Below are 57,439 nucleotides of genomic sequence, written 5' to 3' on the forward strand. Positions count from 1 at the left end.
CCGCCGGACGCGAACAGGGCCTCCTGGCGACCGGTTTCCAGATTGTAGAGATAGGTGGTCGCCTGGCCGTCGAGGAAGGAGACATAGGTGATCTCCTGGGCGCTGGGCGAGTAATTGGGCAGCAGGGCCATGTAGGACCGGTCGGTGAGGAAGGACGGGTTGGCGCCATCCTGGTCCATCAGCGCCAGCTGGCGGATCGGTTCGCCCTCAATGCCGCGACCTTCGGAAACATAGACGATGCGCGTGTTGAAATAACCGGTCTCGCCGGTCAGGCGCTCATACACGGCATCGGCCAAGCGATGGGCCACGCGGCGCCAGTTTTCCGGAGCCGTGCGGTATTGAAGGCCCAGAAGCTGCTCTTCCAGACGTGTATCCCAGAGCCGGAAGCCGACGACCAGGCGGCCGTCCTCCTGGATGGTGACGCTGCCGACCAGAAGCGCGTCGGCATTGATCACCCGCCAATCGGAAAAGCGCGGGCGCAGATCGATATTGGCGATGTCCTCGATGAAGGCGTCCTGGTCGACCGGCGCGAACAGGCCGGAACTGGCCAGATCGTTGGCAACAACCCGGGTGATGTCGGCGCCGCGACGCAGCGCCTCGTCTGACGCTCCCACAAAATCCGGGACGGCGATCGGCATCGGGTCGAGATTACCCTGGGTCACATCGACCCGGAGTGGTTCCTGGGCGTGGGACGCGGAACTCAAACCCAACAGGGTCAGCAAGGCTGCAAACAGGACGAGAATTCGGGTCATGGGACAGGGTCTCCGGGACGGGTGTGACTAGCCACCGTATAAGGACGGCGAAAAATTGACCTCAATTTGACGCCACTCGGAATAAGCTTCCGGTGGCAGCGGATAGGGCTGGCACTGAACGGCCGCGCGCAAGGCCCGCTCACCCGCAACGCGCAGGTAGGGGTTGGGCGAATTGAGGATACGTGCCTGGTCGGTGAGACGTGGCGGTCCGGTCAGTTCGCCGGACCGGTCGAGGTTCAACACCAGTTGCACTGCCAGCTCGTCGGGTTCGGGCGCATCCAGCGACGCGCGCCAGCAACGGGACAGGTGGGATCGGAGCATCACCTGCAGGGTCGCTGTCATCTGCTCGCCATCACCGACCGCCTCACGCCGCGCGCCTTCATCCGCCGCTTGGGTGTCACGGGTTTCCGCGACGCTTCTGGACAGGTCACCCAACATGTCATTCAGGGAGGGTTCGGCCGGCCTAGCCTGTGGTTCCGGACGGCGCTGTGGTTCGGGACGCTGTGGCTCGGGTACTGGTGCCTCTTCGACGGGCTCGGGTTCAGGGGCCGCGGGCGTTTCCGGCGCTTCATCGATGATTTCAGGTTCCGGTTCGACCGGCTCGGGCTCGGGTGCCGGAGCCTGTTCCGGCTCATCAATGGCATCATCAATTGTGTCAGCCGGCTCGTCGTCAATGACCGGCTCGGGATCCGGGCGCGCAGCGCGGATATTGGTCGTCTCACCCAAGGTCACCAGCTCGATGGGCACGACCGGTGTCGTCTCGAACACGCTGGTCATGCGGGGCAGATAGATCAGCCCCGCGGCGATGATGCCGCCGTGTACGAAAAGGGAGAGGACAAAACCACGCACCAGACTGTCGCCGCTATTGCTGCACCGGGTCCGTCACCAGGCCCAGATTGGAGAAACCGGCCGCATTGATGCGCGCCATGACGCGCGCCACGTCGCCATAAGCGGCACCATCATCGGCACGAATATAGATGCGGGCGTCAAAACCCGTACCGGCGATGGCCCGCAGGCGCGGCACCAGCTCGGTCAGCGGAATCTCGGTTTCCTGGAGATAGATCAGCCCGTCCGCATTGACGGTCACGGTCAGAGGTTCCTCGCCAGCCGGCAGGTTGCGGGCCTCGGTTTCCGGCAGATTGACCGGAACGCCCACCGTGAGCAGGGGCGCGGTGATCATGAAGACGATCAGCAGGACCAGCATCACGTCCACAAACGGTGTGACATTGATTTCCGCCTTCGGCTTCCAGCGGGCCCGGCCGCGACCGGATCCGCCACTATCGAGTGACACTGCCATCGGCCTACACCCCGTCGCGGTCGGCGAGGGCTGACAGCTCGTCGACGAAACCGTCGAGTCGCGACCCGTATTTGGCAAGATTGGCAGACAGGGCATTGAAGAAGATCACCGCCGGGATGGCAGCGAGAAGACCCAGCGCGGTCGCGAACAGCGCTTCGGCGATACCCGGTGCGACCACAGCCAGATTGGTGTCCTGCGATGCGGCGATAGAGCGGAAGGCGTTCATGATGCCCCAGACCGTGCCGAACAGGCCGACAAACGGCGCGGCTGAGGCGATCGTTGCCAGGATGCCCAGCCCGCCCTCGGACTCGGTCATCTGACGACCGGCTTCAGCCCCTGCAGCCTTGGAGACACGCCCACCCGGGCTGTCGCCCTTCCATTCACGCAAACCCGCTGCGAACACGCGTGAAAACGGCTCGCGGGCATTCTTGGCAAACTGGTCGGCCAAGGCATCCAGCGACCGACCGGACCAGAATTCGCGTTCAAACTGGCGGCCTTTAGAGTGCAGGCCACGTAGTTGCAGCGACTTGTCGATCGCGATGGCCCAGGACCAGACCGACATGAAGGCCAGAATGCCCATCACACCTTTCACAACCCAGTCGGCGCGCATGAACAAGGCATAGAAGGAAAAACCCTCCACGACCTGCGCGATTTCGACGACAGAAGACTCCATGACGCTCACCCTTGCGCTTCGGACCCACGCACGCGGTTCCGATACCGTGTTTCACAAACCGTCCGTCGCCATGCAGACTTTGTGCCTGCGCTGACGCGTTCCGCCCGGAACGGTTCCTGCCTATCGAATACGGCAAATTTCAGGAGGTGATAACCGCAAATACTGCGCGATCACGTCTCGTCGTTGTGCGCAACCGTGTGGGGCGCGACGGCTTCGACCACATCCCAGTGTTCAACGATGCGCCCGTCTTCCAGGCGCAGCAGGTCGCACGCCCGGTAGGTTTCGCCATCCATGTCGAAGCAGGAGAAGACCGCAACATAGGCGCCCTCGCCGACAATGTCGTCGACACCATGATAGACAAGGCCGGGCCGTGGGCGTCGGCGGGCCACAAGCGCATCGAGGCCCTCGGGTCGACAGCACGTGCCGGGCGTGTGGGTGACAAAGCGACCCCGGTCTATGAAGGCATCGCGGTGCTCGGAGGCACCCTCCCGAACCACCAGCTGGATGAAGGCGTTGACCTGAGCCTTGTTGAGCGCGGCTTCATCCTTCAGCTTCCGGTCCGGCTCGGCAGCCGTGGACACGGCGCAGTACTCGCCTTCGGGCGAAAAACGGGCAGACACCTGGCGCTGGACATTCATCAGGCCGGCGGCCGTTCGACGGATCAGGCTCATTGTGACCCAGACCTCGCCGCCCTCGTCCGGTTCGTGCACCGAATGCATGAACATGAACGGGCCATCCTGGAGGACGCGAGCCACGTTGAATTCGAAATTGGGCGGTGGACCCGACGCATCAGCGGCGGCCCGCTTCGCGCGTCCCGATGATTTCCAGACCTTGGCCACCAGCATTCCCCCCTGCCATCTACAGGGGTAATTGTCGCAGGTCCGTCCGGCAAGAGACTGCGGCGGTCCTGGCGACCGAATGGTTGTCATTGTTAATGAGCAGACGGCTCAGCCGACCAGATACTCGCGCCATTTGTCCCGCATCCAATGCGGTGGTCGCTTGGCGCTCCCGGTTCCGTCTATGCAGACGGCTTCGACAGTCGCAGACGCCACCAGCTCATCGGCTCGATGGAGGGTCTGCTCCATCATCAGGCGGGCGCCGACTGGCGGCCTGAAACAGGTGCCGACCATCAGCACGTCATCGACGCGGGCGGCCCGGACGAATTCGACCGCCATGCGACGTACGGCAAATGCCAGGGACGGCTCCAACGCCGCCAACTCGGAATGATGGATGCCACAGGCGCGCAGGCTCTCTGTCCGGCCACGTTCGAAAAAATGGAGATAGCGCGCGTGATAGACGACGCCCGAAAAATCGGTGTCCTCATAGTAGACCCGCACCGGCAAGCGGTGCGTCTTGTCCGGCCCGATTGATCCGGTCGCCGGCATCATCATGTCGCTCATTTTCCGAACAGCCCCCCCGGTGCCGGCGTCGGAACGCTTTGCGGCGGCACCAGGCCCAGATGCTCCCAGGCCCGACCGGTTGCCAGGCGACCACGCGGAGTGCGTTGGATAAAGCCCTGCTGGATGAGAAAGGGCTCAACCACATCCTCCAGGGCATCCCGGGCCTCGGCGAGGGCTGCCGCCAGGGTTTCCACACCGACCGGACCGCCGCCAAAACTCTCCGTCAGGGCTCGCAGGTAGCGGCGATCAAGGCTGTCGAGCCCGATCGCGTCGACTTCAAGGCGCTTCAAGGCACGGTCCGCGACCGCCTCGGTGATCTTCTCGGCACTTTCCGCCTCGGCAAAATCACGCACCCGTCGCAGCAGACGACCAGCGACTCGTGGCGTTCCGCGTGCCCGGCGGGCTATCTCCCGGGCGCCGTCCGGGGTGGATCCGATACCGAGTTTTTCCGCAGCGCGCGTCACTATGAAGCCGAGCTCGGCCTCGTCATAGAATTCGAGACGGACCGGGACGCCAAATCGATCCCTGAGGGGGGTTGCCAGCAAGCCGGCGCGGGTCGTGGCGCCCACAAGTGTGAAGGGCGGCAGCTCGATCCGCACCGTCCGCGCCGACGGGCCTTCGCCGATGACCAGATCGAGGCAGAAATCTTCCATCGCCGGGTAGAGTATTTCTTCGACCGCTGGCGCCAGACGGTGGATTTCGTCGATGAACAGCACATCCCGGGGCTCGAGATTGGTGAGAATAGCGGCGAGATCGCCCGCCTTTGCAATCACCGGCCCGGACGTCGCCCGGAATCCGACGCCCATTTCCCGTGCCACAATCTGGGCAAGCGTGGTCTTGCCCAATCCCGGAGGACCGGACAGCAGGACATGGTCGAGCGCTTCTTCCCGCCGTCTTGCAGCCTCGACGAAGACCTTGAGGTTGGCGATCGAGGCTTTCTGGCCAACAAAATCCGAGAAGGAGAGCGGGCGCAATGCGCGATCCCGGCCATCGCCGGTCTGCAGGTCCCGGTCCACCAGCCGATCCGTGTCTGTCTGGTCGAAAGCGTCAGTCATGATGAACCGGGTCTATCGTGATCCGATCACCCGCGTCCACGCGATAGATGCCGGTCATGTTGCGAGTTCTTTCAGGGACTGCCGGATCACATCGCCCAGCGGTGCCTCGGGTCCGGAGCTTCGGAGTATCGTCGCGACAGCCTGCCTTGCCTGTCCTTCATTGTAGCCGAGATTGACCAGGGCCGAGACCGCATCCTCCCGGGCGAGACTCTCGCCACCTGACGGCTTGGTAGTTGGCGTGCCGACCGTCGCCTCATCCCCATGGACGGGCAGGCCGATCGAGAAGCTGCGCCCGGTCGGCGGTGCCTTGTCTTTCAGCTCGGTCGCGATCCGCGTCGCCAGCTTCGGTCCGACACCCTTGGCCCGGGCAAAGGTCGACTTGTCGCCCAAGGCTGCAGCATTGGCGATCTCGCTGACCGGCACAGTATCCAGAATGGCGAAGGCGGCCTTGGCGCCGACGCCCTGGATGTTTTGCAAGTGTACGAACCAGGCCCGGTCGATATCGTCCAGGAAGCCGAACAGTTTGAACGCGTCTTCGCGGACATGGGTCTCGATATGCAGGACGATGGCCTGACCGGGCTCGAGCCGGGACAGCGTCCGGGCCCCGGCTCCAACCAGATAGCCGACCCCCTCAACATCCAGCACCAGCTCGTCCGCGCCCAAGGCCTCGACCGTCCCTTTCAGCATGCCGATCATGCCGCGCTCCCCAGGCTGGCCGACCGTCGGTGATGGGCATGGCAGACAGCGATCGCGAGCGCGTCGGCCGCATCGGCAGTCGCCTTGGTGCCCGGGAGCAGGATGCCGACCATGGCGGCCACCTGCGCCTTGTCGGCCGCCCCTGTTCCGACCACAGACTTCTTGACCAGCCGCGCGGCGTACTCGGCGACCGGCAAACCGGCTTGAGCCGGCGCAAGCAGCGCGGCTGCCCTGGCGTGACCGAGCTTGAGGGCCGATGCCGCGTTGTTCGCCATGAACGCCTCCTCGATCGCCGCTTCATCCGGGGCATGCTCACGAACGAGATCCCCGACAGCGTTGAAAATGTGGGTCAGTCGTTGCGACAACGGGGCCGATGTTGGTGGTGTTACCACGCCATGGGCAATCGCGCTGAGCCGCGAGCCTTCAACGCGGATCATGCCCCAGCCCATTCGCCTCAAGCCGGGGTCAATTCCCAGAATTCGCACGGATAATGCCATCAGCCCCTCCCGGACCCGACAAGCTAACACCAGTCCGGCGACCGGAACAAGACAAGAACGACAGCCCGCGCGACCACGACCGACACCGCAAACTAGTCTTGAGAACAATTCGCATTCGCTTCATTTGGCGACTGCAATCCATTCTCATAGTCACTTTTATTGCGTATCATTGTCATGAATACTCGTATACAATTGTTTTTATGAGATTTTATTTATTCAGCTTTCGTTTGATCGCCGATACCGCCCCGCCTAAACTCGATACCAGTTTGATTGGGTTCGGATTTCCGGATCCAACTGTCGAATTTGACCCAGGGGGATACTCAGACATGGCCAAAAAAGGCAAACTCAGCCGTCGCTCGTTCCTGACACGTGTGGCAGGTGGAACCATCGCAACCGGCGCCATCGCCACTGTCGCCGGCGCCGCTGTTGTCCAGCGTTATTCGGATGCAGACCCGGTTGATGGTGTCGCTCGTACCGGCATCTCCGATTCGGACCCGAACGATTATGCCAACCACGGCACCAGCCGCACGGGTCGCACCGACAGCGACAGCGGTTCCTGCGCCGACCAGGCCGGCTATGGCCGCGGCAATACCGGCTACACCGACTCCGACAGCTCCGGCTGTTCCGACCCGGGTGGCCGCGGTCGCGGACCGAGCCTGTAAGACTTGAACAGCGGCGCCTTCGGGCGCCGTTGTTTTGTTCAATCGTGAGGGACTTCGAGCAATTCGTGGGGGATTGCCCGGCACGATAAAGAGGTATCTTCATGGCCAACAAAGGAAAGCTCAGCCGCCGCTCGTTTCTGACGCGCGTGGCTGGCACCGCGATCGCGACCGGCGCCGCAGGCGCTGTCTCCGGCGCGGCCAGCGCCCAGAACCACACCGGCCGCACGGACAGTGATTCCGGCAGCTATGCGGACCGGGCTGGCTACGGCCGGACCGGCGCGACCGACAGCGACGGTGGCGCCAATGCCGACCGCGCTGGATACGGTCGCGGCAGCTCGGGAATGACCGACAGCGATTCGGGCGCCTATGCGGATCCGGCCGGCAATGGCCGCGGACGCTCCGGCATCACGGACAGCGACAGTGGCGCCTACGCCGATCCGGCTGGCAATGGTCGCGGACGATCGGGCCTGACCGATAGCGACAGCGGATCCTACGCTGACCCGGCGGGCAATGGCCGGGGTGGTCGCACATCCGGCGTCACCGACAGTGACACCGGCACCTATTCAGACCCCGTTGGCAATGGTCGTGGCCGCTCAGGCGTCACCGACAGCGACAGCGGTGCCTATGCTGATCCGGCTGGAAACGGCCGCGGACGCCGCTCGTGTTCAGACAGTGATTCCGGCACCTACTCTGATCCAGGCGGCCGCGGACGTCGCTGCCGCTAGTCAGGGTGTAGCCCGGGCTCGAACGGATCGAGCCCGGGGCGGCACAAGGAGGCTTCAATGGCCAAACGTGGAAAACTTTCCCGGCGCTCATTCCTGACCCGGGTCGCGGGAGCGGCCGTGGTTACCGGTGCCGCCGGAACCGTCGCGGGTTGCGCGACCACCGGCTATACCGACAGTGATACGGGGCGATATGCCGACCCGGCCGGTGCCGGTCGCGGCGGACACCGCACAACTGGCGTCACCGACAGCGACACCGGCCGTTACGCCGACCCGGTCGGTAATGGCCGAGGCGGCGGTGTGACAGACAGTGACACCGGTCGCTATGCCGACCCGGTCGGAGGCGGCCGCGGTGGCGGCGTGACAGACGCCGACAGCGGCGCCTACGCTGACCCGGCCGGTCGTGGCCGTGGCAGCTCCGGCATCACCGACAGCGACAGCGGCAGTTATGCCGACCCGGCCGGTCGCGGCCGTGGTGGCAGCTATCGCGGCGCGACCGACAATGATTCAGGACGCTATGCCGACCCGGTCGGAGGCGGACGCGGCGGTGGTCGTGCTTGCACCGACAATGACACCGGCAATTACGCTGACCCTGTCGGTGGCGGGCGACGCTGCTAGGCATCACAGGCTGACGAAAACCCCTCCCGCTCCGGCGCGAGGGGTTTTTCATGCCTGCGACACAATTGTGCACACCCAGACAGGCGACAAGCGCTACGGGCGCCGCTAAAATTTTCCGAACACTCGGGGGAGACCTTCAACATGACTGCACCGCTCTGGCTGACCGATCCGTTTCGCGCCATGATCGATCCCATTGATCGTGAAACGTTTTTCCGTGACTACCACGAGAAGAAGCCGCTGATCGTTCATCGCGAGGACCCGGGCCGGTATGCCGGCCTGCTGTCGATTGCCCGTATCGACGACATTGTATCCAGCATCGACCTGCGCGAGGGCTCGCTGGACATGGCACGGTCCGAGCCCCAGGTGCAGCGCGAAGACTACATGTTTGATACTGGTTATGTGGATCGTGGCGGCGTTGCCAATCAATACCGTCAGGGTGCGACCATCATCCTGCCGCAACTCCACATGATGGACGCCGTGCTCGGCGAGTTCTGCCGTGCGGTTGAGTCCCTGCTCAGCTGTCACGTTCAGACCAATATCTACCTCACCCCGCCGGACAATCAGGGCTTCAACACCCACTATGACGATCACGATGTGTTCGTCATGCAGATCGAGGGCGAGAAGCTGTGGCGGTTCTACGAGACCCCCGTTGAAAACCCCTACCGTGGGGAAGGCTTCCGGCCGGATGCTCACGAGGCCGGTGAAGCGGTCGCAGAATTCGTCCTCAAGGCCGGCGAATGCATCTATGTCCCACGCGGCTTGATGCACGACGCCCGGACCCATGGGGACACAGCGTCACTCCACATCACGCTTGGCCTGATCGTGAAGACATGGGCCGACCTGATGCTGGAGGCGGTTTCGGAAGTCGCTCTGCGCACGCCGGCCATGCGGCATTCGCTGCCACCGGGCTTTGCCCGTCCCGACTTTGACCGCACCGATGCCGAGGCGACATTCAAGGACATGGCCGAAATGCTGGCCCGCGAGATGAGCGTCGACGGGGCGATGGACTTCTTTGTCGACAGCTTCATCCGCTCACGCGTTCCCAATACCCGCGGCGCAATCAGCAATTACCTGGCACCTGCAACACCGGACCAGGCGTTCCGGTTGCGCCCGTTTGTGCCGTGGCGGTTTGCCGGTGATGACACCGAAAATGTCATCATCACAGCTGGCGGCGAAGTCCGGTTTGCCGCCGAGGCCGAGGCCGGTCTCCACACCCTGCTCGACGGCGGAACGGTGACAGCGGCAAGTTTTGTCGGTCAGGATGAGGCAGCGGCGATCGAAACGCTCGGCAAACTCCATGCGTTCGGACTGATCGTACCGGTCTGATCAACGCGGGTTTTCTTGCAGGTTATAATTCACAACCGCTGCGTGCCTTGTTTGTGCGCGGTTTAAAACCGTACATGCGCCCCCTTGAAGCGGCCCACCCTGTTCGGGCTGCACAATTGTAAGCGGGTCGGCATGCGTATGCGTCTTGGAGCGATCATCATCAGCCTGACAGCGGTCTTCGCTGTCCTGTGGCTGATGTGGCCATCGGCGATCAATCCGGTCTATTGGGACGAACCGGAACCGCCCGCCATGACCGGCGTACTCGCACCCAACGCCGGCCTTCAGTCGGCCCAGTTCATCGAGCTGGACAATCAAGGTGCCGCGCGCAGCCTCGCGCTGGGTGCGGACGGCAAGGTCTATTATGGCAATCTCGCGGGTGAGATTCTCAGGATCGACGCCAACGGCATCGCGCTGGACCCGGCCGCCATCACCGATCTCGGTGACCTGCCAATCCTCGACCTCGCCTGGATCAACCCCAACACACTTGGCGCGACTACGCCGGACGGTCTGTTTGCGATCAACGTCAGATCCGGAAACTCAACGCGGGTGAGCGTCGGGGTGCCCGGTTATCCGTTCGGGTACGCCAACGACCTGGCCGTTACCAGCCAGGGCGAGATTTATTTCACCGACCCGTCCGTACTCCTGGACAGCGAAGCGTCTGATCGGCGCCAAGTGCTCGACATGCTCGAGAACCGTCCGCATGGTGCCCTCTACGTTTGGGACCCGCGCACTCACCAGACCCGGCTCGCAGCGGAGCGGCTCTATTTTCCCAGCGGTGTCGCGATCGCCTCGGACGAACGGTCGATCTATGTGTCGGAGACCTTCCGCTACCGGATATTGCGCCACTGGATCGAAGGCCCGCGCCGCGGCGAAACCGAGGTCTTTGCCAGCAATCTGCCCGGCTTGCCGGACGGGTTGGCGACCGACAATGCCGGGCATCTCTTTGTAGCCCTGCCGGCCCGGCGCAGTTCGGCAATGCGGACGATCCGGAAAAATCCCTGGCTGGCCCGGATCGTGTCCCGTCTGCCGGCCTGGCTTCGCCCGGTTGGCGGATCGGCACGCCCGTTCATTGCGGTACTCGACGAGCAGTCCGGTGCCATCATCGGCTCAATCCACGACCCGGACGACCGCGTCTGCCACATCTCGAACATGGTCCTGACCGGCGACCAGGACCTCTGGTTCGGCTCGTCCGATTGCAGCTATATCGCCAGGCTTCCGCAGTCGTCCGTCCAGGCCGCCTTGCAGGCGCCAGGCACGACAGGCGTCGCAACCAGCGACTGATCGACTGCTAAAAGGCCGGTCAGCAGCATTGCCTGCGGGTCAAGGCCAATCAGGCCAAACGCGCTTCAGCCTGCTCGACGATTGCCGCGGCCGTAATCCCGAAATGCGCGTAGAGCTGTTCCGCCGGGGCACTGGCGCCAAAGCCGGTCATGCCCACAAATCCGCCCTTGCGTCCAATCACCTGATCCCAGCCAAACCGCAGCGCCGCTTCGCAGGCGATGACCGGGATGTCGGCCGGGAAAAGTTCCTCGAGATAGGACTCATCCTGTTCCAGCAGGAGATCGAGGCAGGGAGCAGAGACCACTCGAACCTTGCGCCCCTTGGTACGCAAGCTGTCCGCAGCCTCGACTGCCAGGCAGACTTCGGACCCCGTCCCGACCAGTACGACATCCGGAGCTCCTGCATCGTCCGACAGGATGTAGGCGCCGAGCGACGACCGGTTGGTGCTGCCGTCATCCGTGCGCAGGAAGGGCAGCTTCTGGCGTGACAGAGCGAGGACGGACGGCCCATCGATCCGGCGCAAGGCGAGGTCCCAGGCCTCGGCGGTTTCAAGCGCATCGGCCGGACGGAAGACGTGCATGTTCGGAATGGCCCGCAAGGAGGCGAGTGTCTCGACCGGTTGGTGGGTCGGCCCGTCTTCACCCAGCCCGATCGAATCGTGAGTCATCACGTAGACCACAGGCTGATGCATCAATGAGGACAGACGCATCGACGGGCGGCAATAATCGGCGAAGACCAGGAAGGTCGCGACATGCGGGCGAAAGCCCCCATGCAGGGACATGCCATTGGCGCACGCCGCCATGCCGTGCTCGCGCACACCGAAATGGATGTACTGGCCGGCATAGTCCCCGGCCTTCACAATGCCGACATCCGGCGTCTTGGTGAGGTTGGAACCTGCCAGATCGGCTGAGCCACCCGCCAGGCTCGGCCAGTCACCGATAATCGCCGCCAGGGTCTGGCCGGAAGCGGCCCGGGTCGCCAGCACCGGCTTGTCGGCCGCAACCTTCCTGCGCCAGGCGTCCAGCGCAGCGATCTCGGCTTCACCCGGTTCGCCGGAAATCTGGGCCACGAAATCATCGGCCCGGTCCGAGCCGGCCAACCTGTCCTGCCAAGCCTGGTGGGCATCTGCCGAACCGGTCGCCCGCCATGCGTCCACGATCTCGGCAGGAATTTCAAATGGAGCGGCTGACCAGCCAAGCGCCTTGCGCGTCCCGGCAATCTCGTCGGGCCCCAGCGGTGCACCATGGCTGCCTGCGGTTCCCGCCTTGGTCGGCGCGCCGAAGCCAATCGTTGTCCGGCAGGCGATCAGGACCGGCTTGTCGGACGAACGCGCAGCCTGCAGGGCGGCATCGATGGCGGCCGGATCATGTCCGTCAATGCGCGATACCGACCAACCAGCTGCATCGAAGCGCTTGAGGACATCGGTACTCTCGGAAAGGTCGGTCGGCCCGTCGATGGAAATTTCATTGTCGTCCCACAGCACGCAGAGGCGGTTGAGCCCCAGATGCCCGGCCAGGGAAATGGCCTCGTGGGAAATGCCTTCCTGCAGGTCTCCGTCCGAAGCGATGACCCAGGTACGGTGGTCGACGAGGTCATCACCATAGCGCGCGTTCATCATGCGCTCGGCCAGGGCCATGCCGACTGACATCGAGATCCCCTGCCCCAGCGGCCCGGTCGTCGCTTCCACACCCGGCGTGTGACCATATTCCGGGTGGCCGGCGGTGAGGCTGTCCAGTTGGCGGAAGTTCTTCAACTCATCCATGGAGATGTCCTCGAACCCGGCGAGGTGCAGGATCGAGTAAAGCAACATGGAGCCATGGCCTGCCGACAGCACGAAGCGGTCACGATCGGCCCAAGCCGGCGCCGCGGGATCGAATTTCATGTGCTTGGACCACAAAACGGTGGCCACGTCGGCCATACCCATTGGCATGCCGGGATGGCCGGAATTGGCTTGCTGGACCGCATCCATCGACAGCGCCCGGATGGCATTGGCCATGTCGGTCATGGAAACAGGGTTTGAAGGCGTGGTCATGAAGCGTCTCCTGCGCCGGGCCGGTGGCTAGCCGGATATCAGGCCTGTCCTAGCAAGCAAGGCTTTTGTGGACGCGTCATAGCTGGATATATCGCCGTCCAAAATCCCCTTGGTCAGCACTTTTCCCAGCTCGACACCCCACTGGTCGAACGGATTGATGTCGTACAGGACGCTTTCGACAAAAACCTTGTGTTCATGCAAGGCGATAAGCGCGCCGAGCGTCGCCGGGGTCAGATCATCCAGGAGCAGGGTCGCCGAAGGGCGGTTACCGGGCATTGATTTGTGGCTGGCGAGATCCGGCTCGGTCGCCGGATCGATCTGGCGTCCATCCAGCAAGGCAGCGCCCTGGGCAGCCATGTTGGCGGCCAGGGCGCGCTCGCGCGGATCGGAACTGGCAAAATGGCGGGCCACGCCAATGAAGTCGACCGGCACGACATCGCCACCCTGATGGAGCCATTGGAAGAAAGAGTGCTGGATTTCGGTACCATTGCCTCCCCAGACGAGGGCGCCGCCGGGTGTCGGGCCGGGCTGGCCGTCAACGGTCACCGACTTGCCGAGTGATTCCATCTCCAGCTGCTGGAAATAGTCCGCCAGCTTGCCCAGACGCGCCGAATAGGCGGCAACACATCGCGCCGGATAATTCATCCCGATCCGGTTCCACACATCGATCAAGCCCTTGAGAACCGGCATGTTGCGCTCGAGCGGGGCGGAGGCAAAGTGCTGATCCATTTCCCGCGCACCATCGCGGAAAGCCTGGAAGACTGACGGTCCAAGGCCGATCTCAAGGGCCAGCCCGACCGCACTCCAGACCGAATATCGACCACCGACCCAGTCAGGGAAATCAAACACCAGGGACGGATCGATACCGAACGCCTTCGCCTTGTCCGGTGCCGCCGAGGCGGCCGCGAAATGGGCGCCGGCCCGCGCGGCGCCGACATGTCCGGCCAGCCAGTCACGAGCTGCCTCCCCGGTCATCAGGGTTTCCTGTGTCGAAAAGGATTTCGACGCCACGATGAACAGGATGGCCGCCGGGTCGGCACCCGCCACCGCGTGCTTCAGATCGCTGGGATCCAGGCTGGCGACAAACCGCAGTTCCGGCCCATCAGCGGCATGGTCAGCCAGGGCATCTCCCACCAGGCGCGGGCCAAGATCTGAACCACCGATCCCGATATTGACCACCCGGCTGATCGGCACCCCGGACGGCGCAAACCCGCCCGAGCGGACACGGTCGGCGAACGCACGCGTTTCAGCCTGCGTGCGTGACACCAGTATCGCCGCGTCGCTCCCCGCCAAATCGCCGCCCTCCCGGTAGGCCATATGGAGCGCCGGTCGGTTTTCGGTAGCGTTCACAATTTTGCCCGAAAGAAGCGCGTCCCGCTTGCTTTCAAGTCCGCTCGCGCGGGCCCGGGCAAACAGGGCTTCCAGCGCGGCCGCGTCCAGTCGCTGTTTCGTGGCGTCCAGTTCAAGACCGGCAATTTTGAGGATCAGGGCTTGCGAGCGCTCCTCGCCAGCTTCCGTCAGCGCGCGAAGGGAGGTGCCGGACAGGCGCACGGCATGAGCATTCAATTCGGTATCGGACACGGGTCTTCCTGCACTCACGATCAGAGTGGACAACCTATTGGCAGCTCCCCGGCTTCACAAGACTTTCGCGGCGCTTTCCGCGACCTCGGTATCGGCCCGATGGGCGTCAACCACCGCCCCGAGCACATGATAGAGGGTACTGGCGGGCATGCGATCGGCGACACGGTGTCCGGAGGCATCAATCTGGTCGATCCACCCCCCCGGAATGGCGGGGTCAAGATGGTGCCGGAAGAGCAGATCGCAGACGGTTTCCAGTTCGGTACCGGCCGACCGGTGGCCGGCGCGCTGACGGGCCGCCGCGGCGCGCAACCACTCGGTCTGCATCCAGGTTCGCGAACCGGCATCCAGCGTCTGGCCGTCCGGCCGGACGGTGGCGACCAGGCAACCGGTCCCGCGATTGCGCCCGATACCGGTGCCATGCGCATGCAGGAATTCGAGAATGGTCTCATCCACGCTTGCGCCGTGGTCACGATAGGCATGCAACAGCCAGATCCATTCGACTTCATGGCCCGGCTCGACCACTGCGCCCGCAGGATCGGCCGTGACCTGCCAATCGGCGTCGAAGAACTCGTACAAGACCCCCGCATCCCGGTCGAGAAAACGGGTCGAGAACAGCTGGTAGATCGCCTCGATGCGGGTCAGGAAGGTCTGGTCTCCGGTGGCGTCATACCAGGCCAGCAATGCTTCGAAGAGATGCATGTGGGGGTTTTGCCGACGCGGTAGCTGGGCAGCTCCGATCGCTTCGGCATAACCGCCCTGGGGGCGGGTCAGGTGGGTGTCGAGATAGATGAGGATCTCGTCGGCGAGCTGGCGATAATGACTGTCATGCGTGACCCGGTGCAGCCAGGACAGGGCCAGCAGGATGAAGGCATGGTCGTACAGGTCACGCGCCGGGCTTTCGATTTCGCCGCTGGCGGTAAGTGTGTGGACCCAGCCAGGCGTTCCGTCCGGCGCATGGGCGCGGCGTTCAAGCAGCTCGAAGCCTTCCACCGCCAAGTCCAGCCCGTCACTCCAACCGGCATGATGGGCGCGCGCGAACACATAGATCTGGCGAGCCTGGGTTCGGACACGCCGTGTATCACCGGTGACCGGTTGCCCGTCCAGGCTGAGTGATTCCAGAAAGCCGCCGAACCGCTTGTCCCAGGCGCGCTCGGACCAGAATGGCAGGGCCGTCTCGACGCCCCATTCCCGCAGTCTCGAAGCCCAATCCGCCATTCGCCCCGCCTGTCAGATGCCAATCAGTCCAGTTGCGCCATATCCTCGTCGGAAATGTCGAAATTGGCGTAAACATTCTGCACGTCGTCGCTGTCTTCCAGCATTTCCATCATCTTCATCAAGGTCGCGACCTTGTCGCCGGTCACTTCGATCAGGTTTTGCGGACGCCAGATCAGCTTGGCGGAGGACGGATCCTCGAAGGTCGCGGACAGCGCCCCGACAACCTCCATCAGGTCCTCTCGGGCGGTATAGATGACGTGTTCGCCCTCATTGTCCTCATCGCCGGGCTCGGACGCAACATCCTCGGCGCCGGCCTCTATGGCGGCTTCCATCATCGTGTCTTCGTCGGCTTTTGAGAGCGGGTACCGGATCTCGCCGACATTATCGAACATGAAGGCGACCGAGCCGGTCTCGCCCAGATTGCCGCCATTCTTGGCAAAGGCCGTACGGACCTCCGCGGCGGCCCGATTCTTGTTGTCGGTCGAAACTTCGACGATCACTCCAGTCCCGGCTGGACCAAAGCCCTCATAGCGGATGTCTTCATAAGACTCGTCATCACCGCCCGAGGCCTTGTCGATCGCGCGCTGGATATTGTCCTTGGGCATCGACTGGCCCTTGGCATTGGCGACAGCGAGACGAAGGCGCGGATTGGCATCAACGTCCGGTCCACCCAGCTTGGCGGCAATGGAAATTTCCTTGGAGAGGCGCGAGAAGAGCTTTGAACGCAGCTTGTCCTGGCGGCCCTTGCGGTGCTGGATATTGGCCCATTTGGAGTGTCCGGCCATGATCGGGATCCCTGTTCCTGCGGATTCGAGGCGCCTTCCTTACCCAGAATGACGGGCAAACGCCACACCTTGCGCCACATCGGCGCGCGTCTGTCAGAGCAAGTCGGTCCGCCCTTCGGCCTTGAGCTGCTCGACCACTGACTTGATCGCCTGGCTGTCATTGCGGTCGGCCACAAGTACCGCATCGCGGGTCTGGACCACGACGAGGTCCCTCACACCACACAACACGACGCGGGTGTCGGTCGCAAAACCAAAGCACCGGCGGGCGTCGAGGAAATTGACGTCCCCGGTTCCGGCATTGCCCGCACTGTCCTTGTCGCGGATTTGCCAAAGCGCATCGAACGAACCGACATCCGACCATCCGATGTCAGCCGGCACGACAGCCGCACGGTCAGTCCCTTCCATGACGGCATAATCAAACGAGATGGACGGGCAACGGGCAAAGGCCCCGGCCTCAAGATCGAGCCGGACTCCAGCCTGGTGTCCGCCGCTGATCGCTTTGCGCACGGCCGCCAGGACATCCGGGCATTGCCGGTGCATTTCATCAATGACCGCGTCCGGTGCAAACAGGAAAATCCCTGCATTCCAGTAGTACCCCCCGACGCGCAGGAAGTCGGTCGCTGTGGCCGCATCCGGTTTTTCTGTGAAGGCGCGCACGTCAAAACCCGGGCCGCTGGCATCGCCGCGCCGGATATAGCCATAGCCCGTATGCGGTTGATCCGGCTCGATGCCGAACGTCACCAGGCGACCGCTTCTCGCCAGGGCACTGCCCTGCCCGATCGCGGAGCGGAACGATCCGACATCCCGGATGAAGTGATCCGCCGGCAGGAGCAAAACGAGGTCGGCACCGTCAGTGGCCTTGGCCAGTTCCGCCGCCGCTGCAGCAACCGCCGCCGTATTGCGCCCCACGGGCTCGACCACGAAACGGGCCTCGGGAAACCCGTTGCCGGCCAATTGGGCGCGCGCAGTATCCACCTGTTTGGCATTGAGAATGACCAGGGGAGGCAGGAATTCAATGCCATCTCCCTCCCCCGCGACCCGCCGGGCCGTCTCGACCAGCATGCTGGCATCAGAGGTCAGCGCCTGCAGCTGTTTGGGCATGTCCTCGCGGGACAGAGGCCAGAGCCGCGTGCCTGATCCTCCCGACATGATCACTGGCAGGATACGCGTTGTCATGTCTTGTCTCCCCGCAGCCGCCCGGCTGCCGGGGCGATCAATTGCTCATGACGCCCCGAACCGGTTCGACACGCGTTGCAGGGGGGAAGTTACGCATTGAGAGATAGTTCAACAAGCGTCCCAACATCCGGGCGCTGTCCGTCTGCACGACCCGGATATGGGCCCGGTCGTCCTGAAGGTGGGTGGTGAACAGGCAGGCGTCATCCCCGTCGGCCCCGCTTTCACAGGATCGCAGGAACTCCACCATGTGATTGTCGAACACCATGGCATCCTGCGCATGCTCGAACCGGATGGTTTGCTTGAACATCTTTCCCCCCTCCTCCATCGCGCCGGGCCGGTTTCGGCGAGACGCTCGGGCCATTCTTCGACCTATCCTGCCGCCGAACATGCCCGACACGCTGTGAACACCGTCACAGCACGACTGACTTTCACGCTAGCGGCCCGGTGAGGGGGATCAACCGGTTGCAGCGGCGAACCGCACGCTTTGCGCTGCGTCGCAGCAAAATTGTCACATCAGGTCGGGAAGCATTCCGAGAGCTGCCCACCCAAGCGGATGGGCTCACAGCGCTGCGCCAGACCGGTCGCATCATCGGTCTCGACAAAAACGCCGCACAGGGTCGCCTCACCCGTGGCCGGCTCGAACCGGGCGGATCGCATCCGGGTCGTGAAGCGGCGCATGGGCTCTTCCTTGTCCATGCCGATCACGCTGTCATAGTCGCCGCACATGCCGGCATCGGTCTGGTAGGCGGTGCCGCCGGGCAGGACGCGCGCATCAGCGGTCGGCACATGGGTATGCGTACCCACAACGAGACTGGCCCGCCCGTCGCAGAAGGCCCCCATCGCCATCTTTTCACTCGTCGCCTCGCCATGAAAATCGATGATCGCCGCATCGGCCACCACGCCGAGTGGTGCTGCCGCGAGTTCCCGCTCCACCGCGGTAAACGGGTCGTCGAGCGACTCCATGAACAGATTGCCCATGACATTCATCACGAAAACCCGGCGACCGTCGGGCAGGTCATAGAGATTGGCACCGGCACCGGGTGTCGACCCGACCGGATAATTGGCCGGTCGCAACAAGCGCGGTTCACGGTCGATATAGCTCAGGGTCTCGCGCTGGTCCCACGCGTGATTGCCAAGGGTGAGCACATCGGCGCCGAGCTCGAACAGCTGGTTGCAGATCTTTTCCGTAACCCCGAAACCGGCGGCGGCGTTCTCGGCGTTGATGACCACAAAGTCAGGCTTCAACGCCTCCTTCACACGCGGCAGGTGAACCTCGATCGCGCGGCGGCCGGACTTGCCGACAATGTCTCCGAAAAAGGCCAGGCGCATGAAAAGGGCTCCGTCAGCGGGTTGGCCGACGGATATGGCGCATCATGGCGTGAATGTCCAAGTCATCACTGATGCAAACGGGTCATGCGGCTTTCTCGGCGCCCGGCACGTAATCCAGGATCGGCGCCAGGCATCGTTCGGCCTCAGCCACGGTCCAGCCTTTGCGTAGGGCGTAATCCTCCACCTGGTCTCGCAGGATGCGTCCAACAGCAAAATAATGGCTGTCGGGGTGGGAAAGGTAGAGACCGGAGACCGACGAGGCCGGCGTCATCGCGAAGGAATTGGTCAGACCGATGCCGACCGCTTCCGGCGCGCCGAGCAGGTTGAACAAGGTGCGTTTCTCGGAATGATCGGGTTGCGATGGATAGCCGGGGGCCGGGCGGATGCCGGCATAGGCCTCGGCGATCAACTCGCGATTGGTGGAGCTTTCGTCCGGTGCATAGCCCCAATGGTCACGGCGAACACGCGCGTGAAGCCACTCGGCCGCCGCTTCGGCGATACGGTCGGACAGCGCCTTGAACAGGATGGCGTTGTAATCATCCTTGGCCGCCTCGAAACGGGCAACCAGATCGGGATTGTCACCGGCGGTCACGGCGAAACCGCCGATCCAGTCCTCATGACCGGTCGGCGCCAGAAAGTCGAACTGACACAGATGGGCGCGGTCATTGTCCTTCGCCGCTTGCTGGCGCAGGCCGTAAAAGCGCGCCAGCTCGCTGGTCCGCGTCCCGTCAGTAAAGAGGACCGCATCATCACCGACCCGGTTGGCCGGCCAGAAACCGGCCACCGCGCGCGGCGCCAGCCAGCCTTCCTCGACAATGCGCGTCAGCATGGCCTGGGCATCGGCGAACAAGGCCCGCGCCGCCTCCCCGCGTCGCGGATCGTCGAGGATCGCCGGATAGCTGCCTTTCAGTTCCCAGGTAAAAAAGAAGGGCGTCCAATCGATATAGCCGATCAGCTCGGACACGCTGGGCGTGAACGTGGTGCGACCGGGCTTGGCCGGGCGCGGCGGTACATAGTTGTTCCAATCGCACTGCCAGCCCCTCGCCCGCGCCTGTTCGAGCGGCAGGCGGGCCTTGGCCGACCGGGCCGCCAGGCGACGCTCACGGATCCGGGCAAGGTCGGCCTTGACCTCACCGGCATACGTGTCGCGCTGATCCGACAGCAGCTTGGAGACCACCCCCACGGCCCGACTGGCGTCCAGCACATGGATGACCGGCGCGACGTTGATGGCCGGATCGATCTTCACCGCCGTATGCGCGGGGCTGGTTGTGGCCCCACCGATCAGTAACGGGATGTCGATCTGCAGACGTTCCATCTCCGAGGCCACGAAGACCATCTCGTCGAGCGATGGCGTGATCAGGCCGGACAGGCCGATGACATCCGCCCCCTCCTCGCGCGCGGTTTGAAGGATTTTCTCACACGACACCATCACACCCAGGTCGATGACGTCATAGCCGTTGCACTGCAGCACCACGCCGACAATGTTCTTGCCGATATCATGGACATCGCCCTTCACGGTCGCCATCACGATCTTGCCGTTGGATTTTCCCTGCTCGCCCGACCGCGCTTTTTCCTCCTCCATGAACGGAATGAGGTGAGCGACGGCCTGCTTCATCACCCGCGCCGATTTGACGACCTGTGGCAGGAACATCCGGCCATCGCCAAACAGGTCACCGACAACATTCATGCCGTCCATCAACGGGCCTTCAATCACGTGCAACGGGCGGTCGAAAGACTGGCGGGCCTCTTCGGTGTCCGCGACGATGAACTCGTTGAGGCCGTGCACGAGGGCATGGCGGATCCGGTCAGCGACGGGGGCCTCACGCCATTTCAGGTCACGGACCTTGGCCGGTCCGGCGCCCTTGCCGCGATAGCGCTCGGCAGCCTCCAGCAGGCGGTCAGTCGCGTCGTCGCGACGATTGAGGATGACATCCTCGACCAGCTCGCGCAGTTCCGGCTCGATATCGTCATAGATGTCGAGCTGACCGGCATTGACGATCCCCATATCCATGCCCGCCTTGATGGCGTGATAGAGAAAGACCGAATGCATGGCCCGGCGCACGGTCTCGTTTCCGCGGAAGGAAAAGGATATGTTCGACAGTCCGCCCGACACATGGCAGTGCGGCAGGTGTTCGCGAATGCGCCGCGTCGCCTCAATGAAGTCGACGGCGTAATTATTGTGCTCCTCTATCCCGGTCGCGACCGCGAAAATATTGGGATCGAAGATGATGTCTTCCGCCGGAAAGCCGATCTCGTCGACCAGGATCCGGTAGGCGCGCTCGCAGATTTCATATTTCCGGGCAGCCGTGTCGGCCTGACCGGTCTCGTCAAAGGCCATCACGACGACGGCCGCGCCGTAGGCCAGGCATTTGCCGGCCTGCTCGCGGAACTGGGCTTCGCCTTCCTTGAGGCTGATCGAGTTGACGATCGCCTTGCCCTGCGTGTTCTGCAGACCGGCCTCGATCACCTCCCATTTCGAGCTGTCGACCATGACCGGCACGCGGGCCACATCGGGCTCGCCGGCGATCAGGCGCATGAAGCGGGTCATCGCCTCGACGCTGTCGAGCAGCCCCTCATCCATGTTCACATCGATGATCTGGGCACCATTCTCGACCTGCTGCCGGGCGACCGACACGGCTTCCGCGTAATCACCCTCGGTGATCAACCTGCGGAAGCGGGCCGAGCCGGTGACATTGGTTCGCTCGCCGACATTGACGAAACTGGGTACGGATACGGACATGGGATCGGGCCTCAGGATGCCAGCTCGAACGGCTCAAGACCGGACAGCATCATGGCGCTCTTGTGTTTGACAGGGTGACGCGGCGACGCCGATTTCGCCGCGGCCGCGATGGCCCGGATGTGGTCAGGCGTGGTACCACAGCAACCACCAACGATATTGACCAGGCCGGAGGACGCCCATTCGCCCAGATGCCCGGCGGTCTGGTCGGGGGTCTCGTCATATTCACCCATGTCGTTGGGCAGGCCGGCATTGGGATAGGCGATGATGCGCGTGTCGGCGATGCGGGACAGTTCGCTGACATAGGGGCGCATTTCGTCAGCCCCCAGCGCGCAATTCAAGCCGACGGCCCAGGGACGGGCATGACGCACCGAATACCAGAAGGCCGATGCCGTCTGCCCGGACAGGGTTCGTCCGGACCGGTCGGTGATAGTGCCGGAGACAATGATCGGAATGTCTTCGCCGGTCTTTGCCCGCAGGTCCAGGATGGCCTTGATCGCGGCCTTGGCGTTCAATGTGTCGAAGATCGTCTCGATCAGGAAGAAATCGACGAAAGGCGCCATCGCGCCTGCTTGCTCGAAATAGGCCAGGCGAACCGTCTCGAAGTCGACATCGCGATAGCCGGGGTCATTGACCTGCGGCGAGATTGACAGGGTCTTGTTGGTCGGCCCGATCGCGCCTGCGACACCCCGCACGCTTCCCGTCCGCGCCGCAACCTCGTTAGCAGCCTCCCGAGCCAGACGCGCGCCTTCCCGGGCGATATCCGCGGCAACGATCTGCATGTCGTAATCGGCCTGGGCGATAGTGGTCGCCGAGAATGTGTTTGTCTCGACGATGTCCGCACCGGCCTCGAAATAGGCCAGGTGGATCGCCTTGACCGCGTCCGGGGCGGACAGGTTGAGCACGTCATTATTGCCCTGGATGGGACAATGCCAGTCCGCGAAACGCGTGCCGCGATAGCCGGTCTCGTCCAGCTTGAGGTCCTGGATCTGAGTGCCCATGGCCCCGTCGAGGATGAGTATTCCGGAGCGGGCCTTGGCGTCCAGCGCGGCGATGCGATCGTCCCGGGTCACGATGCAACCGCCTGGAGTTCGCGGTCTCCCGCCTTCACGCCCAGAAGCTGGCAGGTCGACAGCGCCAGCTCGGCCCGGTTGAGCGTGTAGAAATGGAAGCCATCGACGCCACCATTCCGCAGCTTGCCGCACAGCTTGGCGGCAACATGCGCCGTCACCAGTTGACGGGTCCCGGCGTCCTGGTCGAGCCCCTCATAGGCGTCGTGCAACCATCTCGGCAGGCTGGCGCCACACAGGCCGGCAATCCGTTTGAGGCCATTGAAATTGGGCTGCAACATGATGCCCGGAACAATCGGGATGGAGATACCGGCCGCGCGCGCCCGATCCCGAAAGCGGAAATACACGTCGGCATCGAAGAAGAACTGCGTGATCGCCCGCGTCGCGCCGGCATCGATCTTGGCTTTCAACAGGTCGAGGTCAAAGTCGCCGTTCGGGCTTTCCGGATGGATTTCCGGATAGCAACCGACCGAGATCTCGAAATCCCCGATGTCGCAAATGCCCCGCGCGAGTTCGGCGGCATTGGCATAGCCACCGGCCGGCGGGACATAGCTGCCCCCGATCGCGTCCGGCGGATCGCCGCGCAGGGCCACGATGTGACGCACCCCCGAGGCCCGATAATCACGAATGACGGCATCGACTTCGGCCTTGCTGGCATTGACGCAGGTCAGATGGGCGGCCGGCGGTATGGAGGTTTCCTCGACAATCCTGTGCACGGTCCGATGGGTCCGGTCACGGGTTGAGCCGCCGGCTCCGTAAGTGACGGACACGAAATCCGGACGCAGGGGCTCCAGACGCGAGATCGACTCCCACAGGGTGGATTCCATCGCATCGGTTTTCGGCGGAAAAAACTCGAACGAGACGGACAACCCGCCCGGTTTCCGCGCTGTCTGGCCGTGCTCACCCATTGGACACCTTTACCCGCTGCTGTTGAGGCGCCGGGGCCATTCCATGACCCCATCGCACCTCTACATCATAATCACATCATGACATAAAGATATCTTTATATGATATGATTGGCTAGGGGTGGTCTGGTTGTTTCGACAGCGGCGCCTATATCGGTTGGTGAATTCTTCCCCAAAGCGGACCAGACTTGCATCCACGCGTCACATCTGGTCTACCCGACGATATAAAGATTTCCTTATATGAGGATTCCACAGTGAGCCGTTCTTCCTACATCTTCACGTCCGAAAGCGTTTCCGAAGGCCATCCGGACAAGGTGTGCGACCGCATCTCCGACACGATTGTCGACCTGTTTCTGGGCAAGGACCCGCAAGCCCGTGTCGCCTGCGAAACCCTGACCACGACCAACCAGATTGTGCTGGCCGGCGAAGTCCGCTGCGATGCCGAGATCGACGATGCAGAGATCGAAGCCGCCGCGCGCGAAGCGGTCCGGGACATCGGATACGAGCAGGAAGGCTTCCATTGGAAGACGGCGAACCTGCAGAACTTCCTGCATGAGCAATCCGTTCACATTGCCCAGGGCGTCGATGCCAGCGGCGACAAGGATGAGGGGGCTGGCGACCAGGGCATCATGTTCGGTTACGCCTCCGACGAGACCCCGCAACTCATGCCGGCGCCGATCACCTATTCGCACCAGATCCTCAAACGCATGGCGGAGCTGCGCAAATCCGGAGCCCGTCCGGAGTTCGAACCGGATGCCAAGTCCCAGGTGACAATGCGCTATGAGAACGGCGTGCCGGCCGGTGTGACCTCGGTCGTCGTCTCGACCCAGCACAAGGACGGGCTGACCCAGGCCGATATCCGCGAACTGGTCCGCCCGGTGGTGGCCGAGGTCCTGCCCGATGGCTGGTTTCCGCCGGAAGACGAGTTTTATGTGAACCCGACCGGCACCTTCGTCATTGGCGGCCCGGACGGTGATGCCGGGCTGACCGGACGCAAGATCATTGTCGACACCTATGGCGGCGCTGCGCCGCACGGCGGCGGCGCCTTCTCCGGCAAGGACCCGACCAAGGTCGACCGCTCGGCCGCCTACGCCTGCCGCTGGCTGGCCAAGAATGTCGTCGCCGCCGAACTGGCCAAGCGCTGCACCATCCAGGTCTCCTACGCGATCGGCGTGTCCAAACCGCTTTCGCTCTATGTCGACCTGCACGGGACCGGCCGTGTCGACGAAGCCAAGCTGGAGGACGCACTGCGCCAGCTGGCCGACCTCTCGCCGCGTGGCATCCGCACACGCCTGCAACTGAACAAGCCGATCTATGCCCGCACCGCCGCCTATGGCCACTTTGGCCGCACCCCGGCCGAGGATGGCGGTTTCTCCTGGGAACGCACCGATCTGGCCGACGAGCTTCGCTCGCTTCTCTGACCCTGATATGCACGGAGCGTGATCGCTTCGCCCTGCAATTTTACGAACGCCGAACAAGAAGGACCTGATGGTCATGACGCAATTTGCTGCGGACAAACCCTATATCGTCAAGGACATGTCGCTGGCCAAATGGGGCCGGATCGAGTTCGACATGGCCGAGATCGAAATGCCAGGCCTGATGGCGCTGCGCGAAGAATACAAGGACAGCCAGCCGCTCAAGGGCGCCCGCATTGCCGGCTCGCTGCACATGACCGTGCAGACCGCGATCCTGATCGAGACCCTGACCGCTTTGGGCGCCGAAGTCCGCTGGGCCTCGTGCAACATCTTTTCGACCCAGGACCACGCCGCCGCCGCGATCGCCGAGACCGGCGTGCCGGTCTTTGCCACCAAGGGCGAGACGCTTGAAGAATACTGGGATTATGCCGACGCCATCTTCCATTGGCCGAACGGCGAAACCGCCAACATGATCCTCGATGATGGTGGTGACGCCACCATGTACCTGATCCTCGGCGAGAAGGCGGAGAACGACCCGTCCATCCTCAACCATCCCAAGTCCGAGGAAGAGACCTTCCTGTTCGCTCAGATCAAGAAGCGCATTGCCGCGACCCCGGGCTGGTTCGCCAAGGCGAAAGCCGCCATCCAGGGCGTGTCCGAAGAGACCACCACCGGCGTCATGCGCCTTTACCAGATGCAAAAGCGCGGCGAACTGCCCTTCCCGGCGATCAACGTCAATGACAGCGTCACCAAGTCGAAATTCGACAACCGCTATGGCTGCCGCGAAAGCCTGGTCGATGCCATCCGTCGCGGCACTGACGTGATGATGGCCGGCAAGAAGGCCCTGGTCTTCGGCTATGGCGATGTCGGCAAGGGCTCGGCTGAATCGCTGGCCGGTGCCGGTGCCCGTGTCTATGTGACCGAGATCGACCCGATTTGCGCCCTGCAGGCCTGCATGGATGGTTTCGAGGTCGTCCGGGCCGAGGACGTGATCGGCGAGATGGACATCTTCGTCACCGCGACCGGCAACAAGGACATCCTCACCGTCGACCACATGCGCGCCATGAAGGACATGGCGATCGTCTGCAATATCGGCCATTTCGACAACGAAATTCAGGTCGAGAGCCTGAAGAACTACCAGTGGACCAATGTGAAACCGCAGGTCGATCTGGTGAACTTCCCCGAAGGCCATCGCATCATCCTGTTGTCGGAAGGCCGCCTGGTGAACCTGGGCAATGCCACCGGCCATCCCAGCTTCGTGATGTCGGCCAGCTTCACCAACCAGACGCTGGCCCAGATCGAGCTGTGGACCAAGGGCGAGAACTACACCAACGAGGTCTACATCCTGCCCAAGCATCTCGACGAAAAGGTCGCGGCCCTGCACCTCGACAAGCTCGGCGCCAAGCTGACCGTTCTGTCGGAAGAGCAAGCCGACTATATCGGCGTGCCGCAGCACGGCCCGTTCAAGGCCGAGCACTACCGCTACTAGGCACTGCCCTATATCGAATTGGAGAAGGCGCCTCGCCAGCCAGCGGGGCGCCTTTCTTTTGTCCCGCCCCCCCCCTCGCGCTTGTCATCCCCGCTAGATGTCCGGCGAAGGCCGGACGCAAGGCGGGGACCCACATGTGGCCAAAAGTTAGGCCCCTGACTTTCGCCCGGCCTGCGCCGGGCGGAAACCTGCGCCCACGCAGGCGGGTGGCAGGGGTGACAAAGGGATGCGCGCACGGCTTTTCGTCTCCGCACGCATTTGCGCCGAAGGATGGGAGGGAACGGGATGTCGGACAATGCCGACATCGGGTTGATTTGAATAACGTGACATCGCCGACATCCCGTTCTCGGAGTTTTCCCGGGCTGTCTCCACCCCGATTCCAATGCGACAGGTAGATGGGGTCGGTCGTTTAGTGCCCCGCGACCTGGTCGCACGCCCTGCCGGAGCTTTGGAGTGTCACATCCAAGGCGCGGACAGGCTCCGCTCGTTTCCGGGCACAAGTGACTGAGCTCGTGCCTCCCGTCCCGAAAACCAAGGGCATTATCGCCTGGTGGCGAGGGGTGGGGACAAGTTTTCGCGGATTTTTGCTGACATGCACTTTCCCTCTCCCTTGGGAGAGGGGCAGGGTGAGGGGTAAATCCCGGTGAGTGCAGCAGGAATCCCCATCATCCGGCCTCCGGCCACCTTCTCCCAAGGGAGAAGGAAAGGCGTGCGCAACGGGGATAAGTGGTGATTTTTCTTCCCAACGCTTTGGGGAGGAAAGGCTCAAAGGGTTCTTCCCCAACAGCCAGACCGGGTGAATCGGCCTTGCCCGGCCAGCTATTCGATAATCGGTAGGCAGCCCTGCGCCACTGCCGATTCCCAGTCCAGCCGGATCCAGCCCAGAGCTTTATCGAGCTCGTGGAACTGGCCGACCGTCCGCCCCGATGAATGCGCCACGGTCGCGACAATCATGGACACGGTCTCTTGGTCTTCGGCCCGGCCGACAAAGGCCAGCTTCGCACCGGGGGCCAGTTCATCAACCAATCCTTGGACATTGTCGATGATCTGAACCGGTTCGGCTGTGATACGGGCCTCACTTATATTGATCAGGGCCCCGCGAACTGAATTGGCCATTGCGACCTCACGCAACTTCACCCTCGACTCAAGGATTTCCGCCGCGTCGACCGCACCAACATGGGTCAGGCAGGCAGCGCTATTGGAGGGGTCATGCGTGACAGTAAAAGTCATGGCCGTTCATGATCCGCCGGCGGCTGGGCCTAGCTAAGACGGAAATCCAAAGCACGGGATTCCGTGACCAGACCATCGAGCGGCTGATCATGCGCCTGTGCGGGGATAACCGCAAGTAGTTGGCTTTCGAAAGACAAACCAATGGCCCGTACAGGCCCGGCAGCTCGCAGGCCAGCCAGGGTGAAGTCGTAGTATCCTTTGCCAAATCCGAGCCGGTTTCCGGAGCCGTCACAGGCCAGCAACGGCACCAGGACGAGACCGGGCTTAAGCGGCGACCGGTCGGCAAGCGGCTCCATCACACCCAGACCGCCGGGCAACAGAGCATCACCGTCTGTCCAGGCCCGAAAGACAAGCGGTCGACCTTGCCCCTGCACAACCGGCAGACACAAGGGGTGGCCCCGGGCAGCAAGGCGTCTCATGAGAGGGCGCGGATCGATTTCGCCATCCAGTGGCCAATACCCGGCCACCGGCGTGCCCGCTGCCGGCAGCCAGTCATCCGGGAAATTCCGCGCCAGATGCTCGCCGGCCGCGGGCCATTGGCGGGCGGCCTCCCGCCGCAGGCCGAGCATTCGGGACCGAAGGGCCGGCTTGTCAGCGGGAGAAATCATGTGGCGGCTCCACTTGCGCCGTCAGAGCGTGTTTATCCCCACAAACCCGACAGTGCAGGTGGGCACCACGTGAACGGGACCAGGGTCCCAGACAGAGGCAGTTCCCTCGTGGAGGTGTACGGTCCGCAGGATAGACGCTCCAGTCGTACGCAGCAGATAACCGCCACCCCCTATGTGGAGGCGAAACGCGCCAAGCTCAAGCGCCGGCTTCTGCAAGCGAGGTGTCGGGTGCAGGCACACCGCCATCACCATCGCTGTCATCGCCTGCGGCTTCCAGCGTGTCGGCAAAGCTTTCCATACGCTCGGCGAGGCGGGTCAGGTGGGCGGTCAGCTCATTGCGGGCTTCAGCCTGAAGGCTCGCCGCGCCATGGTTTTCGTGCCGCAAACGCTGGGCCTGGCCCTCGAGTTCCGCAATCTTGCGATCAGATTCCTTGAGGTCGTCGACCAGGATCAAGGAGGCCATCAGCAGCAATCGCAGATCGCCGATCTGCCCCACCTGACCCGATATCTCGCTGACGCGCTTGTCGAGACTGCCGGCCAGTTCGCGCAGATAGGCTTCCTGACCTTCCTCACAACCGATGGTGAAATCGCGGCCGTTGAGCTGCACCGTTACGCGAGACATGGAATCACCCTTTCTCGCTCAGCAGATCACGCAGATCCGTGATCGCGGTATCCAGCGCGTCGGACGCCGCCTGGGCAGCGTCCTGCAGAACCGCTTCGCGACCTCGGGCCTGATCCAGCGCCTCAGCCAGATTGGCGCGGTCGACATCCGCGTCCCGCGCTTCGACGGCGGCGATCTCGGCCCGACGCACCCGCTCACGCATGGTCCGCGCCACACCCTCGACCCGGCTCATCGCGGTATCGAGGCGGGCGACAACCGCCTCAAGGGCATCTTCAGGCATGTCGGCGCGCACGTTCATACGCCCAAATTCGGCTGTGTCGCGCCAAAGTTCAAGTTCTTCGTCAACTTTGTCCCCTTGCACATTGACTCCAGTTCGAGTCATGGCAGTGAAAAACGGCGGAACCGTGTTGGATTTGTCCGGGCGCACTCCCGTTACACCCGTTTGACGCTGCGCGCGGTCCGGTCCAAAAGGACAGGTCTTCCGAATTCATCGCGCAAGGGCGCCAATCCGAGATGCCATCCCTCCCCGACTGGGCCTTCTATCCAAGCGCTGCAGCTGTTGTGGCGGCCATGATCGCCGCCGCCACGAGTTTTGGTGACAGCAACCATCGCACGCCGGAAGAAATTCGCGCCGAGGGCATCACATTCGCCGGCGATCGATTGCCGATGCTGACGACGGGCAATGGCCTGACCGTCGAGTTCCTCACCGAGGACGGGGTCCAGTTTGCCCGCATCATGGCCGCTCGAGGCCCCCTGGACGGCCTCCAGTCGGCCGGCGCCTTCTTCACCTTGTCCGAATCCGAGATCAACGCGCTGGAAGGGCACCGGCTTCGGATGACCTTTGTCGTGCGCGCGGCTGGCCAGGACGGTGCCGAACACATGCTGACCAATATTTTCATACCCGGCCGCGGCCAGGGACAATGGGTGAGGAATGATCTTGAATCAGCGTTCGGATCGCTGACGATGGAGGTCTCGCCGGCACGATGCGACTGGGACTACGCCTATGTCAGCATGTGGCCGGACTGGAACAATGCCCGCAATCAGGTCGACCTTCAACGCGTGGAATTGACCGTGCTCGAACCGATCCGCTGTTCCGGCTAGTCGCGGCCCTGGCCGGGCAGGCGCACTTTCGGCCGACGGGTGACAAGATCGACCGGACTCCAGTTCATCATCCTGGCAATCTCGACCACCGGAACGCGGCGCCCGGCCTGTACCTGTCGGCGGGTGGCCATAATGTCGGCGCGCCCGGACAAAGCGTCGCGGATCGCCCGAAAGAAAACGCCTGCCTGACCGAAACGCAATGACGAGAGCCAAAGGGCAAGCGTCGCGAGGATGTGCCCGGGCAGCAAAACCCAAAACAGCCAGCCAGGCGTGTTCTTCATGAACACCCAGAGCCGGTTGCGAACACCATGATAGGTCGCGAACGCGGAACGACGACCGGACGACCCGTAACCGACATGATCGACCCTGGCATCTCGCAACTGGACAATCCTGTGACCCAGCAATCGCGCCCGATAGGCAAGGTCAACGTCTTCATTGTAGCAGAAGAACCGGTCATCAAACCCGCCCAGCGCCTCGAACAGGTCGCGGCGAATGAACATCGCAGCGCCGCACGCCGCAAACACTTCACCTTCAGCAAGCAGGGTTTCCACCGGGCGACCATATCCTGACCGATAGGCCAGACCCGCCGCGTGATAGCAATCACCGGTTCCGTCCAGCACGCCCGGTGTATCCGCGGCCAATTGTGTCGAGCCGAAGATGGGGACTCCCGGATGGCGCTGACAGGCCTGTTCGAACTGCTCGATCCAGTCCGGGTGAGCGAACGCATCCGGGTTCAACAACGCCAGCCACTCGCCACGCGCGCCGGAGGCGAGGCGATTATTACCGGTCGCAAACCCGAGATTCTCGGAGCTTTCAACAAAGTCGACCGATGCCGGCAGGTCGGCATGACCGATACGCTCCCCGGCGGGTGATCCGTTTTCCAGCAATCGGATCTCGAGCGGTCGCCGGGTTTGCGCCTGCAGGGCATCCAGGCATCGACCGACAGTCTTGCGGCTGCGATAGGCGACAATCAGAACTGAAACCGACGCCACCGTCTCAAGGGGCGTCGGCCCGGATTGATCAATCAAGGTGGGGGCTATCCTGGTTCGGAGCCGCTTCGACGATCACCAGCTGACCGTCTTTCTCGGCATATCGCTCGCCGGTTCGAGGGCAGGTCAGGTCCTCGCGCAGCACTTCTCCGGACCGGCTTACCCAGCCGATCTGTCGCGCCGGGACGCCCGCCATGAGCGCATGAGCCTTGACGTCCTTGGTCACGGTGGCACCGGCAGCAATGAAGCAATACTCGCCCAGCTCGGTCCGACCATTCGGGTTGCCGCACACTATCGTGGAGTTGGCACCGATCGTTGCACCACGGCGCACGATGGTCTCGCCGAATTCAGCCTTGCGTTCGACGAAACCACGCGGCGTCAGCACGTTCGTGAACACACAGGAGGGGCCGCAGAACACGCCATCCTCCAGATGCACGCCCTTGTAGAGCGATACATTGTTCTGGATCTTGACCTTGTCGCCGATTGTCACGCCCGGTCCGGCCATCACATTCTGGCCGAGCGAGCAATTGCGACCAATCGTGGTGTTGGGCAGAACATGGCTGAAATGCCAGACTTTTGTGCCCTCACCGACAACTGCACCGTCATCGACCACCGCTGTTTCGTGCTTCCAGAATGCCATTTTCAACCGCCCTCAAACAATGCGCGAGAGATAGCGAGGAAGATTTCGACTGGCAAGCAGCAAGGTCCAAAACCGGGTGTTGTTGACCCATCGCGATTGGGCTATGTGAAGCAACCTTTCCTGGTTGCCGATATGGCCCTGTCTTGATCACATTTCCTTCGGGCCAAATCCTTCTGGACCTGTTTCTCGGGCTGGGCCTTGCCGCCGGACTGCTGTCGGGTCGACTGTCTGCCGGACGGGCGTTTGCGATTTTCATCCTGGCGGTCATCGTAACCGGCCGCCTTCCCCTGACCGACACGCTGGACCTGCTGACGTCGCCGGCGATCGTCGCGGTGTCCAGCCTCGTCATCGTCTCGACGGCGCTGGCAAAACTGCCTTGGTTGCCTCGGGTCCTTTTCGGCCGTGCCGGCCGGGGAAAACGGACAACACTGGCGCGGTTTCTCGGATCGGTCGCCATCATGTCGGCCGCGACGCCAAATACCGCCGTGGTCGGCGCCGCGCTTGGCCCGGCCACACGCAACGGCACACTGACCCCGCGCGAGTGCCTGCTTCCCTTGTCATACATGGCACTGGCCGGCGGGATGCTGACCCCGTTCGGAACCAGCGCCAGCCTGCTGGTTGTTGCTGAGGCCGCCCGTTCGGGGCTGATGCTCGACATCCTCGATTTTACCAGACCGGGACTGGCCGTCGTCATCGGTGTCTATCTTTGTCTGGTATTCGTTTCGCCCTACCTCCTCAAGGCTCCGCCGGTCGAGAAAGGCGATAATGCCGACTTCTACTACCTCCAGGCCCGGGTCGAGAGTGACAGCGCCCTCATCGGTCGGTCGATCGAAAAGAACCAGCTTCGCAACCTCCATCATTTCTTCCTTGCGGAGATCGTCCGCGGCGACCGGACTGTGGCACCGGTGGCGCCACAGGAAATCATACAACCCGGCGACCGCCTGATCTTCGTGGGCGATGTTGGCAATGTGGACGAGTTGCGCGCCATGCGGGGGTTGAGCCTCGACAGCGCCCCGCGCTCCCGTCAGGCGGGCACCCAGGTCCATGCGGTCATTGCCACAGGATCGGTTCTGGCCGGGCGGACCCTGCGCGAAATCGACTTCCGGGCCCGCTTCGACGCTTCGGTCGTCGCTGTCCGCCGTGGTGAGAGCCGACTGTCCGGCAAACTTGGCGACATTCGCCTGCAAGCCGGAGACGAGCTCGTGCTCGCAGCCGGCAGTGACTTCCGCCACCGCAGCAATATCAAGTCAAACCTCCATTTGCTGGACCTCGACAATCCCGGCCTGATCCCCCTGAGCCGACGCGGCTCGGCGATGTTGCTCGGCTGCTTCGGCCTCTTCCTGGTCGGCGCCCTGAGCCAGATGGTGTCATTTGCGCTGATCTCGATGTTGCTAGCAGGCCTTGTGGTCCTGGCCGGCTGGGTGCCGCCTCGCGAAGCCCGACGGGTATTTCCGTTCGAACTGATCATTGTGCTTTGGGGCGCCATCGTCCTCAGCGAATTGATCCGCGCCTCCGGTGCGGCCGACGTCGCGGCAGACCTGATTGTCACCTATGCCGGGTCGATGTCACCGATCGCCGCACTGGCAGCCATTTTCCTGATGGCCTGGGTGATGACCGAATTGTTCTCCAACACCTCCGCCGCCCTGACAGCCTTGCCGGTTGCCTTTGTCATCGCCGAAAGGCTTGCCCTGCAGCCGGACGCCTTCGTCCTGGCGACCGCTTTCGGCGCCAGTGCGAGTTTTCTGATGCCTTACGGGTACCAGACACATCTGATGGTGATGACCCCGGGACGATACGGTCTTGGTCATTTCTTGCGGATGGGCAGCGTTGTATTCCTGGTCTATGCCACGCTGAGCCTCACATCCCTTTCAGTCCTGTACCTGTAACAAAACCGCTGCTGGAGTGCCCATGTCCGACCTGACCGACAAGAATGCCATCGCCCTGTCCTTCGCCGAACTCTGCAGCGAGGCCGGCGTCGAGATCATGCGGATCTACAACACCGACTTCGAAAACCGGTCCAAGGACGACAATTCGCCCGTGACCGATGCGGACGAAGCCGCCGAAGCCATTATCCTGCAAGGTCTCCAGGCGCGTTTCCCCGGCGTTCCGGTGCTTGCGGAAGAAAGTTTTGCGGCCGGATTCCGGCCCGAAATCGGTACGGCTTTCATCCTGGTCGACCCGGTCGATGGAACCAAGGAATTCATCAACAAGAATGGCGAGTTCACGGTCAATATTGCGCTGATTGAAGACCGGCGACCAACCGCCGGCTGCGTTTTCGCACCAGCCCGCGAGCGGATTTATGTCGGCGGGACCGAGGCCTGGGCCGGCGCGCACCGGGCCGGCGATCCGGTCCGCCTTGACGGTCTGGCGAAGATCCGGACCCGCTCGCGCCCCGAAAGCGGCATGACCGCCGTAATGAGCCGGTCTCACGCAGACGCCGACACCCTGGCCTTCGCCGAGTCCTGTGGCGTTTCTGACCGGATATCGGCCGGTTCATCCCTGAAGTTCTGCCTTGTGGCTGAAGGTCGTGCGGACGTTTACCCGCGGTTCGGCCCGACCAAGGAATGGGACACTGGCGCGGGACACGCCGTGCTCAATGCCGCCGGTGGTGCGGTCACCACACCGGAGGGTACCCCCTTCCTCTACGCCAAGGAAGCAACCGAATATCTCAATGGGGCCTTTGTTGCATGGGGCCGCCCGGATCCAGCCTGAAGCCGGCGGACGAGCGACGGACAGGGCGCGCGGCGCGACCCTGCCCGTCATCGTTCCGTGTCGTGATCAGCCCAGGCGTCCTCGCTCACGCAGGTGGGAAATCACCTGGTCAGCCGCCTCTTCGGCGGACAGCTTGGACGTGTCGAGCCGGATTTCCGGTGCCTCCGGCTCTTCATACGGACTGTCCAGCCCGGTGAAATTCTTGATCTCACCCGCCTGGGCCTTCTTGTAGAGGCCTTTCACGTCACGCTGCATGCAGACGTCCAGCGGCGTGTCGACAAATACTTCGACAAACTCGCCGTCATCGACCAGCTCGCGCACCATGCGACGCTCGGACCGGAACGGCGAAATGAACGAGCACGTGACCAACAGGCCCGCGTCTACGAACAGTTTTCCGACTTCACCGATGCGCCGGATATTCTCGACGCGGTCGCCGTCGGTGAATCCCAGATCGCGGTTCAGGCCGTGGCGGACATTGTCGCCATCAAGCGAGTAGGTGTGCAGCCCGGCTTCGGCGAGCTTGCGCTCGACAATATTCGCAACCGTTGACTTGCCCGCACCGGACAGGCCGGTGAACCACAGCAAGGTCGGCTTCTGGCCCTTGATCTGCGACCGGCGTTCCTTGCTCACATCCATGGCCTGGGTGTGGATATTCGAGGCCCGGCGAAGACCAAACTCGATCATGCCGCCACCAACGGTCTGGTTCGTGAACCGGTCGATCAGGATGAACGAGCCGGTATCGCGAACCTCACGGAACGGATCGAACGCGATCGGACGGGCAGTCGACACGTTGCAAAAGCCGATGCCGTTCATTTCCAGTTTGCGGCTTGGCTGCTTCTCATAGGTGTTGATGTCCACGCGGTGCTTGAGCGTGGTGATCGTCGCCGGTGTCGTCGCTGTTCCGATCTTGAGCAGATAGGATCGCCCCGGCAGCAGATCGTCATTGGCCATCCAGAGGATCTCTGCGGCAAACTGATCCGACACTTCCGGCCGTTGCTCGGCCGACGCGAGGACATCGCCTCGCGAAATGTCGATTTCCTGGTTCAATACCAGCGTCACCGCGTCACCGGCTGTCGCGGTCTCGAGATCCCCGTCCGCGGTCACAATGCGCGAGACATTGGCCGCCAGGCCGGATTGCGCGACCACGATGGCATCCCCGACACTGACCTTGCCCGACACAATCATGCCGGAATAGCCGCGGAAATTGAGATTGGGACGATTGACCCATTGCACGGGCATGCGGAACGGTTCGCTGCGCAGCTCGGTGTCGAGGTCGAGGTCTTCCAGATACTCGAGCAGCGTGGGCCCTGTGTGCCAGCTCATGGCCTCGCTGCGACAGGTCACATTGTCCCCGAAACGCGCTGACATCGGGATCGGCGTGATCGACTCGAAACCCAGCGCATCGGCGCTCTTGAGATATTCCGCGACGATTTCATGGAACCGGCCGCGCGAATTGTCCGCCAGGTCCATCTTGTTGACGGCCAACACGATGTGCCGGATCCCCATCATGCGCGCGATATAGGTGTGGCGCAGCGTCTGCACCAGAACGCCCTTGCGGGCATCAATCAGAATGACCGCAACGTCGGCGGTCGACGCACCGGTCGCCATGTTGCGGGTATACTGTTCGTGCCCCGGCGTATCGGCGACCACGAACTTGCGCTTTTCGGTCGCGAAAAAGCGGTAGGCGACATCAATCGTGATGCCTTGCTCCCGCTCGGCTTCGAGCCCGTCCAGAAGCAATGCGAAATCAATCTCGTCGCCGGCGGTGCCATGCTTGCGACTGTCGCGCTCAAGAACGTTGAGCTGGTCTTCAAACAGGAGCTTGGAGTCGTAGAGCAGGCGGCCGATCAAGGTCGACTTGCCGTCATCGACGGATCCGCAGGTGAGGAAACGCAGCACACCGCGACCACCGGAATGGGTCAGTCGCTCGATGACTTCGTCGCGCTTGGCTTGAATGTTCATCAGAAATACCCCTCGCGCTTTTTCTTCTCCATCGACCCGGCCTCGTCATGGTCGATCAGCCGTCCCGACCGTTCCGACGTCCGGGCGGTCAACATCTCGAGAACAATTTCCTCAAGCGATTGGGCCGTCGACTCGATGGCACCGGTCAGCGGGTAGCACCCCAGCGTGCGGAAGCGCACCATCTTGAGCTCGGGGGTTTCACCCTCCTTCAACGGCAGGCGGTCATCGTCGACCATGATAAGCTGGCCGTCGCGCTCGACCACCGGGCGATGCCCGGCGAGGTAGAGCGGAACGATCGGGATGTCCTGCTCGAGGATGTATTGCCAGATGTCCAGCTCGGTCCAGTTCGAGAGGGGGAAGACACGGATCGATTCACCCTTCTTGATCTTGGTATTGTAGTTGCGCCACAGCTCGGGCCGCTGGTTCTTCGGATCCCAGCCGTGATTGGAGTCGCGGAACGAGAAGATGCGCTCCTTGGCCCGCGACTTTTCCTCGTCGCGGCGGGCACCGCCAAATGCGGCATCGTATTTGTGCCGGTTCATGGCACTGCGCAGCGCCTCGGTTTTCAAAATCTGGGTGTGCAGCTGCGAGCCGCTGTCCCAGGGATTGACCCCACGGGCGATGGCGTCCTCATTGATCTCGACGCGGATTTCCAGACCCAGTTCTTCGGCCAGGGCGTCACGGAAGGTGATCATGTCGCCGAACTTGAACGTTGTATCGACATGCTGCAGCGGAAACGGCGGTTTGGCCGGGTAGAAGGCTTTCAGCGCCAGGTGCAGCATGACCGCACTGTCCTTGCCGATCGAATACAGCATCACCGGGCGCTCGAACTCAGCCGCCACTTCGCGAATGATGTGGATGCTTTCTGCCTCAAGCGCCTTGAGGTGTGCGGACAGCTTCCTGTCAGCCGGTTTCTTGCTGTCGCCCGCGAACCGGGCCGCGTAGGCTTTGACGTTTTCCTGAATGCTGGACATTACTTTGAGGCCGTATCCAATCTACCAATGAGAGCTAGCTTGGTCCTATCGCCCTGCGCGAGGGACGCAAGGGCTAATTGCCCCTGCCCCTGCATATTTTCAACCGACAGTGATCAATCGGACAGCTGGTCCTTCCCGCTGCGGACGGCTCGGGTGCTAGCAGCTTATGATTTGCACGGATGCCGCCAGCACGTTATCTGAGCAGCGCTTGTTACCGGACGCCTTGATGTTCAATTTGCCGCAGTTGATGGTCGGTTCGAACCGATACCCACGCACGGGCGTTCATGACGCGCTGGCGTCGGTCCTGTCCTGGCGCCTGTGGCTGGTGCTTGGCATCCGCGAAGTCAATTCCTACTACCAAAGAGCCTTCATCGGCCCGGCCTGGCTGACCGTGCACGCGGGAGTGTGGATAGCCGCAGTCACTTTCATTTTCGGCTTCGTGATCGGGTTGGACGAGAGCACGCCGATGTACGCCGCGCACGTGGCTGTCGGTATCGTGATGTTCCATTTCATCACCAATATCGTCGCCGGAAGCAGCGAGGTCTTCATCAAGTCTCGCATCATGATTCACAGCCATCCCAACCCCCTGCTGATCCATCCGATGCGCCTTGTTGCTTCCGCCGTCTATGAAATGGCGTTGCAACTACCGGTCATCATTGCTGTTTTCATGATATTCCAGACGAGCCTGACGCCGACAGCCTGGCTCGCCATTCCGGGTCTGATGATGAATTTCGTCATGGGCGTCGCCGTGGCGCTTTTGTTCGCATTGGCCGGAGCCAGGTTCGGTGATTTCCGCTTCGTGACCCTGGCCGGCATGCGGCTGGCCCTGTTCATAACCCCGGTTTTCTGGCCCGCGGACCGACTGGGGCCTGACACGCGTTTCATTGCAGACGCCAACCCGTTCACCCATTTCATCGCCATTGTGCGCGATCCCCTGCTTGGTGAGCCTGCACCGATGCTCGCCTGGATCACCGTTCTGGCCTGGTTTGCCCTGTGCGCGGTCGTCGGGGGCGCCTGGTTCGCCTCTGCCCGCCGCACCATTCCCATGTGGGTCTGATCATGGTCGTAGATGTCAGAGTGGACGGCGCTTCGGTCTATTTTCCCCAGCGTCGCCAAAAGGTCCGCCGGCGCATGCTGTCCGGGAACAGGGTCGGCGGGGACCTGATCGAATATCGCGACAGGCCGCATGTCGCCGCGCTGCAGGGAATTGACCTCGACCTCCAGGCCGGATGCCGGGTCGGCCTTGTTGGCCACAATGGTGGCGGCAAGACCACACTTTTGCGGACGATCGCCGGGGTCTATACACCGACCGAGGGCGAAGCAACGGTGCGCGGGCGGGTGTCGACCCTGTTTTCAAACGCCGTCGCCCTGAGCGAATATGATACCGGACGAGCCAATCTCGAGCTGGCCGGGCTGCTGAACGGGCTGTCTGCCCGAGCCGTTCGGCGGACGCTGCCGGAAGCGGTCGAGCTGGCCGGACTGGCCGCCTATGTCGATGATCCGATCGTGTCCTACTCCGAAGGCATGAAGACGAGGCTTGGCTTCGCCATGGCGGTCCTGACCAAGCCAGATATTCTGTTGATCGACGAAATCCTGAACGCCTCGGACTGGGCCTTCCTCGATCAGATCCGAAACAACATCACCGCGCTCAACAGCCCGGACCACATTCTTGTCATCGCGTCCCACTCACGCGAACTCCTTCGTCACCTCTGTGACGAGGCGATCGAACTCGAACGCGGACGCATCAAGCGTCGCGGGAGTGTGGAATCCGTTTTCGCGGCGATGGACGAGGACCGGGCAGCTGCGGCACAATGGCCGGATGACCCCGGTCAATGACCTTTCAATTTCGAACCGCGCGCTGCAACACACCGACGCCAGCGCCGGCCTCCAGCAACGCTTGACTGCCGTGGACCCGACACATGCGAGACTTTACGCTCGACGCCTATCTTGAGGTCATCGACCTCCTGCGGCGCAAGGACTATCCCTTCTTCGGAATCGCCGATTGGATGGCGACCAATCCGGAGCGGGGCGCGCTGCTGCGTCACGACGTTGACCGGAAGCCCGCAAATGCGCTCGAGATGGCTCAGGCCGAGGCTGATCGCGGTATCAGAGCCACATACTATTTCCGTATCCTCGACATGTCGTTCGACCCGACGATCATTCGGAAAATCGCCGACCTTGGTCACGAGATCGGTTACCATTATGAAGATTTGAGCCTCGCTGGCGGTGACCATGACAAGGCCATGGCCCTGTTCACCGGGCACCTGGCCCGATTGCGCGAGCTTGCGCCTGTCACCACCATTGCGATGCACGGGCGCCCGTTTTCGGCCTATAACAGCCAGGCTCTCTGGGACCGGGAGGCCCTGTCCGACTACGGCCTCATCGCGGAGGCGTTCCGGACCGTCGATTATTCCGGGACCTTCTATTTCACCGACACCGGACGTCGCTGGGATGCCGGCCGAACCAATTTGCGCGACCGCCCCAAAGTCGCCCTCTTCCCTGACGAGGCTGTGCCAGACACAGCAAGCTTGAAATCATGGATCGAGAAGAATGCACCGGCACGCCTGTCGATTTCTGCCCACCCGGAACGGTGGGATGCCCACGCCGGCAATTGGTATGCGCAAATGAGCAAGGACCGCTTGATCAATCTTGCCAAGGAAATCCTCGTCCGGGTCCGTCCGCCGAAACCGGTCTGAACCACAACCGCTTGCGGCATGCCGCCCGACTGACACCCCGTCTTGAAGCCCCGAGGGGCCACAAAGGAGAGCCCAGATGACGCCCAGAATGCTTGCCTTGATTGCCGCCACAGGACTGGCGGCATGTTCGGACAGTCAACCCGCCGAGACGCCGCCTGCAAACGAGCCGGCGGTCACTCTACCGACCGCCGCCGAGGCATTCGCGGAACGATTTGATCTCGCATCCGCCGATCATGTCCTGCTGTTCGATGACCGGGAAACGCGCGACGCGATGAGTTTGCCGGACGAGTTCACGTTCGAGTTTCTTGAGGATGACGATGTCGGTCGGGTGGCGGTGAGGGGATATCGCGAGTCTCCGGCGCCGCACGGACGCACCCAAGGGATCAGCCTCCGACTTGCCGACACGGTCGAGCAAATGGTGAGCGGTCACCCGATCGAGATCACGGTAATCGCGCGCGGCGCCAATCCCGGCACCGAGTATCGCGCCGCCTACTCGACCAATGATGTCGGCAATTCCGGCTGGCGGGATCTGGCCGCCGGCCCTGACTGGGAGGCCACGACCTTCCGGTTCAATGTGCAGCCAATCGAAGCCGGAGGCGGCGACTTCATCGGCATCCTGCCGCCGACCAGCGGCGATGTCGAGATCGCTGCCATTGCGATCCGGATCGCAGACTGACGGTCCTCCGCCGGCCTCGTGCACGAGGTCGGCGGACGGCTTGCCTAGAGCAGTGCACCAATCAACGGGCGCAGCAGCCAGTGCAGGATGGTGGATGCAATGCCCGCGATGATGCCGCCGCCGGCATAGGTTGCGATGGTCAGATACTCTCCGGCGCGAAGCGCCTGTGTCGCGGATTGGCGGTTGAAGGCCAGGGCGAAAAACGCGCCGGCCAAGCCCAGCAAGGGCATCGAGTTCAGGAAGAACCCCAGCACCAGGGTTGCGGGCAGTCCGCCCGCGAAGCCGAGATTCACCGGCTTCTTGATGTCATCCATATTTCCCCCCTTGCGGGTCACGCAGACCCGATCATGTCTCAGAACACGATACGTACACCGAGTACGCGACGCGCCAATACCACAAGCATTATGGATGAGACAACAAAGCTGCCGCCTGTCGACAGGGCGGCGCCGAGCAGTCCCATTCCCGGGATCAACGCAATGTTCAGGACGCAGTTCGCGAGCAGGACTGTCGCCATGTAGCCGGTATGGACCGATGGTTTGTGGGCCTGTGAAAACGTCTGATTGAACATCAGGAACGGCGCCGCGACGCCCATCATCGCCAACAGGACGAACAGTGGCGTTCTGGCGACATAGTAGATCGGGTCGCCCAGGAACCAGTCCACAAAGAACGGGTAGAGCAACCAGCCAAAGCCCGCGGCGATCAGGAATACCGGTGCCCCCGCCATGAAAATCAGGCGACTGAGTTTGAGTATCCGCTCGCGCTCTCCGTCGCGGATATGGCGCGCTATCAGCGGATTGATATTGTTTCGGACAACGAAAATGGCTTGCATCACGCCTTCCTGGATCAACACGGCCATCGTGTAGATCCCGGTCTGCGCAGCTCCCACCATGTAGCCGAGGACAAGCACCGAGACCCTTGAGTTGAGCTCCAGGATGGCACCGCTGAGAAACACACGGGCGCCGAACGACAGGTGTCGGCGGATCCAGACACGATCGAGATTCATGCGCTTCAGCCCGACCGCCCGGATCGCAGCCACAGCCAGGACCGGCAGCAGGGCCAGCTCGGCGACCGTAAGGCTGAGGGTGATATAGGCACCCGGCGCGTCGGTCAGGGCCAGGACGACAAGCGCCGCAATCATGAAAATATACCGCAAGGATTGCATGACCGCGAACACCCGCATCTGGCGGGCGCCGTTGATGACAGCGTAAAGCACCTTGTTGACCGCAAAGCCCCACAGGCCCGGCAGCATGACCAGCCAGGCCGTTACAAACCCGTCGATCTGGTAGACCTGCGCCAGGACCGGCGTCAGGAGCAGCCCGGCGAGCGTCGCCACGGTTGTCGAGATTGCCACGACCACAACCGCATGGAATGCCCCCGAAATGGCGCGATCCTGGTCGTCATGTGCGAACTCTGACACCGACTGGAGCGCTGACAGGTGGAAGCCGAAAACGCCGAACTGCGACAGCGCGATATAGAGTGCGAAACAGATATTGAAGAGGCCGAGGACCGTCTCGTCATAGACCCGCGCGATGATGATGTTCATCACGACGCCGGCGGCGGCCAGAAAGACAAGGCTTCCCAGGTTCCACACCATGCCCGACATCAGGCGCGTCGGCGGCGGGGTTATCGCTGTGGAGACCGGTTTGGTTTCTGGATCCGACATGACGGGCCTCTTGTGACGGTCAAGCTGCCAACTTCAAGAGCATCGGTGAAACGAGCTGGAACAGCGGCATGGGCATACGCTTTAGCACGGAAGACGCGAGTTTGACCGCAGCCGATTCCCGTTCCACGCCGCCCCCTTCGCCACCGATGGTCAGATAGGGCAGGTCCACACTGACACCGCCCCATTTTTCCTTGTACTGGACAAGGTTGGGCTGGCTTTTCGGCGAGGTCCCGAAGTCCACTTTCCGGCGCCCGCGTGCGAAAGCGGCCTCGATCGCGTCCCACATGACCAGCTGGTTGACGCCATCCTGCCAGATATCCCGCCGGTCCAATGACGCCCCGTAACCATAAATGGTCGTTTCGCCGTCATCGATGAAGATGATCGAGGCCACCGCCTCACCATCCGCATTGACGGCGGTGTGCATATGAAAGTCCGTGCCGATCAGGCCGGCCATCTGCGGAAAGAATGATTTCGGGAAGGTCGGCGACCCCTGGCGTCGCCGTGTCTCCGCCTGCATCGCCGTGAACGCATCCAGGCAGGCTGGCGAAGCCTCACGGGTCAGCGAATAGTTCGACTTCTGGGCCTTCTTGATCTTGCGTTGGATGCTCGACTTGTTGAATCCCTTGAACACCGCGTCGACATCGTCCGCGGCACTCATGTCCAACACCGTCATCACACGCCCGTCCACACGGGCGCCCTCATGTCCTTCGCCAGCGCCATGGACCTGGACCGGCAACACTCCGGCGGGCCAATCGGACGGGGTTCCAAGCGGCTCGACGTGATGGGACAGCGGCAGCGCAATCCTTGCGCTCTTCAGGCTCGTGCCCATTTTCGACACCATGGGCAGGAAATAGGTTACCTGCCCCGCCTCGTCGCGGCCGATGACGGCGCCGACCGGCCAGCCGAACACGCTCTCCAGGAAATCATGCCACGGTTTCAGGTGATAAACCCGCGCACCCGGCATGGCGGCCACGGCCTGGTAGATGGCCTCATCGATCTGCTTGACGTATTCCATGCCTGTCCCCTGCCCGGTCGCACCAAGCCTTGCCGGTATCAGCCGGGCTTCTTCATCATGTCCGGAATTGGTATGCCAGACTGCCCGACCACAATTCCGGTGTCGTTCGCGTAGGCGCTCGCAAGCCCTTGCAGCATTGCCGGCGGATCGGCAATGAATTCCTCGTACTGAACATCAAAGGCGGTTCGCCCCGCCGCTGCGAGATCGCGATCGATCTGGCTTTGAACGGCATCATACTGCCACCGCGTTTGCTCGATCGGCGCTGCCGCGGACACGGACTCCGACCCGTCCGGGCGAACACCAGCCCAATCCTGCTCGGAGCCGACACTACGGCGCATCTTGAGGATCGACCTCGCGGTGGTCTCCCGGTCCCGATGGGTCCGGACGACCCACGCATCGGGCAGCGCTTCGAAAATGGTCGGCAGGCGGACTGCATTGACCGTATTCTTGCACAGGTAGGGCAGGCCACTGGCCGCCGACATGTGTCGCACCGCCTGCCCGAACGATGTGACCCGACGCTCATCGTCAAGAAAATAGCGCATCAGCGGCCCTGCTTCAGACGCGCCCCACAATCCGGGTACATAGCCAAAATCGCTGGAGTCGCCATGGGACCGCTCGCGATCCTTGAAAGAGCGACTGATGGCGTGTGCCATGCACGGCAGGCTGAACAGGGCAGCGTCGACATTGCTGGGATAGGTAAACCGGAAATGGGTCAGCAGTCGTTGATACAGGATCGTCGTGCCGGTTCGCGGCGGACCGACAATGAAGATCGGCGGCAGCGCCGGCCCGTCCCCGACAGATTTGGCCAATTGCCGGTCGAGGGCGGTCAGGGGCCAGAGTCTGGGCATCACAACCTGACAGGTCTCTGAAATGATGCCCAGGACGCTCATGGAAATACGCTTTCGCTCTCGTCCGGCAGAAACAACTAGTAGAGTTTTTCGATCGAGTTGATGGCGAACATGGCCCGGTCAAAATCAAACCCGATCACGTGCGCATACTCCCGGATGGACTCGTAGCGCGGCGCGTTCTCGACTTCGGCCATCTTCAGTGCCGTTGCGCGATCAAGCTGGCCGTCCCGAATCTGGTTGGACCGGAATGTATCAATCTCGGAGAAACCAGCCACGGTGTAATAAATGTAGTTGTAGAAGGCTGCCGTGCCGTCTCCGACCCGCCAGGTGCTCTCCGTGTCGGACGCCGTCTCCCAGCCATACCGGTTCTTCAGGGTGTCGTTGATTTCGTCCTCGTTCCACTCGATGTAATCATAGAGCCAGACGAAGTCATGTTTCTGGAAGTAGGACGACCAGAAGCCGGTTCCGGTATCGACCAGCGACGAGTTCCAGTAACCCGGGTTCTTGCCCATATGCCAGGCGAAATAGCCGATATAACGAGCCTTCTTGAGGATCGACATGTCGTAGGGCCGCCACGACTTGCCCTCACCATAGCCCTTGCTGTGAACGCCACAGAAGCCGGATTTGAAATCGGTTTTCTCGAAGCGATTACCACAAGTGATCACAAGATCGATATTCCGCTCTTTGCGCAACTTGTTGTAATAATAGAAGTACATCTTGTCGCCGGCCATGAACAACGGAATGATGCCGAGGTTCGGATCGCGCAGCCAGGCGTTTACATTCTCCCGGATGTAGCGCCGCTTTTGCTGAATATCCGCCGAGACCAACAGATGCTCGACACCCATGTCATAGGTCATGCGTGACGTGTTGCGCCGGGCCAGATCCGTCACCAAAGCCCAGTCATAGGTATAGGCAACGGTGTTGAGACCGAGCTCGTTGACGGCATAGTGCAGCCCGAAACAACTGTCCCGGCCGCCCGACACGCCCATCAGGAGTTCCGGCGTGCCATCCTTGCGGCGATAGGGCTCAACGGCTTCGTGCAGGGCATCCAGTCCCTTGACCTTGAACGGCACATGGTCGCGGCATGTGCTGCAGACGCCATTTTCGTCAAACGTGATGCCCGGAAGCGTTTCGGGAAGGATGCACTTGGTGCAGCGGCGCAAATTGCGACGGCGGTCGGCGGCTTCCTCGTGCTGATCGATGATCTTGGCGCTGGCACGCTGCGCCGATGTCGAAATCTGGACGACAGGCTCGGATGCCTTGAGATCGAAGATGACCGGCTCTGACTCGGCATCAACAAAGCAGGCTTCAAACGGCTTGAAACGCTTCAGGGGAACGCCCTCGAACGCCTTGCGGACATAGGCGTTCTTCTCGCGGAGTTCATCGAGAAAACGGCTTTCGGAGGCACAGATAAAGATCCCGTCGCCACCATCAAACGCATACAGCGAGCCGAAATTGGTTCCGCACAACAGGCCCTGGGCATCATCGCGCAACATCACGGTCGCCGCCTGCCCTTCCAGTTCTGCATAGACCGAGCGATACGCATCGAGCACGTCGCTGCCTTTTTCGCGCGCCGCGTCGAACAGGTAGGGGATCAAGGTGGAGTCGAGTTGCGATTTCGGCCGGTCGAGCTCCGGGTGCTTGGCCCAGACCGCTTCGTCATTGACGATGATGCCATTGTGCACTGCGACCGAATGATGGCCGACCGTGGGCAGGTTGTTGGTATTGATGCCCTGATTGCCATTGGTCACAAGCCGGGCGTGACCGATCACGGAAACCGGGCCATTGATGCTCCCGTCGGGCCGCGACTTTGCCGCCGACGCACGCCCGTAGAATTCATTGAACTCTTTGAACTTTATCAGCTTATTAGCGTTCATCGCCTTCTTGTAGACGAACACTGAATCGTCAGCATGAAATGCGAGCCCGGATGCTTCCTTGCCACGAGATGACGACAGGCGGAACAAATCATCGACCACCCCGCGAAGTTCGGCCGACGTGATTGACCGGTCTCCCCAGATGGAAACCCCAAAAATACCGCACATAGTGGACGTCCCTGACAGAAAGCTAGATTCGACTCGCCACAACCCCGACGATCAGGCTTCAACACCGTGAAATCATGATTGGTGGCGCGAGCTTGAGTCGTCTTAATGAAACCCATTGAAGCTGTCGAGAGCGCCGCGAAGATAATTGTGCGGCTTCGGCTACCGTGTCCGGCAAACGTTCCGTCGCAGGCCCCGGTGTCACTGGTCGCGCATGCGAGCGAGCCAGGCTTCGCGCCATCGCCGTGGCAGGACGAGGCTGGCCCAGGCGATCAACTCATGCTGCGATCGGACAAGAGTCCGGAGCGGATCCCGGGAGGGAAGCGCACAATAGGTTTGCACCTCCAGGTCTGGCAGGGTCCGCCGCGCGATCCATGCGAGCCGCAGCAGGTGCAGACAGTCACTGACCAGCACCACGCGCTGCGTCGCGCCCGCCTGACCGACAATCCCGGCGAACGCCTCCATATTGCTCAGGCTGTCAAATGAACCGGCCCCGACGGCAACCCGCCCGTCCGGCACTCCGATTTCCGTCGCCAGTTCTGCCATCCACATCGCGCCGTGATAGCCGGTCCCGGGCCGATACCCGCCAACCATGGCCAGGTCATCGACACGACCTTGCAGCAGCAAGTGTGCAGCGGCATCAACACGGGCACGGGTTGCCTCGCCGGCATCGCCATAGAATGCCACCGCGATATCCCCCCGCGCAGCATCATTGTGCACCCCCCGCGCGGAGAGCAAAAGTATCGACGTTACAACCAGATGCAGGAAAATTGCCGCCGCGACAACGCCCAGAGCGATCCGTTGAAGATTGCCGAATATCGTCGGCCGCATCTGTCCCCATCCCCAGCCTCATTCCGCGTTCCTAGCGCGATTTTCGTTTTTTTTCAAAGCAATGGACACTCAAAGCACGAGCCTTGGCAGTCTTGGACTGTTGGTCTATGAACACGCCGACATCGGAACGGCTGGGGGGTAGATCCATTGGAATCGAGCAATTACGAATTCGCGGCTGTGCTGCTGTTTGCCCACTGCGTTGTGCTGCTCGGATTCTTCGTGCTCTCCTCATCATCTGCCTTCGCCGCCATCTCGCGGCTGGGAGGGCGGGAGTTGCCACCATTCCTGGCCTGGAGCTTGAGCCTCGTAATCGGCCCGGTCCTGATGTGCTGGACACTGATCCATGCACTCTACTTTGCCCCAGGAATGGATCCGCGTGTCTATCTTGGGCTTCTGCTTGCCGTTTTCGGCCTGCCGGGCCTCGCGCTGATCTGGCCATTCGTCAAAGTTCCCTTTGTCGGGCTGATCGGGCTCTATCGTGACCTGGCCCCAACACCATTGCGCCTGACGCTATGCGTCGGCCTCGCGATCGGCGTCGCCACGACCCTTGGTCACCTCATCGTGCATCAGCTGTTCATTCCGCTCTGGTCGAACGACCCGCTCGAATATGCGCATGTCAGCCGTGTCATGGCTGATCTTGCCAGCGTCCGGGACTACCCGTTCACCGAACCGTCTCTGACTGGCGGCCTGCAAGCCGCCTGGACCCACCCGCTGGGTTATCCGGGCTTTTTGATCCTTGGGTATTTTGTCCAGGGCTCAACCGAGATGGCCGGGTGCATCCGCATGGTCACGCCGTGGTTGCTGTTCGCAAACGCCTGTGTTCTGGGGGCCGTCGCCGGCTACCGTCGACCGGCAGCAGGCGTTGCTGCGGCCCTGTTGCTGGTGACCACGCCCTATGTCTTCCATCTCGCGGCCCAGTCGCATATCGACATTCTGCGACTCGCCGCCCTGTCCGCCTGTTTCACCTCCATCTGGTTGCTGGCGCGGGTGCCGGGCATCGGCATGGCGGTGGTCGCGGGACTTGCCACAGCCGCCGTGCATTTCACCCATTCGATCGGCCTGATCACACTGCCCCTGATGATCCCTCTCTACCTGCTGATTTCGCGGGCAAGCTGGCAGGTGACCTGGCGCAACATCGTGATTGTGGCGACCATCTCGATCGCGGCCGTTGCCCTGCGCATCGGCATCAACATCGCCGAGTTCGGGAGCATTCTGAAAGACGGACCGACCGTCTGGAGCTACGAGCACCTGCGGGTCAACGAGCACCGAGAAGTGGTGCGCCTGCTCTACACGACCTACGACAAGGTTTTCCGCGGCGTTTTCGCCGGCTGGACCCAACAGGTATTGTTCGGCTGGTCCTATTGGGTTGGCACGATCGGTCTGCTCTGGGCGATCTGGCGATACCGGTCCAGCCTGCGCACCCCAATGGCACTGGTCAATGAGCGCTTCTGGCGCGATTCCGACCCGATCTTTGCCGCCGTCATTCTGTGCGGCGGGTACTTCGCCTTCGTCGGTCTGACGATCGCCGCCGGGTCGGACCTGGTGATCAAGAACCCGCGCTATCTCCTGACGATCCATCCTTTCGTCATTCTTGTGACGGCGCGCCTTCTGACCATGCCGCTAGAATCGTCGGGCGGCCTTACAATTGCGCCCCGCGCCACCACCGCGGGTCCGCAAGACAGTGAGCGCGCCGATGCCGCCGGGAGCGTTTCGTGATGTCCGAGCCAACCCAGACCCCCGGAACGTCCGACGCTGACGGACCGACTTCGAGCGTGGATGACCGCATCATTCGTGTGCCGGCTGGCGCTGCGGGGCAGCCATCCGCGACGGAACATCCATCGACCGGTGCCCAAAAGGCCTCGCTCAACGAGCGGGCTGCAGATGCGATTGACGAGATGGTCGTGCAGGCCGGCGCGCTTCAGTCCCGCGTCCGCTTCAATGCGTCGTACTGGATCTGCCTGGTGATACTGGTCGCACTGTCGGCGTCCGGTTGGTTCAACGCGGCGGTCGTGACCGGGTCTGAGTTCCGGATCTTCCGGATCACCGGCTCTACCATTCTCGACCCGGAACCGCAGAAAATGACGGCTCGGAACACGCAGATGATCCAGCTCATCGAAGCGATTTCGCGCGAGCAGGAGGAGGGTGAGTATACACTCGCCTTTCGCCAGGCCGAGCTGAGCTTCTACGGCGACCTGCCCTTCATCTACTCGATCAGCGAGTCGATCGCCGAAATCTACGAAATCGATACACCCGCCGCGCTGTTCGAAGAATTGCAGCGGCGCAACATCCGCTACTTTGCCCTGCCGAGCTATCCGCGCGCGGAACTTGAGAATTCGCAATTCGAGCCTCTCCTCGGCAATCCGGATTACGTGCAACTCCTGTACGAACTGGATGATTATCGCCTGTTCGAGCTGCGCGACGCTCCCGAGAGTTTCGAGCGTGTCACGCTGATCCGGGAGGATTTCGAGCGTGATCCGGACCTGTTGTCGAACTGGGCCCTGAGCATGCGTCCGATCGGACTCTTGGCGACCCTGCAGGCGATCCTGTCCGGAGAACGCGCAACTTTCACGACCGATCGTGAACGCGGATATGTCGAAACCCGGCGGGATCGCAGCTACCGGGCCAGACCGGGCATCGTCGACATACTGCAACGCGGTGAGCTGGCTCCCGGCGTGTCTCCGTTTGCGATCCAGCAGAGCGACTTCGACGCCAGCCGCGGGACGTTGCAGCTGGTCGCCGACATCGAGGGTGACGGGTATTTCGAAGTCCTGATGACGGCTTATGACCGGTCTGGCAGCCAGATCAGCCTGGAGCCGCAAGTCCTCTGGAACGGCGTGCTGTTCTCAGGTGAGCGCCGAACCATACATGCGCAATTCACTGATCTCAGCCAACGGGTCCTGCCGTCGGCCCTTGGCGACCAGGATCGTCTGTATCGCATTTTCTTCCAGATCCGCGACGGCGGCTATCTGCGCCTGTATAATTGGGAGATCAATCACTTTCCCGAAGTGGCGCCAACGTCGAGCCTGTTCACTGATGCCTACCTCGCCCCTCTCAACAATGGCTGGAGCCATGCCGGTGACGAGCTGACTGGGCGGGAGCTCTATTTCACAACCGTGGCTGACGATCCGGATCTGTCTGACAACTTCACGCCCGTCCGGTTCCGCCGATACGATTCAAGGCCGATTTCGGTACGGAGCCCCGCCTTCTCCGCACCCATGCAGCTCTACAGCACGGATTTCCTTGAAACGTCGACACGCCTGTCATCCACAATCCGCCCAGCCGTTCATGCCCGCACCCGTCTCGCCGGAACAGGCGTCGTGAATGTCACGGCCATTGTTCGATGCTCGACGCTACTGAGCGACCAGGTCGAGTCCGCCGATGCGAACCGGAATATCGAGGACGGGACCATGCGCATCCCGTTGGGGACGATCCTGCTGGACGATGCGGACCGGGACACGGCTTTCACCTTTGATGTGCCGTGCCTTCCCCAGCTGATCAACTTCGAATATACGGCTGTCCGAAACACTCTTCTGGTTAGACGAGACAACACACTGTCGGACATCCAGGTGCTCGATCTCGACGCATCACTTCGCCTGCTGGACATCAGCGGCCGGGTCGACGAGGCGCCCTTCACGATCACGACGCAGCAGATCAACGAATACCGTGAGCGGACGTCACCCGTTCACTGAACCCATTCCAACTTCCGCCCGAGAGCAGATCGAGTTTCATGGCCTATAAATCAAAGACGCTTGCAGCCGTCATTCCGTGCTACAAAGAAGAAACGCAGATCGGGATGGTGATCGACACCATGCCCGACTATGTCGACCACATCGTGATCATTGATGATTGCAGCCCCGACAAGACCTCGGAAGTGGTCCGCGGCTACATGGAAAACAATGACCGGATCGTGCTGATTGTTCACGAGGAAAACCAGGGCGTCGGCGGCGCGATCGCATCCGGCTACAAGTGGGCACGTGACAATGGCGTCGACTATGCGGTTGTCATGGCCGGCGACGGACAGATGGATCCTGACGACATGCCGGCGCTGCTCGACGTCATGGTCGACGGGCAGGTGAATTACGCCAAGGGCAACCGCCTGATCTACCCGCGCGCCAAGGACCTCATTCCGCCCGTGCGCTATTTCGGCAATTCGGTGCTCTCGCTCCTGACCAAGGTGGCCTCCGGTTACTGGCACATTTCCGACAGCCAGACCGGCTATACGGTGATCGACCGTGAAGGGCTCGAGCGCATTGACTGGGACGACATGTACAAGCGCTACGGTCAGCCCAATGACCTGCTGGTAAAGCTCAACATCGAGAAGCTTCGTGTCCGGGACGTGCCCATCCGCCCGGTCTATGGGGTCGGCGAACAGAGCGGCATCAAGGTGTCGAAGGTCATCACCAAGATCTCCCGTGTGCTGCTCAAGGGCTTCCTGCACCGGATGAACGAGAAATACATCGTCCGCGACTTTCACCCGCTTGTGCTGTTTTATGCCGCCGGTGCGCTGCAGCTGATTATCGGCCTGTTTTTCCTGCTGCGGGTCCTGTTCGTCTGGGCCACGGCCGGCGACGCGCCGATCGCCTCGCTGATCCTGATGATGTTCATGATGTCGATGTCGATGCAGGCATTCTTCTTCGCAATGCTGTTTGACATGCAGGACAATCGCGACCTGAGATAGACGGCTCGAGGGCCGACCGGACAGACCGGTCGGCCTTCTTCGATTTTACAGCGCACGGCAGAGGCCGCTTGCTCGCTTTACGGACGGGGAGCGGGTCCCTATAAGGGCGCGAATTCTTTTAGGGGACAAAGCGAATGAGTGTAAAAGTTGCCGTCGTCGGATGTGGCCACTGGGGCAAGAACCATGTCCGGAACTTCGCCCAACTGGGCGCATTGGCGGCAGTGGTCGATCCGCACGCTCCGACGGCCCAGCGATTCGCCGATGAGTACGGTGCCGCAGCCCTGTCCTTCGACCAGGCGCTTGAACACAAGGACGTCGATGCGGTCGTCATCGCGGCGCCGGCCGAGCTGCATGCCGACCTGGCCGTTCGCGCGTTTGACGCCGGCAAGCACGTCTTCGTCGAGAAGCCAATCGCGCTGACCCTGGAAGAAGCCGAGACGATGAAAGCGGCCTCGCTGCGCGCTGGCAAGACACTCATGGTCGGCCACCTCCTGCAATACCACCCCGCCTTTGTCGCCTTGCGCGACTTCGTCGGTGCCGGGAAACTTGGGACGTTGCGATACGCCTACAGCCATCGATGCTCGCTCGGGAAGTTCCGCACCGAGGAAAATGCCCTCTGGAGCTTCGCACCGCACGACGTCTCCATGTTGCTGGCCCTGTTCGGCAAGGCGCCCGACTCCGTCACCGGCACGGGCGGCAGCTTTGTGACCGATGGCGTCGAGGATGAGTGTCGCGTCGACATGACCTTTCCCGGCGGCGGGCGAGCCCACGTCTTTGCCAGCTGGCTTCACCCGTTCAAGGAACACCGCCTCATCGTCGTCGGCGAGACCGGAATGGCGGTTTTCGAAGATTCCGCCAACGGGGACGAAAAGCTTCGCCTCTATCGGCATACCATCGACACGTCAGGTGCCGCGCCCGTACCCGCCAAGGCCGACTGGGAGCCGATCCCCTACGGCGATGATGAGCCACTCAGGACCGAGTGCCAGCACTTCCTGGACGCCTGCGCCGGCGGCAAGGCACTGACCGATGCCGACGAGGCGATGCGGGTTCTTGATGTTTTGCTGAAGGCATCGGCCTGACGCGAACGTGGCGGGATCACCACACGAGCGCCACGAAACGCCAATGTCACAAATTCGCTATTGATTGTCGCTTACGGTTGCGGAAGAAAACGCAACCTCCACAGGGAAACGGGACACACCATGCAGTTCATCGACCTTCAGGCCCAGCGTGCACGCATTTCAGACAAGATCAACGCCGCGGTGGCGAAAGTCATCGAGGAAGGTCGCTACATCATGGGTCCGGAGGTCAAGGCCTTCGAAGCCCAGCTGGCTGAATTCGGCCAGGCCGATCATGCGATCGGTTGCGCCAACGGCACCGAAGCGCTCGCCCTGCCATTGATGGCCTGGGGCATCCGCCCGGGCGACGCCGTGTTCTGCCCGTCCTTCACCTTTGCCGCGACCGCCGAGGTGGTCCCGTGGCTCGGTGCATCGCCGGTTTTCGTCGACATTGATCCGAACACCTACAATATCGACCCGGACCATCTCGAGGCGACCATTGAAGCCGTGAAGGCGGAAGGCAAGCTGCGTCCGCGTGTCATCATCGCGGTCGACCTGTTCGGTCAGCCGGCGGATTATCCGCGCATCTCGGCGATCGCCAAAAAGCACGATCTGAAGCTGATTTCCGACAGCGCCCAGGGGTTCGGCTGCACCCTGAATGGCAACCACCCGATCAAGTGGGCTGACGTCGCGACCACCAGCTTTTTCCCGGCCAAGCCGCTTGGATGTTACGGGGACGGCGGTGCGGTTCTCACCAATGACGCTGCCCTGGCTGAACGCCTCGATTCCCTGCGCGTGCACGGCAAGGCGGTTCCCTCGGACATTCAGGGCCGGACCTTCGACCACGACACCAAGTATCTCAATATGCGGATCGGCATGAACTCGCGCCTCGACACCATCCAGGCCGCGATCCTGATCGAGAAGCTGGCGATCTTCGCCGACGAAATCGAAGCCCGCAACCGCGTCGCGGCCCGCTACAACGCGCATCTGGCGGACCATGCGGCCAGCGTGCCGGCCATGATCGATGGCGGCGTCTCGGTCTGGGCCCAGTACACGATCGAACATGACAACCGCGACGGCCTTGCCGCTCACCTCAAGAGCCAGGGCGTACCGTCGGCCGTCTACTACCCCATTCCGATCCACCAGCAGGACGTTTATTCGGTCTATCCGACCGGTCCTGGCGGATTGCCGGTATCAGACGAAAAAGCGGGCCGGGTCATTTCCCTGCCCATGCACCCCTACTTGGACGAGGCCACTCAGGATCGCGTCATCGAAGCCGTTCGCGGCTTCAACGGATAAAAGGACGGCCCCATGAACGCGCCCATCACAGCTGAATTCGAAACCCTCGACACCCTGACGCCGGACTTTGAACGTCGGGCCGAGTCGCGAGACCTGATCATCGGGGTCATCGGCCTGGGTTATGTCGGTCTGCCTCTCGCCCAGGCTTTCTGCCGACAGAACACACGGGTCATCGGCTTTGATGTGTCCGAGTTCAAGGTCGAGAAACTGAACGCCGGCAAGTCCTATATCAAGCACATCAGCGACGACTCGGTCGGCGGCATGGTCGAAACAGGTCGTTTTGAAGCGACCACCGACTTTGATCGCCTGGCAGAGCCGGACGCCTTGCTGATTGCCGTCCCGACGCCCCTCAATGCGCACCGCGATCCCGACCTCGACTATGTCATCAAGTCGACCGAGGCGATCGCCAAACGCTTGCGGCGCGGGCAGATCGTGATCCTTGAATCGACGACCTATCCGGGCACGTCAGACGAGGTGATGAAACCGATCCTGGAAAAGCTCAGCGGTCTGGTCGCCGGTCGTGATTTCGGCATCGCCTATTCGCCAGAGCGCGAAGACCCGGGCAATCCACAGTTTGAAACGTCCACAATCCCGAAAGTCGTGGGCGCGGATACCGACGCAGAAAAGCGCATGGCTGTCGCGGTTTACAAGACGATTGTACCGCAGGTCGTGCCGGTCCGGGATTTGCGGACCGCCGAAGCCGTCAAGCTCACGGAGAATATCTACCGCGCCGTCAATATCGGCCTCGTGAACGAATTGAAGATGGTTTACGAGGCGATGGGCATTGATGTCTGGGAAGTGATCAACGCCGCCGCAACGAAACCGTTCGGCTTCCATGCCTTCTATCCGGGCCCGGGACTGGGCGGCCACTGCATCCCGATCGATCCGTTCTACCTGTCGTGGAAGGCTCGGGAATACGGCCTGCCGACGCGGTACATCGAGCTGTCCGGCGAGATCAACTCGAAGATGCCGGAATACGTCATCAACAAGCTGGCGGAAGAATTGTCGACCCGCCTGGAGAAGGCCATCAAGGGATCCCGCATCCTGCTGGTCGGCCTGGCCTACAAGAAAAACGTCGATGACATGCGGGAAAGCCCGTCCCTGAACCTGCTCGAAATCCTGGAAGAGCGTGGCGCGAAGGTGGACTATTACGATCCTTATATCCCGGTCGTTCCCTTTGACCCCGACCATCCCCAGTACGAAGGTCGCACCTCGACGGCATGGGACAGCGACAGCCTGTCCAAGTATGACGCCGCAATTGTCGCCACAGATCATGACCGCGTAGACTATGCGATGGTTCTCAAGGCCGTGCCCTTTGTGATCGACACCCGCAATGCGACAGCCATGCTGCAGGGCGAATACGGCGACAAGATCATCAAGGCCTGATCAAGACGGGGTATTGGATGCCGGGCAAGCCGGAGCTTTCTTTTCTGGTCATTGCCCGGCATTTCCCGCCGTCGGTTTCAGGTGGCGCGCGGCGCCCGCTCATGTGGGTCAGGGGGCTGCAGGCAAATGGCGCGCGGACATTTGTCGTCGCTCCGGAATTGCCCGACGATATTGACGGCATCGCCGTCCATCACCCCAATGTGGACCCGTCCACGCGGCCTCCCGCCCGTCCGGGCCTGAAGGACCATTTGCGGGACTTGCTGCTTTGGCCCGATCCGGACATCCGGTGGGCGCGCAAGGCCATGGAGGCCGCCCGACGGGCCTGCCCGTTTGTGCCGGACTGGATATTCACAACCAGCCCCCCTGAATCCGTTCACGCGGTCGGCCACGCCCTCAAGCGGACCTGGCCGTCCGCCCGATGGGTGGTCGATGCCAGAGACCAGTGGATGCTCAGACCGTTTCGCGCTGAGCGCCGGCAATTGCTCCGACGCACCCTGGAGCCCGTGCTGGCGCGCCATATCCTGCGAAAATGCGACGCGGTCCTTGCCGTCAACGAGGCGATCGCCGGGGAGCTGGCCAGCTATGCGCCGCAAGCCGCCCAGTGTGTGGTGCCACATTTCACGGAGAATACGGAAACTCCCCACCCCTTCGACGAAGCGACCATCAATCTGGTTCACACCGGCAGCTTCAAGCTTTCGGATCCCGATGTGTCGATCGACCAGCTCATGGCGCCGTTCGAGCAGGCGACCGAGATCAACCCGAAACTGCGCCTTCATCTGGTGGGGCGCTTGCGCGATGACGAAGTGGCCCGGATCCATTCCAGCCCGGCGCGGTCCCGCGTGATTTTGCACGGAACGGTTCCATTGGATGAGTCCATGCAGTTGCAGGCCGGGGCCGATGCCCTGATGGTCGCTGCCGCGAAAGCGTCGGATGCGCCACCGGGCAAACTGACCGAATATCGCGCGGCCGGTCGGCCCATCCTGCCCGTCGGCCCCGGCTCCTGGCGCCGCCACGTTGATGACAGCACCGAGGACCAGGATGTCAGACGGATCGGAGCGGTGACCAAGGCGGTCGGGGATACCGACATGACAAAGCCGGCAACGCCCACGGAGGCCGTGGCGAAGGCTCTCCAATTCCTGGCGACCCGCGCCTGACCGTTGCTGTGCGGCCCGGCGTCGGCGGCGCTATTCGACGGTAACGGATTTGGCCAGGTTTCTCGGCTGATCCACATCTGTCCCCTTCAGGACGGCGGTATGGTAGGCGAGCTGCTGGATCGGGACGGCGGCAACAATCGGCTGGATGATCGGATGGCACTCCGGCATCACCAGCATGTGGGTCGCGTCGTCGCCCGCCAGTTTCGCACCTTTGGTATCGGTGATCAGAATGACCTGCGCGCCACGGGCAACCACTTCCTGAAGGTTTGAGATCGTTTTTTCAAACAGCTCGTCAAACGGCGCGATGACGATGACTGGCGTGCCTTCCTCGATCAGCGCGATCGGCCCATGCTTCAATTCGCCAGCGGCATAACCCTCGGCATGGATATAGCTGATTTCCTTGAGTTTCAGCGCACCTTCCATGGCCAGTGGATAGAAGACTCCGCGCCCGAGATACAAGACGTCCCTGGCCTTGGCCAGCGACAGGGCAATGGTCTCGATCTGGCTTTCCAGATCCATCACTTCATTGATGTGGCGGGGTGTCTGAA

Annotated in this window: 55 protein-coding genes and 1 other RNA gene (2 of these 56 only partly in view); 21 read left to right on the forward strand and 35 right to left on the reverse strand. The window is 62.2% G+C overall.

Annotated elements, in window-relative coordinates:
* From tolB to ruvC, 9 genes are all read right to left on the reverse strand, one after another.
* Nucleotides 1-752 carry the 5' portion of a Tol-Pal system beta propeller repeat protein TolB gene (gene tolB, locus VOI18_RS07305; protein WP_323761742.1) on the reverse strand. Its footprint begins 610 nt before the window's first position, so the window shows 752 of its 1,362 coding nt (coding positions 1-752); it begins with the start codon at nt 750-752; its stop codon lies off the left edge, out of view.
* Nucleotides 753-779: 27 nt separating this feature from the next.
* The gene (locus VOI18_RS07310; protein WP_323761743.1) at nt 780-1,601 is read right to left on the reverse strand and encodes a hypothetical protein; all 822 of its coding nucleotides are present in this window, start codon (nt 1,599-1,601) and stop codon (nt 780-782) included.
* A gap of 13 nt (nt 1,602-1,614) precedes the next feature.
* Nucleotides 1,615-2,049, reverse strand: a complete 435-nt coding sequence (locus VOI18_RS07315) for an ExbD/TolR family protein (protein WP_011644355.1) — start codon at nt 2,047-2,049, stop codon at nt 1,615-1,617.
* 4 nt (nt 2,050-2,053) lie between these two features.
* A complete protein-coding gene (tolQ, locus tag VOI18_RS07320; RefSeq protein ID WP_323761744.1) occupies nt 2,054-2,722 on the reverse strand; it encodes a protein TolQ in 669 nt (222 codons plus the stop codon).
* Between the two features lie 170 nt (nt 2,723-2,892).
* Nucleotides 2,893-3,567, reverse strand: coding sequence for a hypothetical protein (locus VOI18_RS07325; RefSeq protein ID WP_323761745.1), 675 nt, complete (start codon nt 3,565-3,567; stop codon nt 2,893-2,895).
* A 102-nt stretch (nt 3,568-3,669) separates the two neighbouring features.
* Complete coding sequence (locus tag VOI18_RS07330; protein ID WP_323761746.1) at nt 3,670-4,122, reverse strand: YbgC/FadM family acyl-CoA thioesterase; 453 nt, start codon at nt 4,120-4,122, stop codon at nt 3,670-3,672.
* Nucleotides 4,119-5,177: a Holliday junction branch migration DNA helicase RuvB gene (gene ruvB / locus VOI18_RS07335; protein ID WP_323761747.1), complete on the reverse strand. Its 1,059-nt coding sequence runs from the start codon at nt 5,175-5,177 to the stop codon at nt 4,119-4,121. The genes VOI18_RS07330 and ruvB overlap by 4 nt, the downstream gene beginning before the upstream one ends.
* A gap of 54 nt (nt 5,178-5,231) precedes the next feature.
* A complete protein-coding gene (gene ruvA, locus VOI18_RS07340) occupies nt 5,232-5,873 on the reverse strand; it encodes a Holliday junction branch migration protein RuvA (protein ID WP_323761748.1) in 642 nt (213 codons plus the stop codon).
* The gene (ruvC, locus tag VOI18_RS07345; protein ID WP_323761749.1) at nt 5,870-6,370 is read right to left on the reverse strand and encodes a crossover junction endodeoxyribonuclease RuvC; all 501 of its coding nucleotides are present in this window, start codon (nt 6,368-6,370) and stop codon (nt 5,870-5,872) included. The genes ruvA and ruvC overlap by 4 nt, the downstream gene beginning before the upstream one ends.
* A 326-nt stretch (nt 6,371-6,696) precedes the next feature.
* Here ruvC and VOI18_RS07350 point away from each other — a divergent pair, with 326 nt between their 5' ends.
* The 5 genes from VOI18_RS07350 (at nt 6,697) to VOI18_RS07370 (ending at nt 10,979) form a co-directional block, all read left to right on the forward strand.
* Nucleotides 6,697-7,032, forward strand: coding sequence for a hypothetical protein (locus VOI18_RS07350; protein WP_323761750.1), 336 nt, complete (start codon nt 6,697-6,699; stop codon nt 7,030-7,032).
* A gap of 101 nt (nt 7,033-7,133) precedes the next feature.
* Nucleotides 7,134-7,757: a hypothetical protein gene (locus tag VOI18_RS07355; protein ID WP_323761751.1), complete on the forward strand. Its 624-nt coding sequence runs from the start codon at nt 7,134-7,136 to the stop codon at nt 7,755-7,757.
* A 57-nt stretch (nt 7,758-7,814) separates the two neighbouring features.
* Nucleotides 7,815-8,372, forward strand: coding sequence for a hypothetical protein (locus VOI18_RS07360; protein WP_323761752.1), 558 nt, complete (start codon nt 7,815-7,817; stop codon nt 8,370-8,372).
* Between the two features lie 141 nt (nt 8,373-8,513).
* Nucleotides 8,514-9,698, forward strand: coding sequence for a cupin domain-containing protein (locus VOI18_RS07365; RefSeq protein WP_323761753.1), 1,185 nt, complete (start codon nt 8,514-8,516; stop codon nt 9,696-9,698).
* Nucleotides 9,699-9,830: 132 nt separating this feature from the next.
* Nucleotides 9,831-10,979 (forward strand): SMP-30/gluconolactonase/LRE family protein, encoded by a 1,149-nt coding sequence (locus VOI18_RS07370; RefSeq protein ID WP_323761754.1) that lies wholly within the window; start codon nt 9,831-9,833, stop codon nt 10,977-10,979.
* Between the two features lie 49 nt (nt 10,980-11,028).
* On the opposite strand, the gene tkt is transcribed toward VOI18_RS07370, so the two are convergent.
* The 10 genes from tkt to metF form a co-directional block, all read right to left on the reverse strand.
* Complete coding sequence (gene tkt / locus VOI18_RS07375) at nt 11,029-13,011, reverse strand: transketolase (protein WP_323761755.1); 1,983 nt, start codon at nt 13,009-13,011, stop codon at nt 11,029-11,031.
* Nucleotides 13,012-13,038: 27 nt separating this feature from the next.
* Entirely contained in the window at nt 13,039-14,592 is a 1,554-nt protein-coding gene (gene pgi, locus VOI18_RS07380; RefSeq protein WP_323761756.1) for a glucose-6-phosphate isomerase, read from the reverse strand.
* A 54-nt stretch (nt 14,593-14,646) separates the two neighbouring features.
* Nucleotides 14,647-15,807, reverse strand: coding sequence for an AGE family epimerase/isomerase (locus VOI18_RS07385; protein WP_323761757.1), 1,161 nt, complete (start codon nt 15,805-15,807; stop codon nt 14,647-14,649).
* A gap of 23 nt (nt 15,808-15,830) precedes the next feature.
* Nucleotides 15,831-16,592, reverse strand: coding sequence for a YebC/PmpR family DNA-binding transcriptional regulator (locus VOI18_RS07390; protein ID WP_323761758.1), 762 nt, complete (start codon nt 16,590-16,592; stop codon nt 15,831-15,833).
* Nucleotides 16,593-16,685: 93 nt separating this feature from the next.
* Entirely contained in the window at nt 16,686-17,768 is a 1,083-nt protein-coding gene (locus tag VOI18_RS07395; protein WP_323761759.1) for a mannose-1-phosphate guanylyltransferase/mannose-6-phosphate isomerase, read from the reverse strand.
* Between the two features lie 37 nt (nt 17,769-17,805).
* A complete protein-coding gene (locus VOI18_RS07400; protein WP_323761760.1) occupies nt 17,806-18,075 on the reverse strand; it encodes a hypothetical protein in 270 nt (89 codons plus the stop codon).
* Nucleotides 18,076-18,281: 206 nt separating this feature from the next.
* Nucleotides 18,282-19,097, reverse strand: a complete 816-nt coding sequence (locus VOI18_RS07405) for a TIGR00282 family metallophosphoesterase (RefSeq protein ID WP_323761761.1) — start codon at nt 19,095-19,097, stop codon at nt 18,282-18,284.
* 82 nt (nt 19,098-19,179) lie between these two features.
* Nucleotides 19,180-21,837 (reverse strand): methionine synthase, encoded by a 2,658-nt coding sequence (gene metH / locus VOI18_RS07410; RefSeq protein WP_323761762.1) that lies wholly within the window; start codon nt 21,835-21,837, stop codon nt 19,180-19,182.
* An 11-nt stretch (nt 21,838-21,848) separates the two neighbouring features.
* Nucleotides 21,849-22,907 (reverse strand): homocysteine S-methyltransferase family protein, encoded by a 1,059-nt coding sequence (locus VOI18_RS07415; RefSeq protein WP_323761763.1) that lies wholly within the window; start codon nt 22,905-22,907, stop codon nt 21,849-21,851.
* Nucleotides 22,904-23,812: a methylenetetrahydrofolate reductase [NAD(P)H] gene (gene metF / locus VOI18_RS07420; protein ID WP_323761764.1), complete on the reverse strand. Its 909-nt coding sequence runs from the start codon at nt 23,810-23,812 to the stop codon at nt 22,904-22,906. Before metF ends, VOI18_RS07415 begins: the two co-directional genes overlap by 4 nt.
* 251 nt (nt 23,813-24,063) lie before the next feature.
* Here metF and metK point away from each other — a divergent pair, with 251 nt between their 5' ends.
* Together metK and ahcY are read left to right on the forward strand one after the other, a co-directional pair.
* Nucleotides 24,064-25,230 (forward strand): methionine adenosyltransferase, encoded by a 1,167-nt coding sequence (metK, locus tag VOI18_RS07425; RefSeq protein ID WP_323761765.1) that lies wholly within the window; start codon nt 24,064-24,066, stop codon nt 25,228-25,230.
* Nucleotides 25,231-25,303: 73 nt separating this feature from the next.
* Entirely contained in the window at nt 25,304-26,713 is a 1,410-nt protein-coding gene (gene ahcY, locus VOI18_RS07430; protein ID WP_323761766.1) for an adenosylhomocysteinase, read from the forward strand.
* A gap of 819 nt (nt 26,714-27,532) precedes the next feature.
* Here ahcY and VOI18_RS07435 read toward each other — a convergent pair.
* From VOI18_RS07435 to VOI18_RS07455, 5 genes are all read right to left on the reverse strand, one after another.
* On the reverse strand, nt 27,533-27,943 hold the full coding sequence (locus tag VOI18_RS07435; protein WP_323761767.1) for a hypothetical protein: 411 nt from the start codon (nt 27,941-27,943) through the stop codon (nt 27,533-27,535).
* Between the two features lie 29 nt (nt 27,944-27,972).
* Nucleotides 27,973-28,551, reverse strand: a complete 579-nt coding sequence (locus VOI18_RS07440; protein ID WP_323761768.1) for a 5-formyltetrahydrofolate cyclo-ligase — start codon at nt 28,549-28,551, stop codon at nt 27,973-27,975.
* A gap of 2 nt (nt 28,552-28,553) precedes the next feature.
* Nucleotides 28,554-28,713: non-coding RNA, 6S RNA (ssrS, locus tag VOI18_RS07445), on the reverse strand.
* 34 nt (nt 28,714-28,747) lie between these two features.
* Nucleotides 28,748-29,173, reverse strand: a complete 426-nt coding sequence (locus tag VOI18_RS07450; protein ID WP_323761769.1) for a cell division protein ZapA — start codon at nt 29,171-29,173, stop codon at nt 28,748-28,750.
* A 4-nt stretch (nt 29,174-29,177) separates the two neighbouring features.
* Nucleotides 29,178-29,453 (reverse strand): DUF4164 family protein, encoded by a 276-nt coding sequence (locus VOI18_RS07455; RefSeq protein WP_323761770.1) that lies wholly within the window; start codon nt 29,451-29,453, stop codon nt 29,178-29,180.
* Between the two features lie 233 nt (nt 29,454-29,686).
* On the opposite strand from VOI18_RS07455, the gene VOI18_RS07460 reads away from it, so the two are divergent.
* Complete coding sequence (locus tag VOI18_RS07460; RefSeq protein WP_323761771.1) at nt 29,687-30,274, forward strand: hypothetical protein; 588 nt, start codon at nt 29,687-29,689, stop codon at nt 30,272-30,274.
* Here the strand turns inward: VOI18_RS07460 and VOI18_RS07465 are convergent.
* Nucleotides 30,271-31,302, reverse strand: coding sequence for a glycosyltransferase family 2 protein (locus VOI18_RS07465; protein WP_323761772.1), 1,032 nt, complete (start codon nt 31,300-31,302; stop codon nt 30,271-30,273). The genes VOI18_RS07460 and VOI18_RS07465 overlap by 4 nt on opposite strands.
* The gene (locus VOI18_RS07470; protein WP_323761773.1) at nt 31,295-31,903 is read right to left on the reverse strand and encodes an N-acetyltransferase; all 609 of its coding nucleotides are present in this window, start codon (nt 31,901-31,903) and stop codon (nt 31,295-31,297) included. Before VOI18_RS07470 ends, VOI18_RS07465 begins: the two co-directional genes overlap by 8 nt.
* Before the next feature lie 143 nt (nt 31,904-32,046).
* Between VOI18_RS07470 and VOI18_RS07475 the strand changes: the two genes are divergently transcribed.
* Nucleotides 32,047-33,789 carry an SLC13 family permease gene (locus tag VOI18_RS07475; protein ID WP_323761774.1) on the forward strand — a complete coding sequence of 581 codons (1,743 nt, stop codon included), beginning with the start codon at nt 32,047-32,049 and terminating at the stop codon, nt 33,787-33,789.
* Between the two features lie 22 nt (nt 33,790-33,811).
* Nucleotides 33,812-34,615, forward strand: coding sequence for a 3'(2'),5'-bisphosphate nucleotidase CysQ (gene cysQ / locus VOI18_RS07480; protein ID WP_323761775.1), 804 nt, complete (start codon nt 33,812-33,814; stop codon nt 34,613-34,615).
* Between the two features lie 66 nt (nt 34,616-34,681).
* Here the strand turns inward: cysQ and cysN are convergent, their stop codons facing one another.
* Both cysN and cysD read right to left on the reverse strand, forming a co-directional pair.
* Nucleotides 34,682-36,577: a sulfate adenylyltransferase subunit CysN gene (cysN, locus tag VOI18_RS07485; RefSeq protein WP_323761776.1), complete on the reverse strand. Its 1,896-nt coding sequence runs from the start codon at nt 36,575-36,577 to the stop codon at nt 34,682-34,684.
* On the reverse strand, nt 36,577-37,551 hold the full coding sequence (cysD, locus tag VOI18_RS07490; protein ID WP_323761777.1) for a sulfate adenylyltransferase subunit CysD: 975 nt from the start codon (nt 37,549-37,551) through the stop codon (nt 36,577-36,579). Before cysD ends, cysN begins: the two co-directional genes overlap by 1 nt.
* Before the next feature lie 226 nt (nt 37,552-37,777).
* Between cysD and VOI18_RS07495 the strand changes: the two genes are divergently transcribed.
* From VOI18_RS07495 to VOI18_RS07510, 4 genes are all read left to right on the forward strand, one after another.
* Nucleotides 37,778-38,608, forward strand: a complete 831-nt coding sequence (locus VOI18_RS07495; RefSeq protein ID WP_323761778.1) for an ABC transporter permease — start codon at nt 37,778-37,780, stop codon at nt 38,606-38,608.
* A 2-nt stretch (nt 38,609-38,610) separates the two neighbouring features.
* Nucleotides 38,611-39,387 (forward strand): ABC transporter ATP-binding protein, encoded by a 777-nt coding sequence (locus tag VOI18_RS07500; RefSeq protein ID WP_323761779.1) that lies wholly within the window; start codon nt 38,611-38,613, stop codon nt 39,385-39,387.
* Between the two features lie 83 nt (nt 39,388-39,470).
* Nucleotides 39,471-40,247, forward strand: a complete 777-nt coding sequence (locus VOI18_RS07505) for a hypothetical protein (RefSeq protein WP_323761780.1) — start codon at nt 39,471-39,473, stop codon at nt 40,245-40,247.
* Nucleotides 40,248-40,323: 76 nt separating this feature from the next.
* Nucleotides 40,324-40,923, forward strand: a complete 600-nt coding sequence (locus tag VOI18_RS07510; RefSeq protein ID WP_323761781.1) for a hypothetical protein — start codon at nt 40,324-40,326, stop codon at nt 40,921-40,923.
* Between the two features lie 44 nt (nt 40,924-40,967).
* Here the strand turns inward: VOI18_RS07510 and VOI18_RS07515 are convergent, their stop codons facing one another.
* The 6 genes from VOI18_RS07515 to VOI18_RS07540 form a co-directional block, all read right to left on the reverse strand.
* Nucleotides 40,968-41,237 carry a hypothetical protein gene (locus VOI18_RS07515; protein WP_323761782.1) on the reverse strand — a complete coding sequence of 90 codons (270 nt, stop codon included), beginning with the start codon at nt 41,235-41,237 and terminating at the stop codon, nt 40,968-40,970.
* A gap of 38 nt (nt 41,238-41,275) precedes the next feature.
* Nucleotides 41,276-42,586 carry a lipopolysaccharide biosynthesis protein gene (locus tag VOI18_RS07520; protein WP_323761783.1) on the reverse strand — a complete coding sequence of 437 codons (1,311 nt, stop codon included), beginning with the start codon at nt 42,584-42,586 and terminating at the stop codon, nt 41,276-41,278.
* Between the two features lie 19 nt (nt 42,587-42,605).
* Nucleotides 42,606-43,601 carry a GNAT family N-acetyltransferase gene (locus VOI18_RS07525; protein WP_323761784.1) on the reverse strand — a complete coding sequence of 332 codons (996 nt, stop codon included), beginning with the start codon at nt 43,599-43,601 and terminating at the stop codon, nt 42,606-42,608.
* Between the two features lie 38 nt (nt 43,602-43,639).
* Complete coding sequence (locus tag VOI18_RS07530; protein WP_323761785.1) at nt 43,640-44,491, reverse strand: sulfotransferase; 852 nt, start codon at nt 44,489-44,491, stop codon at nt 43,640-43,642.
* 35 nt (nt 44,492-44,526) lie between these two features.
* Nucleotides 44,527-46,326: a hypothetical protein gene (locus tag VOI18_RS07535; RefSeq protein ID WP_323761786.1), complete on the reverse strand. Its 1,800-nt coding sequence runs from the start codon at nt 46,324-46,326 to the stop codon at nt 44,527-44,529.
* Nucleotides 46,327-46,689: 363 nt separating this feature from the next.
* Nucleotides 46,690-47,319: a YdcF family protein gene (locus tag VOI18_RS07540; RefSeq protein ID WP_323761787.1), complete on the reverse strand. Its 630-nt coding sequence runs from the start codon at nt 47,317-47,319 to the stop codon at nt 46,690-46,692.
* Nucleotides 47,320-47,466: 147 nt separating this feature from the next.
* Between VOI18_RS07540 and VOI18_RS07545 the strand changes: the two genes are divergently transcribed.
* From VOI18_RS07545 to VOI18_RS07575, 7 genes are all read left to right on the forward strand, one after another.
* Nucleotides 47,467-49,035, forward strand: coding sequence for a hypothetical protein (locus tag VOI18_RS07545; protein ID WP_323761788.1), 1,569 nt, complete (start codon nt 47,467-47,469; stop codon nt 49,033-49,035).
* Nucleotides 49,035-51,008 (forward strand): hypothetical protein, encoded by a 1,974-nt coding sequence (locus tag VOI18_RS07550; protein ID WP_323761789.1) that lies wholly within the window; start codon nt 49,035-49,037, stop codon nt 51,006-51,008. The genes VOI18_RS07545 and VOI18_RS07550 overlap by 1 nt, the downstream gene beginning before the upstream one ends.
* Nucleotides 51,009-51,046: 38 nt before the next feature.
* Entirely contained in the window at nt 51,047-51,997 is a 951-nt protein-coding gene (locus VOI18_RS07555; RefSeq protein ID WP_323761790.1) for a glycosyltransferase family 2 protein, read from the forward strand.
* Nucleotides 51,998-52,131: 134 nt separating this feature from the next.
* On the forward strand, nt 52,132-53,076 hold the full coding sequence (locus VOI18_RS07560; protein WP_323761791.1) for a Gfo/Idh/MocA family oxidoreductase: 945 nt from the start codon (nt 52,132-52,134) through the stop codon (nt 53,074-53,076).
* 120 nt (nt 53,077-53,196) lie between these two features.
* Nucleotides 53,197-54,351, forward strand: coding sequence for a DegT/DnrJ/EryC1/StrS aminotransferase family protein (locus VOI18_RS07565; protein WP_323761792.1), 1,155 nt, complete (start codon nt 53,197-53,199; stop codon nt 54,349-54,351).
* A 12-nt stretch (nt 54,352-54,363) separates the two neighbouring features.
* Nucleotides 54,364-55,737 carry a nucleotide sugar dehydrogenase gene (locus tag VOI18_RS07570; RefSeq protein WP_323761793.1) on the forward strand — a complete coding sequence of 458 codons (1,374 nt, stop codon included), beginning with the start codon at nt 54,364-54,366 and terminating at the stop codon, nt 55,735-55,737.
* Nucleotides 55,738-55,838: 101 nt separating this feature from the next.
* Nucleotides 55,839-56,891, forward strand: coding sequence for a hypothetical protein (locus tag VOI18_RS07575; protein ID WP_323761794.1), 1,053 nt, complete (start codon nt 55,839-55,841; stop codon nt 56,889-56,891).
* A 30-nt stretch (nt 56,892-56,921) separates the two neighbouring features.
* On the opposite strand, the gene glmS is transcribed toward VOI18_RS07575, so the two are convergent.
* Nucleotides 56,922-57,439, reverse strand: partial view of a glutamine--fructose-6-phosphate transaminase (isomerizing) gene (gene glmS, locus VOI18_RS07580; RefSeq protein WP_323761795.1) — the 3' portion only. It continues 1,303 nt past the right edge of the window; only the last 518 of its 1,821 coding nucleotides appear in the window; its start codon lies off the right edge, out of view; it ends in the stop codon at nt 56,922-56,924.

The sequence above is a fragment of the Maricaulis sp. genome (assembly GCF_034670125.1).
In the GTDB taxonomy this organism is placed as follows: domain Bacteria; phylum Pseudomonadota; class Alphaproteobacteria; order Caulobacterales; family Maricaulaceae; genus Maricaulis.

Excerpts from the sequence above, each read along its gene's own strand:
- VOI18_RS07535 (WP_323761786.1), bottom strand. The coding sequence starts at position 46,326 with ATGAACGCTAATAAGCTGATAAAGTTCAAAGAGTTCAATGAATTCTAC.
- VOI18_RS07355 (WP_323761751.1), top strand. The coding sequence starts at position 7,134 with ATGGCCAACAAAGGAAAGCTCAGCCGCCGCTCGTTTCTGACGCGCGTG.
- VOI18_RS07360 (WP_323761752.1), top strand. The coding sequence starts at position 7,815 with ATGGCCAAACGTGGAAAACTTTCCCGGCGCTCATTCCTGACCCGGGTC.
- VOI18_RS07540 (WP_323761787.1), bottom strand. The coding sequence starts at position 47,319 with ATGCGGCCGACGATATTCGGCAATCTTCAACGGATCGCTCTGGGCGTT.
- VOI18_RS07565 (WP_323761792.1), top strand. The coding sequence starts at position 53,197 with ATGCAGTTCATCGACCTTCAGGCCCAGCGTGCACGCATTTCAGACAAG.
- VOI18_RS07460 (WP_323761771.1), top strand. The coding sequence starts at position 29,687 with ATGCCATCCCTCCCCGACTGGGCCTTCTATCCAAGCGCTGCAGCTGTT.
- ahcY (WP_323761766.1), top strand. The coding sequence starts at position 25,304 with ATGACGCAATTTGCTGCGGACAAACCCTATATCGTCAAGGACATGTCG.
- VOI18_RS07520 (WP_323761783.1), bottom strand. The coding sequence starts at position 42,586 with ATGTCGGATCCAGAAACCAAACCGGTCTCCACAGCGATAACCCCGCCG.
- VOI18_RS07530 (WP_323761785.1), bottom strand. The coding sequence starts at position 44,491 with ATGAGCGTCCTGGGCATCATTTCAGAGACCTGTCAGGTTGTGATGCCC.
- VOI18_RS07470 (WP_323761773.1), bottom strand. The coding sequence starts at position 31,903 with ATGGCATTCTGGAAGCACGAAACAGCGGTGGTCGATGACGGTGCAGTT.
- cysN (WP_323761776.1), bottom strand. The coding sequence starts at position 36,577 with ATGAACATTCAAGCCAAGCGCGACGAAGTCATCGAGCGACTGACCCAT.
- VOI18_RS07510 (WP_323761781.1), top strand. The coding sequence starts at position 40,324 with ATGACGCCCAGAATGCTTGCCTTGATTGCCGCCACAGGACTGGCGGCA.
- cysQ (WP_323761775.1), top strand. The coding sequence starts at position 33,812 with ATGTCCGACCTGACCGACAAGAATGCCATCGCCCTGTCCTTCGCCGAA.
- metH (WP_323761762.1), bottom strand. The coding sequence starts at position 21,837 with ATGTCCGTATCCGTACCCAGTTTCGTCAATGTCGGCGAGCGAACCAAT.
- metF (WP_323761764.1), bottom strand. The coding sequence starts at position 23,812 with ATGGGTGAGCACGGCCAGACAGCGCGGAAACCGGGCGGGTTGTCCGTC.
- cysD (WP_323761777.1), bottom strand. The coding sequence starts at position 37,551 with ATGTCCAGCATTCAGGAAAACGTCAAAGCCTACGCGGCCCGGTTCGCG.
- VOI18_RS07315 (WP_011644355.1), bottom strand. The coding sequence starts at position 2,049 with ATGGCAGTGTCACTCGATAGTGGCGGATCCGGTCGCGGCCGGGCCCGC.
- VOI18_RS07390 (WP_323761758.1), bottom strand. The coding sequence starts at position 16,592 with ATGGCCGGACACTCCAAATGGGCCAATATCCAGCACCGCAAGGGCCGC.
- VOI18_RS07395 (WP_323761759.1), bottom strand. The coding sequence starts at position 17,768 with ATGACAACGCGTATCCTGCCAGTGATCATGTCGGGAGGATCAGGCACG.
- ruvB (WP_323761747.1), bottom strand. The coding sequence starts at position 5,177 with ATGACTGACGCTTTCGACCAGACAGACACGGATCGGCTGGTGGACCGG.
- VOI18_RS07365 (WP_323761753.1), top strand. The coding sequence starts at position 8,514 with ATGACTGCACCGCTCTGGCTGACCGATCCGTTTCGCGCCATGATCGAT.
- VOI18_RS07550 (WP_323761789.1), top strand. The coding sequence starts at position 49,035 with ATGTCCGAGCCAACCCAGACCCCCGGAACGTCCGACGCTGACGGACCG.
- VOI18_RS07435 (WP_323761767.1), bottom strand. The coding sequence starts at position 27,943 with ATGACTTTTACTGTCACGCATGACCCCTCCAATAGCGCTGCCTGCCTG.
- tkt (WP_323761755.1), bottom strand. The coding sequence starts at position 13,011 with ATGACCACGCCTTCAAACCCTGTTTCCATGACCGACATGGCCAATGCC.
- VOI18_RS07505 (WP_323761780.1), top strand. The coding sequence starts at position 39,471 with ATGCGAGACTTTACGCTCGACGCCTATCTTGAGGTCATCGACCTCCTG.
- VOI18_RS07440 (WP_323761768.1), bottom strand. The coding sequence starts at position 28,551 with ATGATTTCTCCCGCTGACAAGCCGGCCCTTCGGTCCCGAATGCTCGGC.
- VOI18_RS07555 (WP_323761790.1), top strand. The coding sequence starts at position 51,047 with ATGGCCTATAAATCAAAGACGCTTGCAGCCGTCATTCCGTGCTACAAA.
- ruvA (WP_323761748.1), bottom strand. The coding sequence starts at position 5,873 with ATGATCGGCATGCTGAAAGGGACGGTCGAGGCCTTGGGCGCGGACGAG.
- VOI18_RS07500 (WP_323761779.1), top strand. The coding sequence starts at position 38,611 with ATGGTCGTAGATGTCAGAGTGGACGGCGCTTCGGTCTATTTTCCCCAG.
- VOI18_RS07385 (WP_323761757.1), bottom strand. The coding sequence starts at position 15,807 with ATGGCGGATTGGGCTTCGAGACTGCGGGAATGGGGCGTCGAGACGGCC.
- VOI18_RS07405 (WP_323761761.1), bottom strand. The coding sequence starts at position 19,097 with ATGCGCCTGGCCTTTTTCGGAGACATTGTCGGCAAGTCCGGCCGCCGC.
- VOI18_RS07575 (WP_323761794.1), top strand. The coding sequence starts at position 55,839 with ATGTGGGTCAGGGGGCTGCAGGCAAATGGCGCGCGGACATTTGTCGTC.
- VOI18_RS07560 (WP_323761791.1), top strand. The coding sequence starts at position 52,132 with ATGAGTGTAAAAGTTGCCGTCGTCGGATGTGGCCACTGGGGCAAGAAC.
- VOI18_RS07370 (WP_323761754.1), top strand. The coding sequence starts at position 9,831 with ATGCGTATGCGTCTTGGAGCGATCATCATCAGCCTGACAGCGGTCTTC.
- VOI18_RS07450 (WP_323761769.1), bottom strand. The coding sequence starts at position 29,173 with ATGTCTCGCGTAACGGTGCAGCTCAACGGCCGCGATTTCACCATCGGT.
- VOI18_RS07330 (WP_323761746.1), bottom strand. The coding sequence starts at position 4,122 with ATGAGCGACATGATGATGCCGGCGACCGGATCAATCGGGCCGGACAAG.
- VOI18_RS07400 (WP_323761760.1), bottom strand. The coding sequence starts at position 18,075 with ATGTTCAAGCAAACCATCCGGTTCGAGCATGCGCAGGATGCCATGGTG.
- VOI18_RS07455 (WP_323761770.1), bottom strand. The coding sequence starts at position 29,453 with ATGCCTGAAGATGCCCTTGAGGCGGTTGTCGCCCGCCTCGATACCGCG.
- VOI18_RS07495 (WP_323761778.1), top strand. The coding sequence starts at position 37,778 with ATGTTCAATTTGCCGCAGTTGATGGTCGGTTCGAACCGATACCCACGC.
- VOI18_RS07325 (WP_323761745.1), bottom strand. The coding sequence starts at position 3,567 with ATGCTGGTGGCCAAGGTCTGGAAATCATCGGGACGCGCGAAGCGGGCC.
- VOI18_RS07515 (WP_323761782.1), bottom strand. The coding sequence starts at position 41,237 with ATGGATGACATCAAGAAGCCGGTGAATCTCGGCTTCGCGGGCGGACTG.
- tolQ (WP_323761744.1), bottom strand. The coding sequence starts at position 2,722 with ATGGAGTCTTCTGTCGTCGAAATCGCGCAGGTCGTGGAGGGTTTTTCC.
- VOI18_RS07350 (WP_323761750.1), top strand. The coding sequence starts at position 6,697 with ATGGCCAAAAAAGGCAAACTCAGCCGTCGCTCGTTCCTGACACGTGTG.
- VOI18_RS07525 (WP_323761784.1), bottom strand. The coding sequence starts at position 43,601 with ATGGAATACGTCAAGCAGATCGATGAGGCCATCTACCAGGCCGTGGCC.
- VOI18_RS07570 (WP_323761793.1), top strand. The coding sequence starts at position 54,364 with ATGAACGCGCCCATCACAGCTGAATTCGAAACCCTCGACACCCTGACG.
- ruvC (WP_323761749.1), bottom strand. The coding sequence starts at position 6,370 with ATGGCATTATCCGTGCGAATTCTGGGAATTGACCCCGGCTTGAGGCGA.